Origin of the sequence: Nocardia sp. CY15 (assembly GCF_009829295.1) — a bacterium.
Classification (GTDB): Bacteria; Actinomycetota; Actinomycetes; order Mycobacteriales; family Mycobacteriaceae; genus Nocardia; species Nocardia sputi.
In genome coordinates this window covers 1-57,671 of the sequence record NZ_VUOT01000014.1, presented here as the reverse complement: position 1 = coordinate 57,671, position 57,671 = coordinate 1, and the positions used below count along the sequence as shown (strand labels likewise).

At 67.4% G+C, this 57,671-nt stretch carries 27 protein-coding genes and 3 pseudogenes (1 of these 30 running past the window's edge); 20 read left to right on the top strand and 10 right to left on the bottom strand.

Going from position 1 to position 57,671, the window contains the following annotated elements; genetic code table 11:
• Window positions 1–21,568: the 3' portion of a non-ribosomal peptide synthase/polyketide synthase gene (locus GVY39_RS17730; RefSeq protein ID WP_159925814.1), read on the top strand. It extends 2,903 nt beyond the left edge of the window; only the last 21,568 of its 24,471 coding nucleotides appear in the window; the start codon falls outside the window, past its left edge; its stop codon occupies window positions 21,566–21,568.
• Window positions 21,569–21,692: 124 nt separating this feature from the next.
• On the opposite strand, the gene GVY39_RS17725 is transcribed toward GVY39_RS17730, so the two are convergent.
• Window positions 21,693–23,528: an acyl-CoA dehydrogenase gene (locus GVY39_RS17725; RefSeq protein ID WP_159925812.1), complete on the bottom strand. Its 1,836-nt coding sequence runs from the start codon at window positions 23,526–23,528 to the stop codon at window positions 21,693–21,695.
• Between the two features lie 216 nt (window positions 23,529–23,744).
• Window positions 23,745–24,974 carry a TetR/AcrR family transcriptional regulator gene (locus GVY39_RS17720; protein ID WP_159925810.1) on the bottom strand — a complete coding sequence of 410 codons (1,230 nt, stop codon included), beginning with the start codon at window positions 24,972–24,974 and terminating at the stop codon, window positions 23,745–23,747.
• A gap of 178 nt (window positions 24,975–25,152) precedes the next feature.
• On the opposite strand from GVY39_RS17720, the gene GVY39_RS17715 reads away from it, so the two are divergent.
• Both GVY39_RS17715 and gndA read left to right on the top strand, forming a co-directional pair.
• Window positions 25,153–25,599 carry a MarR family winged helix-turn-helix transcriptional regulator gene (locus GVY39_RS17715; RefSeq protein ID WP_159925808.1) on the top strand — a complete coding sequence of 149 codons (447 nt, stop codon included), beginning with the start codon at window positions 25,153–25,155 and terminating at the stop codon, window positions 25,597–25,599.
• 151 nt (window positions 25,600–25,750) lie between these two features.
• Complete coding sequence (gene gndA / locus GVY39_RS17710) at window positions 25,751–27,196, top strand: NADP-dependent phosphogluconate dehydrogenase (protein WP_159925806.1); 1,446 nt, start codon at window positions 25,751–25,753, stop codon at window positions 27,194–27,196.
• An 84-nt stretch (window positions 27,197–27,280) separates the two neighbouring features.
• Here gndA and GVY39_RS17705 read toward each other — a convergent pair whose 3' ends face one another.
• Window positions 27,281–29,245 carry a heavy metal translocating P-type ATPase gene (locus GVY39_RS17705; protein ID WP_159925804.1) on the bottom strand — a complete coding sequence of 655 codons (1,965 nt, stop codon included), beginning with the start codon at window positions 29,243–29,245 and terminating at the stop codon, window positions 27,281–27,283.
• Between the two features lie 93 nt (window positions 29,246–29,338).
• Here GVY39_RS17705 and GVY39_RS17700 point away from each other — a divergent pair, with 93 nt between their 5' ends.
• The gene (locus GVY39_RS17700; protein ID WP_159925802.1) at window positions 29,339–29,701 is read left to right on the top strand and encodes a metalloregulator ArsR/SmtB family transcription factor; all 363 of its coding nucleotides are present in this window, start codon (window positions 29,339–29,341) and stop codon (window positions 29,699–29,701) included.
• 37 nt (window positions 29,702–29,738) lie between these two features.
• On the opposite strand, the gene GVY39_RS17695 is transcribed toward GVY39_RS17700, so the two are convergent.
• From GVY39_RS17695 to GVY39_RS33925, 3 genes and pseudogenes are all read right to left on the bottom strand, one after another.
• Window positions 29,739–30,221, bottom strand: coding sequence for an adenosine-specific kinase (locus GVY39_RS17695; protein WP_159925800.1), 483 nt, complete (start codon window positions 30,219–30,221; stop codon window positions 29,739–29,741).
• Window positions 30,222–30,344: 123 nt separating this feature from the next.
• Window positions 30,345–31,103 carry a PP2C family serine/threonine-protein phosphatase gene (locus GVY39_RS17690; RefSeq protein ID WP_201295256.1) on the bottom strand — a complete coding sequence of 253 codons (759 nt, stop codon included), beginning with the start codon at window positions 31,101–31,103 and terminating at the stop codon, window positions 30,345–30,347.
• A 206-nt stretch (window positions 31,104–31,309) separates the two neighbouring features.
• Window positions 31,310–31,666 (bottom strand): annotated as a pseudogene (locus GVY39_RS33925) (helix-turn-helix domain-containing protein); the annotation flags it as partial.
• Window positions 31,667–31,733: 67 nt separating this feature from the next.
• On the opposite strand from GVY39_RS33925, the pseudogene GVY39_RS17680 reads away from it, so the two are divergent.
• The 10 genes and pseudogenes from GVY39_RS17680 to GVY39_RS17640 form a co-directional block, all read left to right on the top strand.
• Window positions 31,734–32,018: pseudogene (locus tag GVY39_RS17680) on the top strand (integrase core domain-containing protein); the annotation flags it as partial.
• Window positions 32,019–32,160: 142 nt separating this feature from the next.
• Window positions 32,161–33,462 carry a methyltransferase domain-containing protein gene (locus GVY39_RS17675; RefSeq protein ID WP_159925798.1) on the top strand — a complete coding sequence of 434 codons (1,302 nt, stop codon included), beginning with the start codon at window positions 32,161–32,163 and terminating at the stop codon, window positions 33,460–33,462.
• A 386-nt stretch (window positions 33,463–33,848) separates the two neighbouring features.
• On the top strand, window positions 33,849–34,202 hold the full coding sequence (locus GVY39_RS17670; protein ID WP_159925796.1) for a hypothetical protein: 354 nt from the start codon (window positions 33,849–33,851) through the stop codon (window positions 34,200–34,202).
• 138 nt (window positions 34,203–34,340) lie between these two features.
• The gene (locus GVY39_RS35295; RefSeq protein WP_159925794.1) at window positions 34,341–35,198 is read left to right on the top strand and encodes a ricin-type beta-trefoil lectin domain protein; all 858 of its coding nucleotides are present in this window, start codon (window positions 34,341–34,343) and stop codon (window positions 35,196–35,198) included.
• Between the two features lie 119 nt (window positions 35,199–35,317).
• The gene (locus tag GVY39_RS17660; RefSeq protein ID WP_159925792.1) at window positions 35,318–35,977 is read left to right on the top strand and encodes a hypothetical protein; all 660 of its coding nucleotides are present in this window, start codon (window positions 35,318–35,320) and stop codon (window positions 35,975–35,977) included.
• Between the two features lie 521 nt (window positions 35,978–36,498).
• Window positions 36,499–36,942, top strand: coding sequence for an IS630 family transposase (locus tag GVY39_RS17655; protein ID WP_236565508.1), 444 nt, complete (start codon window positions 36,499–36,501; stop codon window positions 36,940–36,942).
• Window positions 36,939–37,088 (top strand): hypothetical protein, encoded by a 150-nt coding sequence (locus GVY39_RS34450; protein WP_223514302.1) that lies wholly within the window; start codon window positions 36,939–36,941, stop codon window positions 37,086–37,088. Before GVY39_RS17655 ends, GVY39_RS34450 begins: the two co-directional genes overlap by 4 nt.
• A 493-nt stretch (window positions 37,089–37,581) precedes the next feature.
• On the top strand, window positions 37,582–38,586 hold the full coding sequence (locus tag GVY39_RS17650) for a trehalose-6-phosphate synthase (protein ID WP_159925790.1): 1,005 nt from the start codon (window positions 37,582–37,584) through the stop codon (window positions 38,584–38,586).
• A 367-nt stretch (window positions 38,587–38,953) separates the two neighbouring features.
• Window positions 38,954–39,742 carry an oxidoreductase gene (locus tag GVY39_RS17645; RefSeq protein ID WP_159925788.1) on the top strand — a complete coding sequence of 263 codons (789 nt, stop codon included), beginning with the start codon at window positions 38,954–38,956 and terminating at the stop codon, window positions 39,740–39,742.
• Between the two features lie 468 nt (window positions 39,743–40,210).
• On the top strand, window positions 40,211–40,783 hold the full coding sequence (locus GVY39_RS17640; protein WP_159925786.1) for an EF-hand domain-containing protein: 573 nt from the start codon (window positions 40,211–40,213) through the stop codon (window positions 40,781–40,783).
• Window positions 40,784–40,967: 184 nt separating this feature from the next.
• On the opposite strand, the gene GVY39_RS17635 is transcribed toward GVY39_RS17640, so the two are convergent.
• On the bottom strand, window positions 40,968–47,642 hold the full coding sequence (locus GVY39_RS17635) for a type I polyketide synthase (protein WP_159925784.1): 6,675 nt from the start codon (window positions 47,640–47,642) through the stop codon (window positions 40,968–40,970).
• 191 nt (window positions 47,643–47,833) lie between these two features.
• Here GVY39_RS17635 and GVY39_RS17630 point away from each other — a divergent pair, with 191 nt between their 5' ends.
• Genes GVY39_RS17630 through GVY39_RS17620 form a run of 3 tightly spaced genes read left to right on the top strand, consistent with a single transcriptional unit; the run spans window position 47,834 to window position 51,327 of the window.
• The gene (locus GVY39_RS17630) at window positions 47,834–48,931 is read left to right on the top strand and encodes an AMP-binding protein (RefSeq protein ID WP_159925782.1); all 1,098 of its coding nucleotides are present in this window, start codon (window positions 47,834–47,836) and stop codon (window positions 48,929–48,931) included.
• Window positions 48,931–50,316, top strand: coding sequence for an aldehyde dehydrogenase family protein (locus tag GVY39_RS17625; protein ID WP_159925780.1), 1,386 nt, complete (start codon window positions 48,931–48,933; stop codon window positions 50,314–50,316). Before GVY39_RS17630 ends, GVY39_RS17625 begins: the two co-directional genes overlap by 1 nt.
• A gap of 24 nt (window positions 50,317–50,340) precedes the next feature.
• On the top strand, window positions 50,341–51,327 hold the full coding sequence (locus tag GVY39_RS17620; RefSeq protein WP_255466201.1) for an aldo/keto reductase: 987 nt from the start codon (window positions 50,341–50,343) through the stop codon (window positions 51,325–51,327).
• 10 nt (window positions 51,328–51,337) lie between these two features.
• Here the strand turns inward: GVY39_RS17620 and GVY39_RS17615 are convergent, their stop codons facing one another.
• Together GVY39_RS17615 and GVY39_RS17610 are read right to left on the bottom strand one after the other, a co-directional pair.
• Complete coding sequence (locus GVY39_RS17615; protein WP_159925776.1) at window positions 51,338–52,570, bottom strand: cytochrome P450; 1,233 nt, start codon at window positions 52,568–52,570, stop codon at window positions 51,338–51,340.
• Window positions 52,571–52,587: 17 nt separating this feature from the next.
• The gene (locus GVY39_RS17610) at window positions 52,588–53,685 is read right to left on the bottom strand and encodes an SDR family oxidoreductase (protein ID WP_159925774.1); all 1,098 of its coding nucleotides are present in this window, start codon (window positions 53,683–53,685) and stop codon (window positions 52,588–52,590) included.
• Window positions 53,686–54,174: 489 nt separating this feature from the next.
• Between GVY39_RS17610 and GVY39_RS17605 the strand changes: the two genes are divergently transcribed.
• The 3 genes and pseudogenes from GVY39_RS17605 to GVY39_RS34445 form a co-directional block, all read left to right on the top strand.
• Window positions 54,175–54,879, top strand: a complete 705-nt coding sequence (locus GVY39_RS17605; RefSeq protein WP_159925772.1) for a hypothetical protein — start codon at window positions 54,175–54,177, stop codon at window positions 54,877–54,879.
• A 264-nt stretch (window positions 54,880–55,143) separates the two neighbouring features.
• Window positions 55,144–55,350, top strand: coding sequence for a hypothetical protein (locus GVY39_RS17600; RefSeq protein WP_159925770.1), 207 nt, complete (start codon window positions 55,144–55,146; stop codon window positions 55,348–55,350).
• A pseudogene (locus GVY39_RS34445) lies at window positions 55,328–55,949 on the top strand (transposase); the annotation flags it as partial. The gene GVY39_RS17600 and the pseudogene GVY39_RS34445, both read left to right, overlap by 23 nt.
• Before the next feature lie 211 nt (window positions 55,950–56,160).
• Here the strand turns inward: GVY39_RS34445 and GVY39_RS17585 are convergent.
• Entirely contained in the window at window positions 56,161–57,360 is a 1,200-nt protein-coding gene (locus tag GVY39_RS17585; RefSeq protein ID WP_195139422.1) for a cytochrome P450, read from the bottom strand.
• Between the last annotated feature and the right edge of the window lie 311 nt (window positions 57,361–57,671).

Below are 57,671 nucleotides of genomic sequence, written 5' to 3'. Positions count from 1 at the left end.
CGACTACCGGGCACTGCCCGAGCCGGTGTTCGATTCGGCCGCCGCGTACGTCGCGCCACGCACCGTCGTCGAGGAATCGATCGCGGACGTCTTCGCGGAGGTCCTCGGCACGGACCGGGTGGGCGTGCTGGACAGCTTCTTCGAACTCGGCGGCAACTCGATCACCGCGACCAGCGCGGCGGTGCGCATCGCGGAAGTGACTCGTTGCGACGTGTCGGTCCGTGACCTGTTCGTCAAACAGACCGTCGCCGAACTCGCCGCTCATCTCGAGGACGCTCGCCGCTCCGCCAGGCCCGTGCTGCGGGCGGCGGCCAGACCGGAGCCCATCCCGCTGGCACCCGCGCAGAATCGGATGTGGCTGGTCAACCAGACCGACCCGACGTCCGCGGCCTACAACATCCCGCTGATCGTGCAGCTGACCGGGCGGCTCAACGCCGCGGCGCTGCGTGCCGCGCTGACCGACGTGATCGACCGGCACGAATCGCTGCGCACCGTCTACCCCGCCGTCGACGGGGAAGGAACACAAGTCGTCCTGTCGGCCGACGAGGTCGTCGCCGGTCTCGACCTGACCCCGCAGCCGACCGATCCGGACGACATCGACCATCGGATTCGCGAGCTGGCATCGGTCGGGACGGATCTTCGCGAACGCGCGCCGATCCGGGTGGCGCTGCTCGCGACGGCCGACCGCAGGCGGCATGTCCTCGTCGTCGTCCTGCACCACATCTGCTGCGACGGCTCCTCCCTCCGGCCGCTCGCGGCCGACGTCGCCGTCGCCTACGAGGCACGGGCGGAGGGCAAGATCCCGGACTGGGAGCCTTTGATCGTCCAGTACGCCGACTACAGCATCTGGCATCGCAGCCTGCTCGGCGACCCGGACGATCCGGATTCTCGGTCCGCCCATCAATTGCGGTATTGGTCGCGGCAATTGGCGGGGATGCCGCCGGTGCTGGAACTGCCCGCGGACCGACCGCGTCCAGCCCGCCGATCCATGCTCGGCGACGTCGCCGACACCGTGATCCCGGCCGAGACCTTCGCCGGGATCGAACGTCTGGCGCGCGCGGCCAACGTCACCACGTTCATGGTCGTCCACGCCGCGCTGGCCGTGCTGCTGGCCCGGTTGTCGGGTTCGGCGGACATCACCATCGGCACGCCGGTCGCCGGACGCGGCGAACGCGCGCTCGAGCCACTCATCGGCATGTTCGTCAACACCGTGCCGCTGCGCACCGAGGTGTCCTCCGAGGAGTCGTTCACCGAGTTCCTGGCCCGTGTCAAGGACATCGATGTCGATGCCTTCGCCAACAGCGACGTGCCCTACGAGCGCGTCGTGGACGAACTGCATCCGAAACGGTCCATGGCGTACGCGCCGCTGTGCCAGGTGTATCTCGCTTTCGAGAACATGGACCGGGCGAGCTTGGAGTTGTCCGAGCTCACCGTCGAACTCCTGGATCCGGGGCCCGAACCGGCGAAGGTGGACATCATCGTCACCGTCGCCGAGAACACCGCAGCGGGTGGGGATGTCGCAATGCGGATCAACTACGCGACCGACCTGTTCGACCGGGAGACCGTCGACGAGCTCGCCGAGCGGCTGAACCGGGTTCTCGACGCGTTCGTGTCGAATCCGCGGGCGCGGGTCGGTGACGTGGATCTGTTGTCCGGCGTCGAGCGACTGGGTTTGGTCCCGGCCTCCGGCGGTCGTGCCGAGACGCCCCGGGTTCTGGCCGACGTCCTGCTGGTCGGCGATCGCGGCACGCCCGCCGTGGTGTCGGGGGATCGGGTGCTCTCGTACGGGGAGTTGGACGAGTGGTCCAACCGCGTCGCGCGGGTGCTGATCGAATGGGGTGTGGGGCCGGGGGATCAGGTCGCACTGGCTATGGGGCGGTCGGTGGAGTTCGTCGTCGGTGTGTGGGCGGTGGCGCGGGCGGGCGCCGCGTTCGTGCCGATCGACCCGCGCTATCCCAGCGAGCGGGTCGCGCACATGGTCGCGGACGCGGAGGTGGAGGTCGCGCTCACGGTCGAGACTTCGTGCGCTCTGCTTCCCGGGCACGTGCGGCAGCTGGTGCTCGACCATCCGGGCACCGAAGCGTTCATCGCGGCACAGTCACCGGCCGCGGTGACCGACGCGGACCGCGTGCGCGCTTGCCGCGTGGCCGACGCGGCCTACGTGCTCTACACGTCGGGCTCCACCGGCAAGCCGAAGGGCGTGGCGGTCACCCACGAGGGCCTGGCGAATTTCGCGATCGAACAGCGCGAACGGTATCGCGTCGACCGCAGGTCACGGGTGTTGCAGGTGGCGGCCCCGGGTTTCGACGCGGTCATGCTGGAACTGCTGATGGCCCACGCGAACGGTGCGGTGCTGGTCGTGTCACCGCCGGAGGTGTTCGCCGGCGCGCAGCTGGCGGAGTTGATTCGCGCGCACGAGGTGTCGCACGCGTTCGTGACCCCGAGCGTGCTGGCGACGATGTCGCCCGCCGGGCTCGATTCGCTGGAGGTGCTGGTGGCCGGCGGCGAAGCGGTGCCGGCCGAGACGGTCGCGGTGTGGGCGCCGGGACGGCGCCTGCACAACGGATACGGACCGACCGAGACCACGATCATGGTCGCGATCAGCGATCCGTTGTGCGTCGGCGACCCGGTCACCATCGGCGGCCCGATCCGCGGCATCGACGCGGTGGTATTGGACGACCGGTTGCGGCCCGTCCCCGTCGGGGTGACCGGACAGCTGTACGTCTCAGGTGTGCAGCTCTCGCGCGGATACCTCAATCGGCCCGCGTCCACGGCCGCCACTTTCGTCGCCAACCCGTACGGCCCCGCGGGTACCCGGATGTACGGCACCGGTGACCTCGCGCGCTGGACCACCGAGCACACTTTGGAATATCTGGGGCGCACCGACTTCCAGGTCAAGATTCGTGGCCAGCGCATCGAACTCGGCGAAATCGAAGCCGTTCTCGCCGGACACCCGGCGGTCGCGGCCGCGGTCGTGGTAGGCGTGCCCACCGACGGCGGAACACGACTGGCGGCGTACGTGGTGCCCGCCGACGGCGCCGTCGATACCGCGGAGCTGACGAAGTACGCGGCCCAACGCCTGCCCTCGCACATGGTGCCGGACACGACCATGGTGCTCGACACCCTCCCGCTGTCGTCGGTGGGCAAGGTCGACCGCGCCGCGCTGCCGGAACCCGAGTTCGCCCCCGCCGTGGAATTCGTCGCACCGCGCAACGCGACCGAGCAGATCGTCGCCGACATCTGCGCGGGCGTGCTGGGCATCGAACGCGTCGGCGTGCTGGACAGCTTCTTCGATCTCGGCGGCAACTCGCTGTCGGCCACCCGCGCGGCAGCGCAGCTCAGCGGCGCGTTCGGCGTCGAGGTTCCCTTGCGCGCGATCTTCGAGACGCCGACCATCGGCGCGCTGGCGGAGCGCCTGCGCAGCGCGGACGCGGCGACGCGGGAGTCCCTGGTACCGCAGGAGCGTCCGGACCGGATCCCGTTGTCACCCGCCCAGGCCCGCATGTGGTTCCTCAATCAATTCGACACGAGCTCGCCGGTGTACAACATCCCGCTGGTCGTGCGGATGTCGGGCGACCTCGACGTGGCGGCGATGCACGCGGCGATCGCGGATGTGCTCGCGCGGCACGAGGCGCTGCGGACCGTCTATCCGGACAGTGACAGCGGACCGCATCAGGTGATCGTCCCCGTCGAGGCGGCGCTGCCGCCGCTGGCACCGGTGACGGTCGCGGCAGGCGAGGTCGAGGCGCGTGTCGTCGCGGAGGTGACGGTGGGCTTCGACGTCACCACCGAGGTTCCGTTCCGGGTGGCGCTGTTGCGCAGCGCGCCCGACGAGCACTCCCTGGTGCTCGTCGTCCACCACATCAGCTTCGACGGGTCCTCGCTCGCGCCGCTGGCAGCGGACCTGATGACCGCGTACAAAGCCCGTGTCCGGCGCCAGCCGCCGCAGTGGGCGCCGTTGCCCGTGCAGTATGCGGATTACGCGCTGTGGCAACGAAAACTGCTCGGCACGGAGGACGACCCGCACAGCCCGACCGTCGCCCAGACCCGATACTGGCTCGCGGCTCTCGCCGATCTGCCGGAAGTTCTCGATCTGCCCACCGACCGTGCGCGGCCTGCCAAGCAGTCCTTCCACGGGGGGACGGTCTCGGCGACGCTGCCCGCGGATCTCCACCGTGAGGTGGTCTCGCTGGCCCGCCGCCACGACGCGACGGTCTTCATGGTGATGCACGCGGCATACGCGGCGCTGCTGGCACGGCTGTCCGGTACCGGGGACATCGCGGTGGGCACACCGATCGCCGGTCGTGGCGAGCCGGGACTCGACGGCCTGGTCGGCATGTTCGTCAACACGCTGGTGTTGCGGACGTACATCGAGCCCGGCGCGTCCTTCGTCCGGATCCTGGATCAGGTCCGGGCCACCGACCTGGCCGCCTTCGAGAACGCCGACATCCCGTTCGAGCGTCTCGTCGAGGTGCTGAATCCGCCCCGCTCGACGGCGCACGCGCCGCTGACGCAGGTGGGTTTCTCGTTCCAGAACATCGAGATCCCCACGGTGGAATTCGAGGGCCTGACGGTGTCGGCCCAGATGGCCGACCCGAGCGTGGCGAAGTACGACCTGCACCTGAATCTGGTCGACGCCTTGGAACCGGTCGGCGAACCGGGCGACATGGCAGTGGAATTCGGTTACGCCACGGATCTGTTCGACGAGGCGACGGTCACCGCGATGTTCGAGCGCTACCTGCTGTTGCTGCGCGCGATCGTCCTCGATCCCACCCGCCCCATCGGCGACATCGATCTGCTGACCGCGCAGGAGTCGAGCCGGCTCCGGATGCGGTCGGCCGGGGTGGCGACACCGCTGCCCGCGGTGACGATCGCGGATCTGTTCGCCGCGCAAGTGGCGGCCACGCCGGAGCATACGGCGGTGCTCGACGACGTGAGCGGCGCCCGTCTCGATTACCGGGACTTCGGCGCGCGGGTGAATTCGCTGGCCCGCGCGCTGATCCGCCGCGGCGTCGGCCCGGGGACCGTCGTGGCGGTGGCGATGCGGCGCTCGGTCGATCTGCTGGCCACGCTGTACGCCGTTCATGCCGCGGGCGCGGCCTACCTGCCGCTGGATCCGGATCACCCGGTCGACCGCGTGCGCGCCGTCCTCTCCGCCGCACGTCCGGTTGCGGTCCTGACCCGGCCCGACGACCAGGCGAGCTTGCCCGGTGACGTGCCGGTGTGGGCGCACGCGGAGCTCGAAGCCGAGCACGAGGACTCCTCCGCGGTGACCGACGCGGACCGGACCCGGCCACTGCGCCCGGAGGATCTGGCCTATGTCATCTACACCTCCGGCTCGACGGGTGTGCCCAAGGGCGTGGCGGTCCCGCACGCCGCGGTGGTGAACCAGCTGCGCTGGATGCACGATCACTACCGGCTCGACGGCGACGACGTCATGCTGTTGCGGACGCCGGTGACATTCGACCTGTCGGTCTGGGAGCTGTTCTCGGCGCTGACCTGTGGCGCGGCAGTGGTCGTCGCAGGCCCTGATGCCCACGGCGACCCGCACGAAGTCGCTCGGCTGATGGCCGAACATCGGGTGACGACGGTGGATTTCGTGCCGTCACTGCTGTCGGCGTTCCTCGAGGTCGCTACTTCGCGTCGTTTCCCGGCGCTGCGCCGTGTGCTGTGCATCGGCGAGGCGCTTCCGACCGAAACCGTTCGGCGTTTCCGGGATTTCAGCGATGCGCGCATCGACAACCTGTACGGCCCGACGGAGGCCGCGGTCAGTGTCACGGCCCATCGGATCGACACTGTCGAGGGCGTGGCCGTGCCGATCGGCGTTCCGGAAGCGAACGTCACCGTTCATGTGCTGGACTCCCGGCTGCATCCCGTTCCGGTCGGCGTGACCGGTGAGTTGTACCTGGGTGGCGTACAGCTGGCTCGCGGATATCACGAACGACCCGGCCTGACCGCGGCGACGTTCGTCGCGGATCCCTTCGGCGCCGGGGGCGGGGCTCGGCTCTACCGCACCGGCGACCTCGTTCGCTGGGACGAAGCCGGCGAGCTGCGCTATGTCGGCCGCGCCGACACCCAGGTGAAAGTGCGCGGCCTGCGCATCGAGCTCGGCGACATCGAAGCCGCGCTGATCGCGCACGAGCAGGTGCACGCGGCCGTCGCGCAGGTACGCGCCGACGGGGGCGAGCAGCGGTTGGTCGCGTATGTCGTCGCGGACGCGACGCTCGACGTCAGGCAGGTGCGGAGCTTCCTGTCGGACCGGCTGCCCGCCTACATGGTGCCCTCGTCGGTGACCCGGATCGACTCCGTGCCGCTCAATGCGAACGGCAAGGTGGACTACCGGGCGTTGCCCGAGCCGGACCCGAGTGCCCAGGTGGCCGAGTTCCGTTCGCCGCAGGGCCTGGTCGAACAGGCGATCGCCACGGTCTTCGCCGAACTCTTCGACCGGCCCGAGATCGGCGCGGACGACAATTTCTTCGAGCTGGGCGGCAACTCCCTCGTCGCGACTCGCGCGCTGAGCCGCATCGGTGACGTCGTCGACGTGACGATCCCGGTCCGAGCGATCTTCGAGGCCCCGACCGTGGCCGGCTTGGCCGAGCGTGTCGCCCGGTTGCGCGCGGTTCCGAGCCTTCCCGCGCCCACCCGGGTCCCGCGGCCGGACCGGATCCCGCTGTCGCACGCGCAGACACGGATGTGGTTCCTCAACCAGTTCGATCCCGCCGCACCCGGATATGTCGTGCCGCTGGCGATCCGGCTGGACGGCGCGCTCGATCCGGCCGCCTTGGCGGCCGCTGTCGGCGATGTCGTGGAGCGGCACGAGAGTTTGCGCACCATGTATCCGGCCGTCGACGGCACACCCACCCAGGTCGTGCTCGACACCGAGGACGTCTTGGCCACCTGCGATCTCACCCCGCAGGCGGTCGGCGAGCGGGAACTGCCGCACCGGCTGGCCGAATTCTGCGGTATCGGATTCGACGTGGCGAAGGCCGTGCCGCTGCGCGTCGCGCTGTACCAGTTGTCGGACGCGGCGTGGACGATCGCGCTGGCTGCCCACCACATCAGTTGTGACGGCTTCTCGGTGGCTCCGCTCGCCGCCGACCTGGTGGTGGCGTATCGGGCCCGTTCGGGCGGTGCCGCACCGGCCTGGGCGCCGCTGCCGGTGCAATTCGCCGACTACGCCCTGTGGCAGCGCGCGGTGCTCGGTTCGGCGGATGACCCGGACTCCTATGTGGCCCGCGACATCGCCTACTGGCGACAGCAGCTCGCGGGGGTGCCGGATCTGCTGGAATTGCCGACCGACCGGCCCAGGCCGCTCGAACAGTCCCAGCGCGGCGCGGTGCTGCACGTCGCCATCCCCGGCGAACTGCAGGGGCGGGTGGAGTCGCTGGCGCGGCGAGCCGGAGCCACCACGTTCATGGTGGTGCACACGGCGCTGGCGGTGCTGCTGTCCAGGCTCTCCGGCAGTGCCGATGTCACCGTCGGGGTGCCGCACGCGGGCCGTGGCGACCGGTCGCTGGACAACCTCGTCGGCATGTTCGTCAACACCTTGGTGATGCGCACCCGGATCACGCTCGATCAGACCTTCGCCGGCCTGCTGGAGGAGGTGCGGCGCACCGATATCGAGGCCTTCGACCATGCCACCGTGCCGTTCGAACAACTGGTGGACGCGCTCAACCCGGTGCGATCCACCGCCCACACACCGTTGTTCCAGGTGCTGCTGGCCTACCAGAACATGACTCGAGCTCGCGTCGAGCTTCCGGGGCTCACCGTGGAGAACGTGGACCCGGGCGACAGCGCGGCGATCTACGACCTGTTGCTCATGATGAGCGAAGGCCACGGCACGCACAACGAGCCGACCGGCATGACCCTGCGCCTGACCTACGCCACGGACCTCTTCGACGAGGACACGGCACGGTGCTTCGCCGACCGATTCGTCCGTGTCCTCGACGCCGCGGCCCGCGACGCCGAGTGCACCGTCGGCGAGATCGAGCTTTTCGGCGCGGCGGAGCGGTCCGAGGTGCTGGAACGGTGGAACGACACCGGTGGCTCCGCCGCACCGGGCCGGACGCTCGTCGACATGTTCGACGAACAGGTCGCGCGCACCCCGGACAGTACGGCGATTCGGCTCTCGGATGGCACCGCGTGGACTTACCGGGACTTCGACGCCCGTGTCAACCGCCTCGCCCGATGGCTCATCGCGCGCGGCGCCGGGCCGGAAACGATTGTGGCGGTGGCCGTCCGTCGGTCGGCCGAACTCGTCACCGCTGTCTACGCGGTGGTCAAGGCGGGCGCCGCGTTCCTGCCGATCGACCCCGACCATCCGAGCGCGCGTATCGCGCACGTGCTGGACGCGGCCCGTCCGCTGGTGGTGCTCACGACCGCGGCCGACAGCGCGGATCTGCCGAGCGGATTCGAGTGCGTGCCCCTCGACCGGCTGGACGTGACGAACCTGTCCGCGGCCCGGGTCACGGATGCCCAGCGGCGCATGCCGCTGCGGCCCAACCACCTCGCCTACGTCCTGTTCACCTCCGGGTCCACCGGCGTTCCCAAGGGGGTGGCCCTGACCCATGCCGCCACCGTGAGCCAGTTGGCGTGGGCGCAGCGGCAGTGGCCGCACGACACCTCCGACGCGGTGCTCCACAAGACGCCGATCACGTTCGACATCGCCGTGTGGGAGTTGTTCTGGCCGTTGCAGACCGGTGCGCATATCGTCGTCGCCGAACCGGACGGACATCGCGACCCCGCTTACCTGGCAGACGTCATCGCCCGGCGCCGGATCACCACCGTGCACTTCGTCCCGTCGATGCTCGATGTCCTGCTCGAATCCGTGGGCGCGGCACGACTGCCTTCGATCCGGAGGGTCTTCGTCGCGGGTGAGGCGCTGGCGCAACGCACCGTCGACGACGCGGCGCAGGTCTTCGCGGGAGCCGAGCTGGTGAACTGGTACGGGCCCGCGGAGGCGGAGGTGGTCACGTCTGCGCGGTGCGCACCGCACGCGACGACCGCCACGACGGTGCCGATCGGAGCGCCCGCGGCAGGCATGAAGGTCTACGTGCTGGATTCGCGGCTGCGGCCGGTGCCGGTCGGGGTCGTCGGCGAACTGTACGTCTCCGGCATCCAATTGGCGCGCGGGTACCACGCGCGCGCCGACCTCACCTGCCGCGCCTTCGTCGCGAACCCGTTCGGTGTGGCGGGGGAGCGGCTGTATCGGACCGGTGACCTGGTCCGGTGGCGGAAGACGGGGGAGCTGGAGTACCTGGGCCGCAGCGACTTCCAGGTGAAGGTGCGCGGTCAGCGGGTGGAGCCCGGTGACATCGAAGCCGCGCTGCGTGCGGTGCCGCAGGTGGCGCGTGCGGTGGCCATCGTGACGACCGAGCGCATCGTCGGATACGTGACGCCGGTGCCGGGCGCGGTGCTCGACGGGCGCGCGATTCGCGAACAACTGACGCGCACCCTGCCCTCCTACCTGGTTCCGGACGGTGTGCAGGTGCTCGATGCGATGCCGCTCACCGCGAACGGCAAGCTCGACCGTTCGGCGCTGCCTCAACCGGTGTTCGACACCGGGGAAACCTTCGTATCGCCGCGCACCGAGGCCGAGGCCGTGCTGGCTCGCCTGGTCGCCGAACTCACCGGGGCCGACCGCGTGAGCGTGACGGCCAACGTCTTCGAAATCGGTGTGAACTCGCTGTCGGCTGCCCAGCTCGCGGCGCGTGCCCAGGCAGCCGTCGGTGTCGACGTCGGCATCAAGGACGTTTTCGACGCTCCGACGATCGCCGCACTCGCCCAACGTATTTCGACGCGCACCGGGTCCACCGTGGCGCCGCTGACGGCACGGCGACGCCACGGGGTCATCCCGTTGGCGGCGGCGCAACGGCGGATCTGGTTCCTCAACCAGATCGACACCGGCTCGGCGGCCTACAACATCTGCTTCGCGGCCTGCTTGACCGGCCCGCTGGACATCGATGCGCTGCGGGCCGCATTCCTCGACGTGGTGACCAGGCACGAGCCCTTGCGGACGGTGTTTCCGCTCATCGAGGGCGACCCCTGCCAGGTGGTGCGGGACGTCGCGTCCATCGCCGCCGATGTGACGTTCGAACCGGAGCCGGTCTCCGGAGAGACGGAACTGGGCGACCGGATCCGGGATGCCGTGGAGGCGGGCTTCGACATCGCCGACGCGGTGCCCGTGCGGGCGCGGCTGTATCGCACCGCCTCCGAGGAGCACGTCCTGGTGGTGGTGGTCCATCACATCGCGGCCGACGGCGCATCGATGGCTCCGCTCGCCCGCGACGTCTTCGCCGCGTACGGGGCGCGGGTGAGCGGCCATGCGCCGCAATGGCAGCCGTTGGAGATCCAGTACGCCGACTACGCGCTGTGGCAGCGGGAGATGCTCGGCTCCGAGGACGAACCGACGTCGCTGATCGCGCGTCAGATCGAGTACTGGACCGACGCGCTCGACGGCGCTCCGGAGCTGCTGGCCCTGCCGACCGACCGCCCGCGTCCCGCGACCGTTTCGATGGACGGCGGCAACATCCGGTTCGAGCTGCCCGCGCGGCTGCACGACGACATCGTGCGGCTGGCCCACCGCGAGGGCGTCACCGTGTTCGTCGTCCTGCACGCGGCCTTGGCGATCCTGCTGGCGCGCACCGCGCACAGCGACGACATCTCGGTCGGCACCCCCGTCGCCGGTCGCGGCAGGCCGGAACTGGACGATCTGGTCGGCATGTTCGTCAACACGGTGGTGCTGCGGACGCGCATCGAGGACGACCGGTCGTTCCGGGAACTGCTGGCCCACGTGCGCGATGTCGACCTGGAAGCGCTCGCCCACGCCGATCTGCCCTACGAGCGGCTGGTCGAGGTCATCGGCCGTCCGCGTTCCACGGCGTACTCGCCGCTGTTCCAGGTGATGTTCGGGTTGCAGAACACCCGGGCTGCCCGGTTCGAGCTGCCCGGCATCGGTGTCGAAGTCCTCGATCCCGGTATCGCGCAGGCCAAGGCCGACCTCACCGTGCTGGTGACCGAACGCCGCGACGGCGACCAAGCCGCCGGGATCGACGGCGAGATCATCTATGCCACCGATCTCTTCGTCGAGTCGACAGCGCGTTCACTCGCCGAGAGGTTCGTCCGCGTGCTGGAAGCGGTCACCTGTGATCCGGCCCGTCCGATCGGCCGCATCGGCCTGTTGAGCGCCGCCGACACCGAACGATTGGTGCCCGCGCGGGGCGGCGAGGCCGCACGGCCTTGCTTGCTTCCGGATGTGCTGGACGCGGCCGTGGCCACCGACCCGGCGGCGGTGGCCCTGATCGGGGACACCGGCACGCTCACCTACCGGGAGCTCGATCGCAGGGCCAACCAGCTCGCCCGCCGGCTGATCACACGAGGCGCGGGGCCGGGCGTGTTCATCGCGCTGGCCGTGCCACGGTCGGTCGACTATCACGTCGCCATGTGGGCCATCGCGAAGACCGGCGCCACATTCGTCCCGGTGGATCTGCGCTACCCGGTCGAGCGAATCGCGCACATGGTGCACGATTCCGGTGTCGAGATCGGGCTCACGCTCGCGTCGGCACGCACGTCCTTGCCGGACGTTGTGCGCTGGCTGTTGCTCGACGATCCCCACACAGCGAATGAGATCGCGGCACAGTCCGATCAGCCGGTGACGGATGCCGACCGCGGACGCGCACTGCGGCTCCAGGATGCCGCGTACCTGATCTACACGTCCGGGTCGACGGGCACCCCGAAGGGTGTCGTGGTCACCCATGCCGGGCTGGCGAGCTTCGCGGCCGAGCAGCGGGAACGCTACCGGGTCGACAGCACGTCCCGAGTGTTGCAAGTGGCGGCGCCCGCGTTCGACGCGGTGCTGCTCGAAGCGTTGATGGCACACGCGGCCGGTGCGTCGTTGGTCGTGTCACCGCCGGAGGTGTTCGGCGGACCCGATCTGGCGGAGCTGATCCGGACGCATCAGGTGTCGCATGCGTTCCTGACGCCGAGTGTGCTGGCGACCATGTCACCGGCCGGTCTGGAATCGCTGCGGATGCTCGCCGTAGGCGGTGAGATGGTGCCCGCGGAGTTGATCGCCACCTGGGCGCCCGGACGGCGACTGCACAACATCTACGGCCCGACCGAGACGACGATCGTGATCACGATGAGCGACCCGGTGCGGCCGGGCGATCCGATCGCGATCGGCGGCCCGATTCGTGGCGCGCAGGCGTTGGTGCTCGACGCGCGATTGCGTCCGGTGCCGGTGGGAGTGGCGGGGGAGCTGTACCTTTCGGGCGCACAACTGGCGCGCGGATACCTCAACCGGCGCACGGCCACGGCCGGTGCGTTCGTCGCCGATCCGCACGGTGAGCCGGGTGCACGGATGTACCGCACCGGTGACATCGTCCGGTGGACCGCGCAGCACACTCTGGAATACGTCGGCCGCAGCGACTTCCAGGTCAAGATTCGCGGTCAGCGCATCGAACTCGGTGAGATCGACGCCGCGCTGCTCACCCACCCGCGGGTGGCGGCCGCGGTCACCGTGAGCCGCACCGGCCCCGGCGGGCAGCCGCTGCTCGCCGCGTACATCGTCACCGAGACCGGAACGATCGTGGATCCGGCCACCGTGCTCGACCACGTCGCGTCGGTACTGCCCGCGCACATGGTGCCGTCGGCGCTGACCGTGCTCGACCGCATGCCGATCACCTCGACCGGCAAGGTGGATCGCAAAGCGCTGCCGGAACCATTCTTCCGAGCCGCCGGAGACGACGCGGTGGCGGCGTCGACCGATCTGGAGCGCACCATCGCGGTCGCCTTCGCCGACGTCCTCGGCATCGCGTCGGTCGGTGTCACCACGTCGTTCTTCGCTCTCGGCGGCGATTCCATCCTGTCCATCCAGTTGGCTTCCCGTTTGAAGTCGGCGGGCGTCATCGTGACGGCGCGCGACATCTTCGAGCACAAAACCGTCCGCGGCCTGGCTCGGGTCGCCGCGGCCGCCGAACGGGTCTCGCTTTCGGAGCTGCCGGGTGGCGGCGTGGGCGAGATCCCGTTCACGCCCGTCGTTTCCTGGTTCACCGAGCGCCTCGGCGCCGCCCCGCGGTTCGCGCAGTCGATGCTGGTGCGCTTGCCGCGTGACGCGCGAGTCGGCGACGTGACCGCGACGGTGCGGGCCGTGCTCGAACAGCACGACATGCTGCGCGCGAGGCTGTGCGACCAGCGGTTGGAGGTGCCACCGGCAAGCGCCGCCGACGCAGAAGGCTCGGTGCTTACTCACACCTTCGGTGCCGACCGGGTTCCGGGCAGCGAAGGTTTCACCGCGGTGGCCGAAGCGGCGCTCGCCGAGGCCTCCGACCGCCTCGACCCGGCTGCCGGCCGGATGGTGCAGGTCGTGTGCCTGCTGCCCGAGCCGGGCGTCGACGCCGAAGCGCGCGCCCTCGTCGTCATCCATCACCTGGCGGTCGACGGTGTGTCGTGGCGGATCCTCATCCCGGACTTCGCGACCGCCTGGCAGCAGGTCACGCAAGGACGAGCGGTGGAGTTGCCCGCGCAGGGCACCTCCATGCGACGCTGGGCGCACGCGGTCGCCGACGCCGCCGCGGGCCGCGCCGAGGAATTCGAGCTGTGGCACCGGATGGCCGCGGCCCCCGATCCGCTGCTGGGCAGTGCGGTGCTGGATCCCGCCCTCGACACGCACTCGACGGTCCGGCATCTGACGGTGACCCTCCCGGTGGAGACCACCTCGGCCTTGCTGGACGCGGTCCCGAGGGCCGTGCACGGCAACGTCGACGACGCGTTGCTGGCCGGCCTGGCCGTGGCGACGACACGCTGGCGCCACCGGCGTGGAGTCGCGCACGCGGGCTTGAAAGTACTGCTGGAGGGCCATGGACGCGCCGAGCAGATCGCCGAGGGCGCGGATGTCTCACGCACGGTGGGGTGGTTCACCAACACCTATCCGGTGGCGCTCGACCTGAGCGGGGTCGAAGCGCGGGATCCGCGTGCCGCGGTGAAATCCGTGAAAGATCAGCTGCGCCGCATTCCGGACAAGGGAATCGGCTACGGCCTGTTGCGCTACCTGCACACGGACACGTCCGCGCGGCTCGCGGCACTGCCGGAGCCGCAGATCGGTTTCAACAATCTCGGCCGGGTCGGCGTCGATCTCACGACGCTGTCGGATCTCGCGTGGATCCCGACCGACGAGACGTTCGACCGGCGGTCGGCGTTCGATCCGGACATGCCCGCGGCGGCGGCCGTCACGATCGATGTGAACATCGTGGACACCCCGGCCGGACCGCGTCTGACAGCACACGTCGGCTACGCCTCCAGGCTGCTCGAACACGACGACGTAGCCGAACTCGTCGACGAATGGGTCGACGCGCTCACCGAGATCACCGCGGCGGCCCGTGCGGAGGAGGATTGGGGCTTCTCCCCGGCCGACGTTCCGCTCGTCGAGGTCACCCAGACCGACCTGGACGCCTTCGCCGGCCGCTACGGATCCCTCGCCGATGTCTGGTCGTTGGCGCCGTTGCAAGCCGGGTTGCTGTTCCACGCCGAGCTCGCGGCGGGTGATCTCGACGTCTACACCGCGCAATCGACACTCACCCTCGCCGGCGTGATCGATGAGCATCGGCTCGAGCGTGCCGCGGCCGCCCTGCTCGAGCGTCATCCCAACCTGCGAGCGGCCTTCGTCCGGACGGCGGACGGCATTCCGGCGCAGGTGATCCCGGCCGCTTCGGTCGCGCGCTGGCGGCGGGTCGACCTGCGGGACGGCACGACGACACCGGAGGAACTGATCGCGGCCGAGCGGGCGGTACCGTTCGATCCCGCCGATCCGCCGCTGCTGCGGTTCCTGCTCATCGCCGTGGCGCCGCAGGAGTTCCGGCTGGTGCTGACGGCCCACCACCTGCTGCTGGACGGCTGGTCGTTGCCGTTGCTGTGGCGCGAGCTGATCGGCCTGTACGCCGTGGGCGCGCGCGCGGAGCTGTTGCCCGCGGTGGCGTCCTACCGCGGCTACTTGGAATGGCTGGATCGGCGCGAACCGTCCGCCGGAATCCAAGTGTGGCGGGAGGTCTTGGGCGATTTCACCGAACCCACGGTGGTCGCCGACGCGCGGACGCACACGACGGTCGGCATCCCGGTCGACTCGGCCGTCGTGCTCGATCGCGCAGTCACCGCCGAGCTGGTGGAGTATGCCCGCGCTCGAGCGGTGACCATGGCGACGATCGTGCAGTTCGCCTGGGGCGTGGTGCTGGGGAACCTGCTCGGCGTCGAGCGCGTGGTGTTCGGTGGCACGGTCTCGGGACGGCCAGCCGAACTGCCGGGCGTGGAGTCGATGATCGGCCTGTTCATCAACACGATTCCGGTCGCCGTGCACGTCCCGCGGGCATCAACCATCGAGGAGGCGCTGCAGCGGTTGCAGGCGGACAACACCCGTCTGCTCGATCACCACGACGTCGAGCTGTCCCGGATCCTGTCGGCCGTGGACGCTGCCCAGCTGTTCGACACGCTGGTCGTCTTCGAGTCCTACCCGGTCGACAGCAGCGGTCTGGGCGAGGCGGACATCGACGGCATGCGAGTGATCGCGGCGGACGGCAGCGACGCCGCGCACTACCCGATCACCGTTCAGGCCCACCAGGACGACCGGTTGCACGTCAGGATCCGCTACCAGCAGGCCCGTGTCGACGACCGGACGGCCGCCGCTCTCGCCGCCCGTCTGGAAACGGTGCTGCGCGCCATCCCGGCCGAACCGCGGGCGCTGTTGGGCGCGGTCGACCTGTTGTCCGCGGCAGAGCGCCGCGCCCTGGTGCCTGCCACGGGCGGGCAGGCGCGGTCGGCCTGTGTGCTGGCGGAGTTGTTGGCCGCCGGTGCGGCGACGAATCCCGATGCGGCAGCGGTCGTCTCGCGTGCGCGGACGATGTCGTACGCCGAGCTGGACGCCTGGTCGAATCGCGTCGCCCGCGCCCTGATCGACTGGGGCGTCGGCCCCGGCGATCAGGTGGCGTTGGCGATGGCGCGGTCGGTGGAATTCGTGGTCGGCATCTGGGCCGTGGCCAAGACGGGCGCCGCGTTCCTGCCCGTCGATCCGCGGAATCCGGCCGACCGCGTGGGAAACATGCTCGCCGATTCCCAGGTGCGGGTCGCGGTCACGGTCGCGGCGTCGCGGGAGCTGGTCCCGGATCCCGTCCGGCGGCTGGTGCTCGACGATCCGGCGACCCGCGAGGCGATCGCGGGCCGGTCGGCGGAGGCGGTGACGGACAGCGACCGGCTGCGGACGCCGGATGTTCGCGACGCGGCCTACGTCTTATACACCTCGGGCTCGACCGGGACGCCGAAGGGCGTTGCGGTCACCCACGAGGGCCTGGCGAATTTCGCGGCCGTGCAACGTGTCCGATTCGGCGCGGACAGCCGATCGCGCGTGCTGAACGCCTCCGCTCCGGGTTTCGACGTCGTGGTGCTCGAGATTCTGTTGGCCCACACCAACGGGGCGGTATTGCTGGTGCCGCCACCGGATGTGTTCGGTGGTCCCGAGCTGGCGGAATTCATTCGGGCACAGCGGGTATCGCACTCGTTCATGACCCCGAGCGTGCTGGCGACGATGTCGCCGGAGGGGTTGGATTCGCTGCGGGTGCTGGTGGCCGGTGGCGAGGCGGTGACACCGGAGATCGTCACAGTGTGGTCGCCGGGCCGTCGACTGCTGAACGGGTACGGCCCGACCGAGACGACGATTCTGGCCGGAATCAGTGCTCCGCTGAATCCGGGTGAAACCGTCACGATCGGTGGGCCGATCAGTGGCGTCGAGGCCGTAGTGCTGGACGCGTGGTTGCGGCCGGTGCCGGTCGGGGTGGCCGGTGAGTTGTATCTGGCGGGCGTGCAACTGGCCCGCGGATACGTGAACCGGCCGGTGGCGACATCGGGCGCATTCGTCGCGAATCCGTTCGGTGCGGCGGGGTCGCGTATGTACCGCACCGGCGACTTGGCCCGCTGGACACCGGAACACACCTTGGAATACCTCGGTCGCAGCGACTTCCAAGTCAAGATCCGCGGTCAGCGCATCGAACTCGGGGAGATCGAAGCCGTCCTGGCCGGACAACCCGGTGTGGAACACGCCGTTGTCGTGCTGCGGAAGGATGAGCGCGGTATCGGCCGGCTCGTGGGCTACCTCGTCGGTTCCGAGGACTTGGATCCGGAGGAGATCAGGGCCGCCGCGCGGCTGCGGTTGCCCGCGCACATGGTGCCCGACGCGTGCGTGGTGCTCGCGGAGTTCCCGCTCACCAGGACCGGGAAGCTGGACCGCATGGCGCTTCCCGCGCCGGAATTCTCGGCGGCGCGAGCCTGGGTCGCCCCGCGCACGGAAACCGAACGGCAGGTGGCGGAAGTGTTCGGCAACGTGCTGGACATCGACCGCGTCGGTGCCACCGACAGTTTCTTCGACCTCGGCGGCAATTCGCTGTCGGCGACGCGCGTGACCGCCCAGTTGGGCACGGCGCTCGGAGTCGGCCTCGGCGTCCGTGACCTGTTCGAAGCGCCGACCGTCGCGCAGCTCGCCGCCCGTGTGGCCACCTCCGAGCGGACCGACCGGCTGCCGCTGGTACCGCGCACCCGTCCCACACTGGTTCCGCTGTCGCTGGCACAGCAGCGGATGTGGTTCCTCAATCAGCTCGACACCTCCGTCGGTGCCTACAACATCCCGCTGGTGATCCGGCTGAAGGGCGAACTGGACATCTGTGCGTTGCGGCGCGCGTGCGAGCTGGTCATCGAGCGGCACGAATCACTGCGGACCAAGTTCCCGACCACCGACGGAACGCCTCATCAGGTCACCGTTCCCGCCGAGGCGGTCCCGGCGACGCTGACCGCGGTCACGGTCGAGGCGGAGCGGCTGATGGAGCGGGTGCTCGCCACGGTCTCGGCGAGCTTCGACGTGACACAGGCGCCCCCGCTGCGCATGGAGTTGTTCCGGCTCGACGAGCACGAGCACGTGCTGGTCATCGCCGTGCACCACATCTGCGCCGACGGACAGTCCATGCTGCCGCTCGCGCGGGACGTGGCGGTGGCCTACCAGGCGAGCAAGCACGGGACGCCACCGTTGTGGCCCGCTCTCGCGGTGCAGTACGCGGACTACACCCTGTGGCAACGGGACGTCCTCGGTGACGAGCGCGACCCCGGCTCGGTCATGGCACAGCAGTTGCGGTTCTGGAAGGACACGCTCTGCGGCCTGCCCGAGCTGCTCGAGTTGCCCACCGACCTGCCGCGGCCGCCGGTGGCGTCCATGCGCGGCCGGACGGTCGATTTCGAGATCTCCGCGTCGTTGCAGGAACGAATCGGTGCGGTCGCGCGGGCGGCGAACGCGACGGTCTTCATGGTCATGCACGCCGCGCTGACCGCCCTGCTGTCGCGGCTGGCCGGTGTCACCGATATCGCGGTGGGCACGCCGGTGGCGGGCCGAGGGGAACGCGAACTCGACGATCTGATCGGCATGTTCGTCAACACGCTCGTCCTGCGGACGCAGGTGTCGCCGCGGGAGTCGTTCGCCGATCTGCTCGCCGCGACCCGCGAGACGGATCTGGCCGCGTTCGCGCATGCCGACGTGCCCTTCGAACAAGTGGTGGAGGCGCTGAATCCGCCGCGTTCCACCGCGCATCTGCCGCTGTATCAGGTGACGCTCGATGTCCAGAACCTGAGCAAGGCCGCCTTGGAGCTGCCCGGGCTCACCGTCGAGCCGGTCGAGAACGGTTTCGAACCGGCGCAGGCCGACTTGAACCTGAACCTGGTGGAGCGGTCCGGTGACCAAGGGCATCCGGACGGCATCCGGGGACGGCTGACCTATGCCACCGATCTGTTCGTCGAGGCGACGATGACCCGGTTCGCGCAGGCCTACGTGCGGATCCTGGAAGAGGTGACCGCGAACCCGGCGGTCGCGGTCGGCGACATCGACCTCGTGGACCCGGCGCAGCGTCGCGAACTGCTCGACGCGGCCGGTGACGCCGGGGTCGCGGTGGCTGACACGACCCTCGCGGAGTTGTTCGCCGCCCAGGCCGTGGCGCGGCCGGACACGGTCGCGGTGACCGACGGTGCGTCACAGCTGACCTACGCCGAACTCGATCGGCGCGCCGCCGTGGTGGCGGCTCGGCTGGCCGAGCAGGGCGTGGGTCCGGAAACACTGGTGGCCGTGGCATTGCCGCGCACGGCCGACCTGGTAGTCGGCCTGCTCGGCGTCGTGCGCGCGGGGGCGGGATATCTGCCGCTGGACGTCGCGTATCCGCCGGAGCGACTGCGATTCATGCTCGACGACGCTCGCCCGGCCGCGGTGCTGACGTCGGCGGACCTGTCCGCGGCAGTGCCGGAATGCGCCGCGCCGGTACTGCTGGTCGAGGATTGCCGGAACGACAGCGCGGCCGTGCCGGCCGCGGTATCGGGTGTGCGGCCGGGCAACGTCGCCTACGTGATCTACACGTCGGGATCGACCGGCCGCCCGAAGGGTGTGACGGTCAGCCATCGGGAAGCGGTCACTTTGTTCGCCAACGCGGCCGAGCGGTTCGACGTGGGACCCGACGACGTGTGGACGATGTTCCATTCGTACGCATTCGATTTCGCGGTGTGGGAGATCTGGGGCGCGTTGCTGTCCGGCGGCAAGGTCGTCGTGGTCGACTACGACACGTCCCGGTCGCCGGAGGCGTTCGTGGACGTCGTCGCCCGGGAGCGCGTGACGGTGTTGAGCCAGACACCGTCGGCGTTCTACGGATTCGCCGAGGCGGAGCGCCGGTATCGCGAAGCCGGTTGTCCGGCAGGTGATCTCGCGCTGCGCTATGTCGTCTTCGGTGGCGAGGCGCTGGATGCGTCCCGGTTGGGCGACTGGTTCGCGGCGCATGCGCCGGGAACGCCGCGGCTGATCAACATGTACGGCATCACCGAGACGACCGTTCACGTGACGTTCTCCGAGGTCACCCACGCCGGCTCGGCGGGGATCGGTTCGCCGCTTCCCGGGTTGCGGGTATACGTCCTCGACGACCGCCTGCGTCCGGCGCCGATCGGTGTGGCCGGGGAGATCTACGTCTCCGGTGGCCAGCTCGCGCGGGGTTATCTGGGCGCGCCCGCCCTGACGGCGGGACGATTCGTGGCCGACCCGTTCGATCCCGACGGCGCCCGGCTCTACCGATCCGGGGACGTGGGCCGGTGGCGGAAGTCCGCCGGCGGGCTGGAGTTGGTGTACGCGGGCCGGGCCGACGCGCAGGTGCAGTTGCGCGGGTTCCGCATCGAGCTGGGCGAGGTGGAGTCGGCCCTGCTGAGGCATCCGCTCGTCACTCAGGCCGCCGTCACGGTGCACCGGCACGATCGCGGTGTGGATCAGCTGATCGGCTACGTCGTCGGCATCGACGGCGAGCGGATCGACCCGGCCGAGGTCCGCGAGACCGCAGCGGAGGTGCTGACCGGTTACATGGTGCCCGCGGCGATCATGGTGCTGCCCGCACTGCCGCTCACGGTCAACGGAAAGCTCGACCGGAAAGCACTGCCCGCTCCCGCGTTCGAGGAGTCGACGGAGACGTTCGTCGCGCCGCGGACCCACACCGAGAAGGTGATCAGCGAGGTCTACGCGCTGGTCCTGGGCGTCGGGCGGGTCGGTGTTTCGGACGGGTTCTTCGATCTCGGCGGCAACTCGCTGCTGGCGACGATGGTGGTCACCGAGTTGCGCACGCGCGGTGTGACGATCCAGTTGCCGTGGATGTTCGACGACGCGACGCCGAAAGCGCTGGCGGCCAGGGCCGACGGCGCGGCAGGAGCCTCCGGGCTGCAAGTGTTGCTGCCGCTGCGTGCGCACGGCGCGAAGCCGGCGATCTTCGCGGTGCACCCCGCGGGCGGGCTGGCGTGGTTCTACGGCGGAGTGGTCGAACATCTGCACAGGGACCGGCCGTTGTACGGCTTGCAGGATCCCCATGTCGTAGCGGGCGAACCGGGTGCGCATTCCGTCGATGAACTCGCCGAACGCTATGTGGCCGAGATTCGCCGAGTGCAGCCGAGCGGACCGTATCACTTGCTCGGATGGTCGTTGGGCGGTGCGATCGCGCACGCCGTGGCGGTCCGGCTCCAGCGAGCGGGACAGCGCGTCGGCATGCTGGCCATGATGGACAGTGCAGTCGGCGACTCGGAGGCGCTGGCCGCGTCGATGAGCACCACCGCGGACCAGCCCGCGCCGGGTGAGCTGATGGCCGATCTGCTCGGTGGCTGGCGAGAGCTGTTCGATCTCGGCGCCGAGGTGACAGCGGACACCCACGAGCGGGCATGGGCGGTGATCCGCGATCAGGTGACCGCCAGCGGAATGTTCACCGCCGAACAGGTCGACCGGGTGATGGAGAGTTTCCAGACCGCGGCCGGCATCGCCCAGGAGTACCGACCGGAGGTTTTCGACGGCGACCTGGTCTTCTTCACCGCGGGCAAGGACCGCGCGGACCACGACGCCGTCGTGCGGACGTGGCGGCCCTTCATCACCGGTGACCTGCACAACACGGTCGTCGACGCACGTCATCTCGAATTGACTCACCCGCACGCCCTGGCTGTCATCGGCCCGATCCTCGAACGGTTCTCGAACGCCGATTCGGCCTGAGCCTGCGCCGCCGCCCCGAACGCGGTCGGCTCGATAGCGGCGGAAACCGCGGCCGGTGATACCGGCCGCGGTTTCCGCGGTGACCGCCGGGGGAGAGCCCGCCGGTCGTGGGATCCGGGCCGGCTCAGAACGCGGCTTCGTCGAGTTCCATGACGCTGATGTCCACGTCGGAGATGACCGACCAATCCGCACTGAGGTGCGGCAGGACGTTCTTGGCGAAGAACGACGCGACGGCGATCTTGCCCTGGTAGAAGGCGCGGTCCTGGTCGCCGGGGTCGGCATCGAGTGCGGCCGAGGCGATTTCGGCGGCGAGGATGAGTCGCCAGGCGACGAGGAGGTCTCCGACGGCGAGCAGGAACCGGACGGAGTTCAGTCCGATCTTGTACAACTCGGTGGGCTGTTCCTGCGCGGCGAGCAGGTGCTGGGTGAATCGGCCCGCCATGTCCTGGACGTCTTCGAGCGCGGTGGCGAGCAGGACCTTCTCGACCTTGAGCCTGCCGTTGCCGGTGGTGGAGTGCGCCGTGTCCCGGATCTTGCCCGCGAGATGGGCGAGCGCGACGCCGCGGTCGCGGGCGATCTTGCGGAAGAAGAAGTCCTGCGCCTGGATGGCGGTGGTGCCCTCGTAGAGCGAGTCGATCTTCGCGTCGCGGATGTACTGCTCGATCGGGTAGTCCTGCAGGAAGCCGGAACCGCCGAGGGTTTGCAGCGACTCGGTCAGGTACTGGTAGGCGCGCTCGGAGCCGACACCCTTGACGATCGGCAGCAGCAGATCGTTGACCCGAGCGGCCAATTCGGCGTCCGCTCCCGAGATGTGCTGAGCGACAACATCGTTCTGATGGCCTGCGGTGTAGAGGTAGATCGCGCGAAGCCCTTCGGCGTACGCCTTCTGCATCATCAGCGACCGCCGCACATCGGCGTGCCGGGTGATGGGGACCTTCGGCGCGGCCTTGTCCGCCATCTGGGTCAGATCACTGCCCTGCACGCGGGCCTTGGCGTATTCGAGGGCATTGAGATAGCCGGTGGACAAGGTCGCGATGGCCTTGGTGCCCACCATCATCCGCGCTTCCTCGATGACCTCGAACATCTGCGCGATGCCGTCGTGCACCTCGCCGACCAGCCAGCCCTTGGCGGGGATGCCGTGGCCGCCGAAGGTGACCTCGCAGGTGGCGGAGGCTTTGAGGCCCATCTTGTGCTCGACGTTGGTGACGAACACGCCGTTGCGCTCGCCCAGCTCACCGGTCTCGGGGTCGAAGTGGAACTTCGGCACGAAGAACAGCGACAGGCCCTTGGTGCCCGGTCCGGCGCCCTCGGGGCGGGCCAGTACCAGGTGCATGATGTTGGGGAACAGATCGTCGGAGTCGGCGGAGGTGATGAACCGCTTGACGCCCTCGATGTGCCAGGTGCCGTCTTCCTGCTCGAGCGCTTTGGTGCGGCCCGCTCCGACGTCGGAGCCTGCGTCGGGCTCGGTCAGCACCATGGTGGCGCCCCAGCCCTGGTCGGCGGCGATCTGCGCCCACTTCTTCTGCTCGTCGGTGCCGATGCCGTGGATGATATGGGCCATCGACGGACCGGTCAGGTACAGGTAGGCCGCGGGCTGAGCGCCGAGGACGAATTCGCTGATCGCCCAGCTGACCATCGAGGGCGCGGGTACACCGCCGATCGCCTCGGCCTTGCCGACGCGCCACCAGTCGGCGTCGTACCACGCCCGCACCGACTTCTTGAACGATTCCGGCAGGCTGACCGAGTGGGTGGCGGGATCGAACACCGGTGGATTGCGATCGGTGTCGGCATACGGCTCGGCCACCGGTCCTTCGGCCAGGCGCGCGGCCTCCGCCAGCATCGACCGCACGGTGTCGCCGTCCAGGTCACCGAACGCTCCGGTGCGGAGGACGTCGTCCAGTCCGTACACCTCGAACAGGTTGAACTCGAGGTCACGCACGTTGCTCTTGTAATGGCTCACGGGCCAGGGCCTTTCGACAAAACGGCCGGTGTACCGGCAAGGGATCAGGTGGGCGCACGGATGGGTGATCGCCCCCGGCACACTGTGCGGCACCGAACATGCGAAAGCAATCCGATGTTAATGACTACTAAGTAAATGATTGAATGACCGCTGCATAAAATCCGCTGATAGCGCGCAATTGGCATGGTTAAGTTAATGACCAATAAGTGGCACAAATCACTGTGCGGGAATTCGCCCATGGATTCCGGCCGTTTCGATCCGCTCTCCGATCGTCACGAGAACGTCGACGAGATCGCCGCGCCTGCGGAAGCGTGGATTGCGTACCGCATCGATGACCACGGTGGTGACGGCACGGCTGAGCACCCGCGCCGCCGGAGCGGGCAAGTCCGGCCGCACGGCTTGCAGCATGCGGGCCCACTGGGCGATGCCGTCCAAGCGCACCCTCCGATAGCGCTGCACCGCGTCACCCGGCAGATGCCGGGTCTCGCTGACGGTGATGGCCAGCAGATCGGGCTCGTCGACGCCCAGTTGCGCGAAGCTGCGCAGGAGTGAGCGCATTGTCTCCTCGGCGCCGCGGCCCTCGGCGATCGCCCGGGCGAGCAGCAGCCGAAGCCACTCGTCCTGCCGTCGGACGATCTGGTCCAGCAGCTCGGCCTTGCTCGAGAAGTGGTGGTACAAGGCAGGACCCGTGACGCCGACGGCCGCGCCGATGTCTTCGATGCCTACGGCGGCATAGCCGCGGGTGCTGAATAGTCGCGCCGCTTCGGCGAGCATCCGCTCCGACCGCAGTGCTCGGTCGAGCGCGATGTTGCCGGTCTCCGTGCGCGGCTGCCGGTTCGGCGCATGGCCCGCCGGATGCTCGGGCAGCTCGGTGGCGATCACCGCCGCGACGGCGGCGTCGAGCACCTGCGCGGCGGCCGGAGCGGGCAACTCGGCGCGGTGGTAGGAGGGGCTGACCGCGATCGACAGCACGCACCAGCTGAGTAGTTCGACGTCGGCGGTGCTCAGTTCCGGCCTGCGCAGGCGAATCGTGCGTCGCAGGTACCGGGTGATGCGCGAAGCCCGGACCAGCACGGCGGTTTTGTCGGCGGGGGTCAGGTTGCGGAACTCCAGTTGCCACAGCCTCGGCAAGCCGCGCAGTTCGAGCGCCACCCGCACCAGCGCCGCCAGGACCGCGTCGCCGGAATCGTCGGCGCGGTACGCGGCGTCCACCCGGTACAGGGTGTCGTCGAGGCCCACCAGCAGGCACTGTCCCAAGAGCTGTTGTTTGTTGCGGAAGTGCCGGTACAACGCCGTCGCGGAGATGTCGACCGCCGCCGCGATGTCGGCCATCGTCGTGCCGTAATAACCGCCGTGCGTGAACGCGTCGGCCGCGGCATCCAGGATCATCTGGCGCCGATGCGGCGGTCTCCGCCGTGGCTGTCTGCTGTTGGCCTGTGTGCGCATCGCGGTCAGTGTGGCGCATCGGAGTGTCTGTGGCGGCGTGGGGGACGGGTCGGTGTGGGAACCCTCGCCTGTGTGACGATTTCGTCATAAGCGACGTTCCGAAGCTACTGTCGAGTAGGCTTCCCGAGCCATCACCGACCGGGATCGTCGTCGATCAGATAAGCAGAGGGAGCCGCCCGTGAGCGCTGACACCGCGGACGCCGCAGCGCTGTCGTCCATGGCTGCCCGGCTGCGCATCGCGTCCACCGTGATTCTGCGGCGCGCGCGAAGGGATCCCGATGAACGGCGGCTGTCCGCGACGCAGTGGGCGGTGCTGGGGCGCCTGCACCGGTACGGCGCCCTGGCCGCGGTGGACCTGGCACGACTGGAGATGCTGCGACCGCAGACCATGCGCAACGTGGTCGACGGTCTGCGCGATCAGGGCCTGATCGTCGGTGTGCGCGATCCGAACGACGGGCGCCGGGTGAATCTGACTCTCACCGACGAAGGCCGCGCCTGGGTGTGCGGACATCAGGCGTCGGCGAACGACGTTCTGGCGCAGGTCTTGTCCGAGAGCTTGCCCTCCGGCGAGCTGCACAAGGTCGGCGAGGCACTGGAGCTGCTCGAACGCATCGCCTACGGGTGAGCGCGGCGGACCGGATGCGGCTCGCGATGCCTTCCGTGCCCGCGCCGGCGGGGTAGGTAAGGTCTGAAGCGTCGTGGAACGGACTCCACGATGCAGCCGCCGAACAGCTTCGCGCGGACGCGCCGCCCTGTCGAACGAAGAGAGTTGATCGATGCCGACCTCTACAGCGCGTGCACAGATCGGGGTCACCGGTCTGGCGGTCATGGGTAGCAACATCGCACGGAACTTCGCCAGGAACGGCTATACCGTTGCGCTGCACAACCGCACCGTCGCCAAGACCGACGCACTGCTCGAGGCCCACGGTGACGACGGCGACTTCGTGCGCACCGAGACGGTCGAGGAGTTCGTCGCCGCGCTGGAGAAGCCACGCCGGGTGCTGATCATGGTCAAGGCCGGCGCCGCGACCGACGCGGTCATCGAGGAACTGGCGGCCGCGATGGAACCGGGCGACATCATCATCGACGGTGGAAACGCCCTCTACACCGATACCATTCGGCGAGAAGCGGCGATGCGCGAGCGCGGGCTGAACTTCGTCGGCGCCGGCATCTCCGGTGGCGAGGAGGGTGCGCTCAACGGCCCCGCGATCATGCCGGGCGGCCCGAAGGAGTCCTACGACTCGCTCGGTCCCCTGCTGGAATCCATCGCGGCGAAGGTCGACGGAACGCCGTGCTGCACCCATATCGGTCCCGACGGCTCCGGGCACTTCGTCAAGATGGTGCACAACGGCATCGAGTACGCCGACATGCAGTTGATCGGCGAGGCCTACCACTTGTTCCGCGACGCGCTGGGCTTCGACGCCAAACAGATCGCCGATGTGTTCACCCAGTGGAACTCCGGCGATCTGGAGAGCTACCTCGTCGAGATCACGGCCGAAGTCCTCGAGCAGGTGGACGCGAAGACGGGCAAACCGCTGGTGGACGTGATCGTCGACGCGGCGGAGCAGAAGGGCACCGGGCGCTGGACGGTGAAGTCCGCGCTCGACCTCGGCGTGCCGGTGACCGGAATCGCCGAAGCGGTGTTCGCGCGAGCGCTCTCCGGTTCCCGCGACCAGCGCAAGGCCGCCAAGGGGCTCGCTTCGGGCCGGTTGGCCGAGAAGCCCGCCGACGTAGAGCAGTTCACCGAGGACATCCGGCAAGCGCTCTACGCCTCGAAGGTGGTCGCTTACGCGCAGGGTTTCGACCAGATCGCCGCGGGCAGCGCCGAATACGACTGGAATCTGCGCCCCGGCGACCTCGCGACGATCTGGCGCGGCGGCTGCATCATCCGCGCCCGCTTCTTGAACCGGATCAAGGACGCCTACGACGAGAATCCGGCGCTGCCGAGCTTGATCCTCGCGCCGTACTTCCGGGAGGCGATCGAGACCGCCATCGACAGCTGGCGCCGCGTCGTGGCCACCGCGACCCTGCTCGGAATCCCGGTACCGGCGTTCGCGTCGTCCCTGTCCTACTACGACGCCCTGCGCGCCGAGCGCCTCCCGGCCGCGCTCACCCAGGCGCAGCGTGATTACTTCGGCGCCCACACCTATGAACGCGTCGACGCCGAAGGCAAATACCACACGCTCTGGAGCGGCGATCGCGGCGAGGTTCGCGCCGACTGATCCCCGGTCCGGCCACAACGCCGCGGTGCGGGCGAGCCCCGCACTGCGGCGGCATCGGCGCATACTCCGTGGCCGCGGACCGTGTCAGCTACGGGTACCGGCGGCGCGTTCCCATGCCGCCCGGCGGAGCAGGCGCAGCCCGTTGAGCCCGACGATGACGGTGGATCCCTCGTGTCCGGCGACGCCGAGCGGAAGGGGCAGGGTGCCGGCGAGGTCCCAGACGACCAGCACGCCGATGAACGTGGCGGCGATGGTCAAGTTCGCGATCACCACGCGCCGCGCCTGCCGGGACAACGCGATCACCGCCGGGATCGTGGTCAGATCGTCGCGCACGACCACGGCGTCCGCGGTCTGCATCGCCAGGTCGGACCCGGCCCCGCCCATCGCGATGCCGACCTCGGCCGCGGCGAGGGCCGGGGCGTCGTTGATGCCGTCACCGACCACGGTCACTTTCCGCCCGTCGGCCTGCAGTTCCCGCACCGCGGTCACCTTGTCGTCGGGCAGTAGCCCGGCCCGCACGTCGGTGATGCCGACCGTGGCGGCGAGCCGGTCGGCCGTGGCGCGGTTGTCGCCGGTCAGCAGCACCGGCGCCGTGCCGATCGAGGTGGTGGTAGCGCGGACTGCCGCCACCGCTTCCGGCCGCAGCTGGTCGGTGAGGGCGAGTACACCGATCGGCTGGTGCTCGCAGGTCACGATGACAGCGGTGTAGCCGTTCGCCTGCACGGTGTCGACGATGGTTCGCGCGATGCCGTCCGATGCCGGTCCTGCCGTGGCGGGGGAGCCGGCGCCGATGCGGCGGTCACCGACGAGCGCGGTCACGCCGCGACCGGGATATGCGGTGAACTCGGTGACGTCGGGCAGTTCCAGATCCCGGACGCGGGCCGCGCGCACGATCGCCGCGGCCAGCGGATGCTCGCTCGAACGCTCGGCCGCGGCCGCGAGCCGCAGCAACTCGCTCTCGTCGAATCGTTCGTCCACGCGGTGGATCTCGGCGAGTACCGGGGTGCCGCGGGTCAGGGTTCCGGTCTTGTCGAAGGCGACGTGCGTCGTGGCGCCGAGCTTCTCCATGACCACCGCGGACTTGACCAGGACGCCGTGGCGGCCCGCGTTGGCGATGGCCGCCAGCAGCGGCGGCATGGTGGCCAGCACCACCGCGCAGGGGGAGGCGACGATCATGAACGTCATCGCTCGCGACAGCGCCCGCTGCAGCGTTTCTCCGAGCAGCAGGGGAATCGCGAACACCGCGAGGGTGACCACGACCATGCCGATCGAGTACCGCTGTTCCACCTTCTCGATGAAAAGCTGTGTGCGCGCCTTGGTTCGGGCGGCTTGCTCGACGAGGGCGGCGATCCGGGCGACCACGGAGTCCTGCGCCCGGCGATCGACGCGGATACGCAGCGCGCCGGTGCCGTTGAGAGTGCCCGCGAACACTTCGTCGCCCGCGGTCTTGTCGACCGGCAGCGGCTCACCGGTGATGGTGGCCTGATCGACCTCGCTGCCGCCGGAGACCACCGTCGCGTCCGCGGCGATCCGCTCACCGGGGCGCACCACGACGACATCCCCGACTTCGAGTTCGGCGGCGTTCACCGTCTCCTCGTCACCATCGCGGGTGACCCGGGTCGCGGTGTCCGGCGTGAGGTCGAGCAGTCCGCGCACCGAGTCCTCGGTCCTGGCGGTGGCCAGCGCTTCCAGTGCGCCGGAGGTCGCGAAGATGACGATCAGCAACGCGCCGTCGGTGATCTGGCCGATCGCCGCGGCGCCGATCGCCGCGGCGACCATGAGCAGGTCGACATCGAGCGTCTTGTCCCGCAGTGCCTGCAATCCCGCCCAGGCCGGTTCCCATCCGCCCGCGGCGTAACAAGCGAGGTACAGACCCCACCACACCCATTGCGGGCCATCGGTCAGCTGCACCGCCAGGCCGGCCAGGAACAGCAGCGCGGCCACCGCGGCCCAACGGGCCTCCGGCAAGGTGAACAGCCGGGTCCGGCGCGCGGGCGCGGGAGCGGATGCCGGAGTCGGACGGGTCGGCGCGAGAGTCGGCGCGGCCACAGGGCACCTCCAAGACAACGACGAACAGACCGCCCGACCATATCAGAAAACATGAACACGTCTTCATTTGTTCCTAGAGTATGCTGGTCAGCTATGGGACACGGTGTCGAAGGCAGGGACCGGCCTGTCGCGCGCCTGGACCCGGAATCGGCCGCGCATGTGGCGACCACGCTGCAAGCGCTCGCCACCCCGAGCCGGTTGATGATCCTCACCGAGCTGCGCCAAGGGCCCGTGTCGGTGAGTGCGCTGGCCGACGCCATCGGCATGGAGCAGTCCGCCGTGTCACACCAGCTTCGGCTTCTGCGCAACCTGGGTCTGGTCACGGGAACGCGCACCGGCCGCAGCATCGTCTACAGCCTCTATGACAATCACGTCGCCCAACTGCTGGACGAGGCGATCTATCACAGCGAACATCTGCGCCTCGGGTTGTCCGACCGCCCCGAGACCGTGGGCTGACCGACGTGGTGGCCGGGCGACTATCGCGCCGTGGATTTCACAATTTGTAGCCGATCCGGCGCAGTAGCTGCTTGCGGGCCGCCTGGTCGTCGGCGCTTTCCACGCCGAGCGGCGCGGAACCGTCGACGACTCCGAGGATTCCTCGCCCCAGCTCGGACTCGGCGATGAGGACTTCCACGGGATTGGCCGTGGCACAGAAGATCCCGCACACTTCCGGGACCTGCTTCACGGCATTGAGCACATTGACCGGGTAGCCCTCGCGGAGGAAGACGATGAACGAGTGTCCCGCCGCGATCGCCGCCGCGTTCTTCGTGGCGAGCTCGACCAGCGAATCGTCGTTGCCGGAGTGACGGATCAGGCGCGGTCCGGAAGCCTCGCAGAACGCCAGCCCGAATCGCAGGTGAGGTCCGACCCCCACGAGGGTTTCGTGCAGGTCCTCCACGGTTTTGATGAAGTGGGACTGTCCGATGATGACGTTGAGATCATCCGGTTTGTCGATGCGCACGGCTGTCAACTCCACGGCGACATCCTGCGCCCTTCCGGCGAAGATTCATAGCATTTCGACATATATATTGTTCGCGTCGCGAACGCCTCGGTCCCGACGAGTTGCCGGGGTGGGGGCCGGTCTCGCTGGATGCCGGATTCAGCAGTCGGCGGCGCGGGAGGGCAAGTCCACGGCCAGCGCGGTGGCGTTGTCTTTCCCTCCGGCCAGAACGGCGGCGTCCACCAGGGTGTTCGCGATGGCGTGCGCCGTGTCGCCTTCCGCCAGTATCGCCTTGATCGTGGCGATGCCCAGTGGCTTGTGCACTCCGTCGGTGCTCAGCAGCAGCCTGCCCGTGCTCGACCCGGTCGCGGCGTAGCCGATTTCGTCCGGACGCGCGGTGCGGGCGGAGGTAGTGACGAGATGGCCCATGCGTGGCGTAGGAACGCGTCCGCGAGCTCGGCACATCTCGGCGACGGTGTGATCGGTGGTGATCTGGTGCAGTACCCGGCCGTTCCACCGGTAAGCGCGACAGTCACCCACCCAAGCCACCTCACAGGGCCCATCGGGCCGACCGGCGGCGGGCAGCACCGCGACGACGAGCACGCTGTCGGCCGACGGCTCCGGGACCTCGCGCAGCAGTTCCCGCTGGGCCGCGATGATGCCCGCCCGCGCCCCCTCGCGTGCACCGAACCGCGCCGCCGCCGCGGCGACCGTGCGGGCCGCCCGGGCAGCCAGCAGATGGTCCCCGACGCCGTCGGCGACGACGAACGCGGTCGCCCCGGTCGTGGCGTTGGTTTCGGTCGCTACCGCGTCGGCGTTGATCGACCGCGACGCGCGCCGGCTCGCCGAGGCGCCCATGGCGCCGAGCAGCCACGAGGTCTTGATCCGCGGCATGCTCGCGGTGGTGCCGGTTCGCATTTGCTGGTCTCCTCGGGTTGGGCTGCGGGTGCTGCCGACCAGCACACTCCAAGGAGATCGCTTCATTCTTTGGGCGCGGCCAAATTTTGCCGTGTGAACGCTGAGAAAAAGCTCTCGATCGCGTTACGGAGCATCCCGGTCCACGAAGTCACCCTGTTGGCCGCCCGGAACGAATCCTCGACCGAGTCCGGGAAGCCGAGCGATGATCGATCACTCCTGTACGCGGCATTACGCCGTAGTTCCCGCGAGATCGTCGAAGGGCTACGCCCCAGCGCTGCAGCGATCTGCCGGACACCGCTGCCCCGGGGCCGCAACAGCGCGATCTCCTCTCGCTCGGCGAACGACAGGAACCGGCCCGATGGAGGACTCCACGAATACGGTGACATCCCGCCAGCATCACGGAACCACCTCGTCCCCACCGCAGACGAGACACCGGCCGCGACAGCGCATTCCGTCGGCAGATCACCATTGGCGATCCTGTCCCAGAACCCACGCTCGACCACCCGCTGATGACCGGGGTGCCCCGGCGACCGCATCGAAACTCGTCCCGTTACCTCCCGCACCCAATCCGACGGCCTTCCCACAACACCCTCCTGACCTCGGATGTTGCTTCCACCGGTTGAACCCGATCAATACACGTGGCTGGCTTTCACCGAAACGCTGCGAGGCTCGGGTATCGCCGGGTCCGTCGGCAGCGTCGGCGATGCCCTCATGGAATCGGCGATCGGGTCTTACAAAACCGAGCTGATCGACCGGCACCCGCCCTTCACCGGCCGGGCAGAACTCGAACGGGAAACAGCGTCGTGGGTGCACTGGTACAACACCCAACGCCTCCACTCGGCGATCGGATACCTACCGCCGACCGAATACGAACACCTCTACCATCAACAGGCCATCTCAGCCGAGGTGGCCTGAACCCGAGTCTCTACCGGAACCAGGACGGTTCAAGCTGTGCGCGAATGCTTTGTCCCGAGGCGGTGGTGGCTCTTCATCGGCGCTGTCGTGGTCGGTGTCGTACACCTGTGGCAGCAGCGGTTTCCAGGTAGGAAGGGGCCTTATGGTCTCGGCATTCGATCGGCATTCGGACGCATTCCGCGGTTATCAGGCCACACCGTGGGGTCGGCTTCGCTACGAGCAGGTCGCAGCCAACCTTGGCCGCCACCTGCCGAACCGTCCTCTTGCGGTGCTCGACGTGGGCGGCGGCAACGGCCTGGACGCGGTGCGCCTGGCCGCCCTGGGCCACCGCGTCACTGTCGTCGACACGTCGCGGGCATCGCTCGAGGAGGCCGCGACGCTGGCCGAGGCCCACGGTTGCGCGCAGCTAATCGAGACCCGCCTCGCAGGTGCTGCGGACTTGACCGAGATGGCCCCACGGGCATCGTTCGACGTGGTCATAGCTCACAATGTGCTGCAATACGTGCCGCACCGACCCGAAGCGCTCGAGTCGATGGTGTCGGTGCTGGGGCCGGGCGGACTGCTGTCGGTGCTCGTGCCCAATCCCGCCAGCGACCCGTTGACCGCGGCTGTGCGGCGCGGGGAGCTGGACGAGGCCGTGCGGCTGCTGGACGCCACAACCCGGACGTCGGTCACCTACGACACCGAGATCGACGCGGTCACAGCGACCGAGCTGGCTGCCGATATGGTCGCCGCAGGTCTGGGTCGACCGGTCCGTTACGGGGTGCGCGCGGTGTGCGATCTGATCAGTGACGACGACGCCAAACACGATCCGCAGTTCTTCGCCCAGCTGTTGCGGCTGGAGAATCTGCTCGCCGACCGGCACCCCTATGTCGAAACGGCCCGCTTCGCCCATCTGATCGCGGCGAAACCCGAAGCGACACTACCGGACAGTGTGGCTGACCTCGAGGCGCGCCGTGTGCCGATGGATCTGGCCGGCTACGAACGGCGGGTGCGGGCCGAGCAGTGTTTCGTGTGCGCCTTCCTGGCCGGCGAGCCCGGCTACGAGCACCACACGGTCTTCGACGACGGCGAGCATGTCGCGTTCCTGAACCGGTATCCCACGTTGCCCGCCTATGTGCTGGTGGTGCCGCGCCGCCACGTCGAAGACGTGGTGGGCGATCTCACCACCGAGCAGTACCTGCGGCTGCAATCGGTGGTGCACCGGGTCGCCCGCGCCGTCGCCGCGGTGACGAATCCGGAGCGTACCTACGTGATGTCGCTGGGCGCGAAACTCGGCAACGCGCATGTTCACTGGCACATCGCCCCGCTGCCGCCCGGCGTGCCCTACGCCTGCCAGCAGCTCTACGCGGTCGACGCATCCAACGGCATCCTCGACTACAACGACACCGAGATGACGCAGTTCGCGACGCGGATCCGTGCAGCACTGGCCGACGACTCATGACTGCGATCCGCTCGGCTCAGGACGGCTCGGGCTGGACTCGGCGCACACGCACAATCGGCGCGGCGATCAGCTGATCGCGGAGTTTCGCCAGCCGTGGGTAGCGGTCGATGAGCGTATGCCTTTGCGGCTGACCACCAACCTGCACCCCGCTGACCGAGGTGACTATGCCACCGAACAGTCTGTCCGCTCAATGCTCGCTCGGCTCGCCGCGACATTGGCCGATATGACCTCTGTTCGCGAAAGAAAGCTCTGCACAACGATTCCCACGGATAAGCGGCGTGCGGCCGGTAGTATCCACAGGGGCGTGCATGCCCGGCAAAGGGATGATGTGGGCCGCAGGCCCGATACCACGCAGTCGCCCGCACTACTCGGCAAAGGTGTCCATCATGGGTCTTCTAGCCGGCAGCTCCGACCGAGAGAAGATCGTCACCGAGCTGCCCGAACAGCTCCACGAACAGCTGAAGGCCAGAGCAGGCCAGTTCGGCCTCGAGGTCCAGACCGCCGTGGAACAAGCCATCGCCGGATGGCGCGAGCTGGAATCAATACCCGCCACCATTGACACGGCGGGGGCCGAGTCGTTCGCGACCTTCCTCCCAATCGGACAGAGGGCGGAATTCCGGAGTATCGCCCAACAGCGCCGCGTGCCGCTGGTTCAGGGGGTCGCCCAGGCAGTCCACATGTGGCTGGAGGCCAACCGCCCAGCGGAACTACCCAGGCGAGACTCGATCATCTTCGGCTGAGCCGACCAGAACATTCAGTAGTTCTGGTTCAGCCGAGTGTGGCATACATGCGATCACCGCGGCGGCGCTGGGCTCGTTCACGACCGCCGATATCCGCAGCCACAATTGCAGAGGTTAGCGCAATGGATAGGTGGAAGAATGAACCGACTTAAAAAGCTGGCAGCGGCGCTCTGTGTGGCTCCTATGGTGATTCTGGCGCTATCTGGCCCGTCAGCGCAGGCCGATAACTCTTGGGCTACCGGCCATTTAGTGGGGGCGGCTGGTAAATGCATGGCCGTGAGTGGGGGCGGCTCAGCAGATCGTACGCCGATCGTGTTGGCAGACTGTACCGGCGCAGTGAACCAGCAATGGGTGGTTCAGCCTGACGGCTCCCTGACCGCTCTTGGCAAATGTCTCGGCCTTGTCGGCACCGGAACCGGGAGTGGAACACTGACCCATCTGTATACTTGCAACGCAACAAAAAGACAGCAGTGGAGGTCGGACGGATCGAGGCTGCGTAACGTGCAGACGGGTAAATGCCTGGATATCGTGGACGGCTCCACCGATAGCGGTGCCCGGCTTCAGATCTGGGAATGTCACGAGGGGGCGAACCAGAAGTGGAGCCTCCCTAGGACCGGCCCTGTCGTCGGGCCTGGCGGCAAGTGCATGGACGTTTACGGGGGCTCAGATGCCGCGGGCACATCGATTGTGTTGTGGCCCTGCCTTGGGGGAGCGAACCAGAGGTGGACCGTTAACGCAGACGGCACGCTGCAAATCCTCGGAAAATGCCTTGACGTAGACGGTGGCGCCACGAAGAACGGCACGCGAGTGCAGTTGTGGCCCTGCAATGGAGCCGAAGCGCAGCGGTGGGAAAAAGGCGGAACACCAACGCGTTCTACGCTCCGTAACCCTCAGTCGGGTCGATGCCTGGACGCCGAGGATGTTTCCGATGGCACCCAGCTGCGGATTTGGAACTGCCACGGGCAGCCGTGGCGACTTCCGGCCCACATCAAGTAGAACAACTCTACCGAAGACCAGAAGCACAGACCTACCCGACCGACTGTATCCATTGTTACGGCGAGACTTTCCAGCACGGCTACAGACGGTCTGGGAACGCGATACCAGACATGGAGAGGATGGAGAAGATGAAAACCTGCCCGGCGACGGTACCGCGGCGCGTTGGGCGAGCGGCCCTGATCTCGATCATGACCCTCGGAATTTTTTCGATAATGACGCCGACAGCCTCTGCCAACGAGATCATCGAGATTGGCGTCTCGGATCCGTCCGGTTGGGAACTATTGACGGAATGCGAGAGCCATGGCATGAACTGTACATTTACCGTCCAAGGGACAAGTGACGTGCTCGAGACGCCGAGAGTGCCATTCAAGCAGGTGGGTTCCTCGGCAAAAAATTGCAGCTCGGCCAGCCTGGTGCAGACCGTCGCATGGAGTGATGAGACGAGAGCTGCGTACACCTTCGGCGTGAACGTCGGCCCGAATGTGGCGAATATTGCCTTCGGAGCCTCATCCGAGACCGCACACACCGAAGGCGGAAGCACTCAGGTGACGGTGGACCAGGGGACCATTGCTTTCGTCGAACGCGCGCAAATCATGAAGATCTATTATGGGTACCTTGAGACTCCATATATGCAAACTTACCCCGACGGGCCTCCTGATCAGAAGTATCGGATCTACACTGGTATCTTCAAAGCTGTCCCGGATGGAACAGACGGTAAGCATTCAACTATTCAAACAACGACTCGCAGTCTGAGTGATGAAGAAAAGTCGACCTGTTAGCCCAACCAGTGACTCGAGGATTTTACCTGGGAGGGTCTGCGGCCGAAGGTGTGTGGATGCCGAGACCTGGTCAGGTCAAGCTGGAAACGGATGAGCGATTGTCCGACCGCATCGCGGTCGGGCTGTCGACGTGGACGTTTCCGCCGGAGTTGGTGGATCGTGTGGTGGCCGATTTCACCCGCCGACCAGGCAGCGCCGCCGACGAGCCGTCCACGAGCCCTCTGGGCCAACGTCCTCAATTGCCGCGAGGCGCGGTTACCGAACGCCAGCAGTTGTCGTCGTTCGTAACGACGCCGTGTGCCGACTCACGGCGGTCGTCGAGATTCACGGACCACTGATGTTAGGCGACAAACAGTGGCACACCCTCGGCTTAGCAGCGAATGTGTCCACGGCCAACTCGTACCCAAGTTCGGGATCCAACCGGCAGCATCGATCGGGTTGCGCGCGACGGTGTTGCGAGAATCAGCGAACAGGCCACGAAAACGTGGAAGGCTCCGGGCGACCCGGATTTTCAGGCCAAGATGGCGAGGGTGCTCGACCTCTACGACCATCCGCCCGCCGACGGCCGCGTGGTCTGCGTGGACGAGTTCGGGCCGCTGAACCTGCAGCCCCGCCCCGGCCGCGGCTGGTTCACCGCCCGACGGCCACGCCGGTTGCGCGCGACCTACCGGCGCACCCAGGGCGTCCGGCACATGTCCGGTGCGTTGCGTTCAGGCCAGTTGTACTACCGGATCCCGGACCGGAAACGGTGGACGGAGTTCCTGGCGTTCCTGAAATCGCTGCGAGCGCGCTGGCCGGGCCGGAAACTGTCTCTGATCTGGGACAACTACTCGGTCCACAAACGCGCTGAGGTCAAGGCGTGGTGCACGGCGAACGCGGTCGAGCTGGTGTTCCTGCCTACCTACTCCTCGTGGCTGAACCGTATCGAGTGCGAGTTCGCCGCGCTGCGGTACTTCGCGCTGTGAACGGCACCGACCACCGCAGCCACGGCGAACAAGACGAGGCGATCAGCACCTACATCCGCTGGCGCAACCAGCACGCCCGACCCGTCCGCGACTTCGCCGTCGGATCCAAGATCCGGCACCCGGATTACCTACCGAACGTTGCCTGACACAGCACTAGGTTCGAGTGGTGCCAGAAATGCCGGGGTGGTGAGATCCAACAACTCCACGGTGCTGTCCTGCGCTCGTCGCCGCACCTCCTCGATGGTCCACTCATTCGGAAGCGTGCCCTTGTCCACCACCTGATTCTTGCCGAAGCGACGCCATTCTCCTCGTCCGGGTCGACGAACCGACCCTTGATGAACGCCTCGCCTCCAGTACAGAGGGGCCGGTGCTGCTGACCCTCGAGCCACCTGTCCAGCGCACCGCACCGGACACCCCGAGTCAGGTCGGTAGTTTCTGATCGCGGGAGAGAAGCCTGTTGGAGGCGGGGCCGAGGCTGGGCACGCTCGGCCGCTGTGAACTGGACTGCCGCTGATCAAGCCTTGTTAAGCATGGTGTGGCCAGAGATCAGTCATAGCTGGCGATGAGGTGGTTGATCTCTACGGCAACCCAGCAACCCCTCCGTGTCGCATCCGCACATCGGCTCCTTGAAAGCGATGTTTGAGCGCATATCGCCTGCGCATCGGACTGTTCCACCACACTCCGTTCCCACCGCCGGAGGTGTTCGCTGCCCTGCCCGCCGCAGACGAAATCCTCTGCTCGCTCGCGAAGTTAAATTGGGCTGGTTTTCACACCGATGCCTTCGCCGACAACTTTCGACAAACTCTGGTCGGCCAGCCCGCACTGCCAGCCTTGGGTGTGCATCCGCTGGGTATCGACCGTCCAGCCATCGAAGCACTCGCCCGCAGCCGCGCCTCGCGCATACGACCGAGCCGACACGCATTGGTGCTCTCTGTCGAACGTCTCGACTACACCAAAGCCCCTGTACACAAAGTCGACGCCATAGCGGCGTTGCTCGACCACCGCCCGGACCTGCACGGCCGACTGGTGTTCCGGCTCGTCTGCCCACCACCGGAACCAGGCATTTCCGCATACGACACCACTCGCCGCACTCTCGAGCGACGCACCACCGAGATCAACGACGCCTGGCGTGTCGGCAGTTGGCAACCAATCGACTATATCCCGCATAATCTGCCGCTCCCGGAGGTGATCGACCACTACCTGGCCGCGGACGTGTTCTGGGTAACGTCCCTGCAGGACGGCATGAACCTGACTGCGAAGGAATTCATCGCCGCCCAGTCGGCGGTGACCGGACCCGGCTTCCGCCCCGGGGTGCTGGTGCTGTCCCGCTACGCCGGTGCCGCAACCGAACTCGGCGACGCCGCCCTACTCGCCGACCCGAATTCCCCCGAGGACCTCACCACCACGCTGGCCCGCGCCCTGTCCCTCGACCGCACCGAGCGCCGCACTCGCGCGAAACGTCTGTCCCGCCTCTTGGGCCACGACCGGCCCATCGACCGGGCAACCCGCATCATCGCCGCCATCCGCGCCCACACACCCGGCCCGGCCGCAGTGCGGATCACCTGTGGCGCAAGTCAGCGCCATGAGCCGCACCTACTGCCACGACCGAGTGGCCGACCTGGAACCACGGTTGGCACTGGATGACTACGTAGCGCTGCTTATGGAGAACCGGCTGACCGTCGTCGACACCGCTGACCTGTCCGACCGGATGAGCGAACGTGTTCCAGAGCCAGTCGCTGGCCGCTGTCATGCGGATCCGGTAGCCGCGGCAGCGGCGATTGGGACACGACTACATGTGTGCATCACCCCAGTTACTGGGCCGGGGCACTACATGCGGTGCCGAATTATTCGGTATGCCAACGTATTTCGTCCGACTTTGCCGATCTCGATTGAGGTATTCGGATATCATCCCCGCATGCTGCCCGGCCTACCCCGGGCCGACCCGAAGCGGCGGTGCGGCTGAGCCCGGCGCCGGCTACCTTCGACTGGCAGTTCAGGAAGGAGAATCTGCATGGATCTCGAATTGACCGGCAAGACAGCAGTTGTCACCGGAGCCAGCCGCGGTATCGGATTGGCCATAGCCGAGGCATTGACTGCCGAAGGCGTGCGGGTCGTCGGTGGCGCCCGCACCATCACACCTGAACTGGAGAAGGTAAGTATCGCTGCGGTGTCAGCTGATCTGAGCACTGCGGAGGGAGCGACGCGGCTGATCGACGGTGCACTCGCCGAGCTCGGCGGTATCGACATCCTGGTCAACAACGTGGGCGCGGGTGATGCGGATCTGCTGGGGCTGGGCGGCTTTCTCGATGTCACCGACGATCAGTGGCGAAATCTGTTCGACCTCAATCTGTTCAGCGCCGTATGGGCCACCCGGGCAGCACTGCCTAGCCTACTGCAACGGCGTGGATCGATCGTGAACATATCCTCGATTTTCGCCCAAACCCCTACTCCCGGCCCAATCGGCTACAGCGAGGCCAAGGCCGCGCTGACTGCCCTCAGCAAACGACTCAGCGACGAGTTCGGCCCGCACGGGGTGCGCGTCAACACCGTATCGCCTGGTGTGGTGGGTAGTCCGCTGTGGCGCGGTCCGGAAAGCTTCGGAACAAACGTCGCTGCTGCACAGGGTATTTCTCATGCCGAACTACTGGAGAACCTCGGTGATATTTTCAATATCGCCTCCGGCCGGATCTCCGAGCCGGAAGAGGTCGCGGCACTGATCGCCTTCCTCGTTTCCGATAAGTCTGCCAATATCGTGGGGGCGGACTTCGTCATCGACGGCGGCACCATCAAGACTGTCTGACACCCGCACGAGCCGACCGAGGCCGGTGCAGCGGCGTCTCTGCTATATGCGCGTGCCCGGTTGCGGGACCAACCGCTCGGCGCCATCCCATGGCCATGCGGCCTTGTCGCTACGGATGAGGGTAGTGCGGTAGCCGTGCTGACCGGCTCGATCTGGCAGATTTGTCGGTGTCCGGCGGAGCGTTGATACACCACGTCATTCGCGGTGGTCCGCGGTGTGTTCTTTTCGGTGTCGCGGCCGCCGCTGGTGTGTCAGTGTCGGTGACGCGGGATCCGTTGAGGGAGTTCGTCTTCGGAGAGTCAGCACGGAGCGTGAGTCGGCGGTTGCCGAGATGGTTGATACCACAGCTGTGGACCCGGTGATTCCGGCATTTCTCCCCGAGCACGCCTAGCCGCTCGATATGCTGGACCTGCACTCGGTCGTGTCAGGACGAGTCCGCTTCTCGGCTGTAATGTCAAGAGAGAAAGAGTGTTCAGGAACATGATCTCTGATTTTCTCGACCGCAAACTCAGCAAGCGCTTCCATGCCTACGACGTGAATGGGGACGGTGTTATCGAGCGCGGCGACTTCGCCCTCGCGGTGGAACGTATGGGACAGGCCTTCGGACGGGAACCCGATGACCCCGAGATGCAGCGGGTCGCGGAGTTGAATTTCGCTGTGTGGGATCGACTGGTCGCTCATTGCGACGCGAACAGCGACGGGAAGGTAAGCGAAGAAGAGTTCAAAGAAGCATCTCTGTCAGGTTCGTTGGAGACGGTCGACTCGTTCGAAGAAGACTACCTTCCCCTGATCAACGCGGCTCTGGACATCGCGGACGCCGATCGTGACGGAAAGCTGACCGCGACCGAGTTCACTCTGTGGGCCGGTTCACTGCTGAACCATTCGCAGCCCGAGATCGATGAAATTCTCCGTCATTTCGATCGCGACGACGACGGACTGATCTCACGAGAGGTCGTCCTCGCCTCGATCCGCGAATACTTCTTCAACGACTCGCCGGACTCGGCGGGAAGCTGGGTAGTCGATCCGTCTCCCGGCCAATAATCCCGAGGATTCCGGGGAAGTCGTTTCCGCCGTTGGGCGGCCTTTTCATCCCTGCGCTCCCGGCGGCCTCCGGGAGCGCAGGGATGATTCTGTATACTCGAAATCTCACTCGCATTGCTCTGGCGCATACCTCATTCCGCGAAAAGTTTCCGAATACAGCTATCGCTGTCACCGCGGCTGTGTGTTATCGGTCTGCAGGCGCTTCCAGCACGGCATCGGCGTTGGCGTGGGGAACTTCCATCGTTTGAGAGGCCGGTGGGGTGGTAGTTCTGCTCCGCAGAAGTTCCCTGCCCAGTTGGTGTGCCAGAGCTGCGGAGTTCGGATGGTCGAACAACGCATCGGTTCCCATGTGTAGGCCGGTGATTCGGTTGAGGCGGTTACGGAGTTCCACAGTGGTGAGCGAGTCGAAGCCGAGGTCTTGGAACTTTTCGTCGGGAGCGACCGTGTGGCCGGCGGGGTATCCCAGCACATCGGCTGCCTGAGTGAGAACCAATTCCAGCACGAGACGGTGTTGTTCCGCCGCGCCGGCTCCTGCCAACCGCCGCGCCCAGGATGATGGGCTGTCGTGGTGTGCTCGCAAGCCGACAGGGAGGCCACGGCGCGGAACGAGGTCGCGCAGCAGCAGTGGTTGCTCGAGATGGGATGAGCGCAAAACGGCCAGATTCCACCGCATCGCGGCTGTCATCGCTCGTGCGCTGCCTCTGGCCGCGTCGAACAGCGTCAAGCCTTCGGTGACCGACAGCGCCACCACCCCGCCACGGATGAGACGTTGCTGCCTGATGTGGTCCACCCCGCTACTGATTCGTGAAGGCGGTGCCCACAGGCCCCAGGCCACCGAGCAGGCGGGGAGACCTTCTGCGCGCCGGTGGTAGGCCATGGCGTCGAGGAAAGTGTTGGCGGCGGCGTAGTTTGCTTGGCCCGCGTTGCCGAACAGGCCCGCGCCGGACGAGAACATGATGAATTCCGCCAGGTCCAGGTCGCGGGTGAGCTCGTGCAGGTGGATGGCGGCATCGAGCTTCGGCCGCAGTACCCGCTCCAATTTATCGGTGTCGAGCGATTCGAGTGTCCCGTCGTCCACGGTGCCCGCCGCGTGCACGACAGAACCCAGTGAGGGTATCGACGCCAGTAGTGCGGCGACTTCTTCTCGATCCGAGACATCGCAGGAAACGATGCGGATTTCGGCGCCGACCGCGGCCAGTTCGGTGGCGAGATCAGGTGCGGTTTCGGTCGTCGTTCCGCTCCGGCCGGCCAGTACCAGTCGGCGCATTCCGTGTGCGGTCGCGAGGTGTCGGGCGAGGAGAGTTCCGAGTGTGCCGGTGCCTCCGGTGATGAGCACGGTTCTCTCGGGATTCGGCTCGACCGGGACGGTCAGTACTACCTTGCCGGTGTGCCGGGCATGGCTGACGAATCGCAGTGCCTCACCTGCCTGCCGGATGTCCCAGGCGTGAATCGGCAGCGGGCGGATGGCTCCCTTCTCGATCAGAACGACGAGCTCGGCGAACTTTTCCTCGAGGCGAGCTGGTCCCAGGTCTCCTAGGTCGAAGGGTTGGTAGCTCACTCCGGGATGTTCGGCGGTGACCGTTCGAGGCTCACGGACGTCGGTCTTGCCCATCTCGATGAAGCGCCCGCCCTGGCGGAGCAGACGCAACGAGGCGTCTGTGAATTCCCGAGACAGGGCATTGAGCACTACGTCGACTCCACCCCCAGCGGTGGTGCGGTGGAAGTGTTCTTCGAACTCGAGCGTGCGCGAAGAGGCGATGTGCCGGTCGTCGATGCCCTGCTCGTACAGGGCTTCCCATTTGCCGGGGCTGGCCGTGGCATACGCCTCTGCCCCGATGTGCCGGGCCAGTTGCAGGGCGGCCATGCCCACCCCACCGGCGGCGGAATGGATGAGGACCGATTCCCCGCGCGTCAGGCCCGCCAGGTCCAGCAAGGCGTAGTGGGCCGTCAGGAAGGCGATAGGGAACCCGGCTGCCTGGGCGAATGACCAGCCGGCGGGGATCCGGACCACGGCCCGGTGGTCGGCATCGACCGATGACGCGAAGCCCCCTGAGACCACGCCCATCACTCGATCGCCCTGGACGAATCCGGTGACCCCGGTACCCACCTCTGTCACCACCCCGGCTACCTCGCGCCCCATCGTGGCCTCGCCCGGGTAGATGTCCAAGGCGATCATCACATCGCGAAAGTTGACGCCTGCCGCTCGCACCGAGATCCGGACCTGGCCCGCTCGAAGCGGACCGTGCGACCGTGATTCCAGGGTCCATCGGTCGAGATCGCCCGGCTCCGTGGGAGCGAGACGCCACGGTGAGCCGTCGGCGGGCCGCCGGAGCTCGTCGGTCGCGGTGTCCGCACGTGCCAACCGAGGCACGTAGAGTGTGTTCGCCCGGAAAGCCGACTGCGGCTGTCCGGACGCGCGAGCCGCTGCCAGCGCTTGGGGTAGGTCGGCGCCCTTCTCCACGTCGAGCAGCAGGATCCGCTCGGGGTTCTCGGTCTGCGCGACCCGGACCAGTCCCCAGATAGGTGCACAGGCAAGGTTTTCCACGCGATCTCCTGAGATGGCGGACACTGCCTCTCGGGTCACTACGACAAGTCGAGTTCCGGCGAAACGATCGTCTGCGAGCCAGGCCTGGAGCAGGTGCAGAATCTGGGCGCTCATGACGTGTGTTCGCCGGATCAGCGTGCTGTCCTCTTCCCCACCGACGTACGGAACCAACACGACATCCGGTACGGGGGTCCCCCCGGCCACCGAGAGGACGAACGCTGACCAGTCGGGCGCCGCCACGACCGAGTGTCCGTTCGCTTCGAGCGCCGCGGCCATAGGGAGTCGGTCGGGACCCAGTACGGCGTAGGCACAGTCATCGGACCACGCCCATGCGTCCGGCTCGGGGGCGCGGACCCAGTCGAGCCGGAACAGGGCTTCGGCGGCGGATTGCTTGCCCTCTCCGGCCGGCATCGACGGCCGCAGAACGAGCGAGGCGACCTCGATGACCGGACTGCCGGCCTCGTCTGTCACGGTGAGGGACAGCTCGATCGAGTCCTTGGTGTCGGTCCTCCCTGGCCGGAGCCTGGCCCGCAGCACGGACGCACCGGGTGCGTACCGATCGACGCCGCTCCACGAGAAGGGCAGCCACAGTTCGGCCGGTCCGTCGGCGAATCGTGCCACTGCGAACCGAGTCGCGTGCAGCACTGTGTCGAGTAGTGCGGGATGTACGCCGAACCCGCTCGGGGGGAGCTCCTCCGGGAGTCTCGCCTCCACATACACGTCCGTTTCCAGCTGCCAGGCGGAGCGTAGGCCACGGAACGCCGGCCCGTAGTCCATCTCACGTTCGGCCAGTTGCCGATAGAGATCGTCGAGTGGGATCGGCACGGCATTCGGTGGGGGCCACGGGGCGTCCCCAGCCCGCAGCCACGCCGACGACTCGGATGGTAGCCCGGTGGCGGGGGCCACGGTACCGGTCGCGTGTCGTGTCCATGAGCCGGGCTCGGCGACATCGGGATCGGCTTCGGGCCGAGCGTAGATGGTCAGCTGCCGGTCCCCGTTCTCGCCTGGCGGACCGACCTCGACTTGGAGCAGCACCTCGCATTCGTCGGGCACCGGCAGCGGGGCGTGCAGGATCAGCTCGTCCAGGCGATTACAGCCGAGTCGTTCGCCGGCGTGTGATGCCAGCTCGAGCAGTGCCGTGCCGGGGAACACCGCAGTGCCTCCGATGGCGTGTTCGGAAAGCCATGGGTCGGTCCTGGGTGTCAGTCGGCCGCTGTAGACGTGCCCGCCCGAACCGGCGAGTTCGACCGGAGCCGTCAACCACGGGTGGTCGGCGACAGCGGGGGTGACGGGGACGGCTCGGCGTCCGACCACCGCTCTCTCGGGCCAGTACCGATGACGCTGGAAGGCGTACGTGGGTAGGTCCACCTGCCGTGGCCGTAGCGCGGCGAAGAGGGTGTCCCAGTGCAGCGTCACACCGTGGATGTGTGCCCGGGCCAGTGCGGTCGTCATGGCCGAGGCCTCGGGCCTGCGGCGGCTCAGGACCGGGCCGAACGACTGTGCCTCGGGCAGGCAATCGCGGACCAGAGCGGTCAGCACGCCATCGGGGCCGACTTCCAGGTATCCGGTCACACCGTCGGCGTTCATCCGGCGCAGCCCATCGTGGAAGCGCACTGTCTCCCGGACGTGCCGAACCCAGTATGCCGGGGAACACGCTTGTTCCGCTGTGAGCGGAGCGCCGGTGACATTCGAGATGAGCGGGATACGGGGCGGGGCATAGGAGAGTTTCTCGGCCACCTGCCGAAATCGCTCGAGCATGCCGCCCATCCGCGGAGAGTGAAAGGCGTGGCCGACTCGCAGCCGCTGCGTCCGACGGCCCGATGCCTCCCAGTACGCGGACTGATCGGCGATTGCCTCCTCATCCCCGGACAGAACCACAGCCCGTGGACCGTTCACCGCGGCGATCGCCAACTCGTGCTCGTGACCGGCCAGTGCCTCGGCGGCTTCTTGCTCGCTCGCCGCCACCGCCAGCATCGCGCCGCCCGCGGGCAACTCCTGCATCAGCCGGCCTCGTGCCGCGACCAGCGCGCAGGTGTCCGCCAGCGAGAGCACGCCCGCGATATGCGCCGCGGCGAGCTCTCCGACAGAGTGGCCGAACAGCACGTCCGGCCGTAAGCCTGCCACCTCGAGGAGACGGAAGAGCGCGAGCTCGCAAGCCAGCAGCGCTGGTTGGGTGAAGTCGGTTCGGGCGAGCAGCGCGGCATCCGGTGACCCCTCGTCGGCGAAGACGACCTCCAACAACGGCCGGTCCAGCAATGGGTCCAGATGCGCGCAAACGGCGTCGAGGGCCTCGGCGAAAACCGCAGAGCGGTCGTACAGTTCCCGGCCCATGCCCGCGCGTTGAGCGCCTTGACCGGTGAACAAAAACGCGATCTTGGGGTCGGGCACGGCGGTGCCGAGGATCACTCCGGGCGTCTCGCGATCCTCGGCGATCGCCTGCATGCCCTCGAGGTAGCCGTCCCGGTCGGCGGCGAGCACCACGGCGCGGTGCGGGAACGCTGTGCGGGTGGTGGCCAACGTGTAGGCCACGTCCACCACCGACAGATCCGGGCGAGAGCGCAGGTGGCCGACGAGCCGATCCGCTTGGGCGCGCCGCGCGAGCGCACCCCGACCGGACACCACCCAGGGCACGGTCCCGGGCTCGGGTGCCGCGACCGGATGCGAGCCGGTGTCACCGACGGGCTCGCGAGCTTCCTCGAGGATTACGTGCGCATTGGTGCCGCTGATCCCGAACGAGGACACCCCGGCGCGGCGTGGCCCTTCGAGTTCCGGCCACGGCCGTGTCTCGGTCAACAGTGACAGCCCGCCCGCCGACCACTCCAGCGGCGCCGGTCGGTCGACGTGCAGCGTCCTGGGCAGCACTCCATGGCGCATGGCCTGTACGGTCTTGATGATTCCGGCGATTCCGGCGGCAGCCACCGTGTGGGTCAGATTCGATTTCACCGATCCGAGCCACAGCGGCCGTTCGGGGGTGCGGTCGCGGCCGTAGACCGCCATGAGTGCCTGTGCCTCGATCGGATCGCCCAGCTTCGTTCCGGTGCCATGGGCCTCGACCATGTCGATGTCGTGCGGTGTCAGGGCGGCGTTGGCCAGCGCCTGGCGGATGACGCGGCGCTGAGCCGGTCCGTGCGGGGCGGTCAACCCGTTGCTCCTGCCGTCCTGATTGACCGCCGTCCCGCGGACGACGGCGAGTACCCGATGGCCGCGTCTGCGGGCGTCGGTCAGCCGCTCGACCAGTAGCATCGCCACCCCTTCGCCCCAGACGGTCCCGTCGGCGCCCGCGGCGAACGCTTTGCATCGCGCGTCCGGCGCCAGGGCGCGTTGCCGACTGAACTGTACGAAGGGTTGCGGAGTGCAGAGGACCGTCACGCCTCCCGCGATGGCCAGCGAGCACTCGCCCGCCCGCAGTGCCTGACCGGCCAGGTGCAACGCGACCAAGGACGACGAGCACGCGGTGTCCACCGTCAGAGCCGGGCCTTCGAAACCGAAGGTGTAGGCCACACGCCCGGAGGCGACCGCGAACGAGTCGGAGGCACCCACGAATCGCCCGGCCGTGTCCGACTGCTGTGTCATCGAGTCGTATCCGAAGGTGCTCATCCCGAGGTATACGCCCGTCGGGGTAGCGCGCAGGGTGGTCGGGTCGATGCGAGCGTGTTCGAGCACCTCCCACGCGGCTTCCAGTACGAGACGCTGCTGTGGGTCCATCGCTACCGCCTCGCGGGGAGAGATACCGAAGAACGCCGCGTCGAACATGTCGGCATCGGCTAGGAAGCCGCCGTGCCGCACGTAGCAGGTGCCCGCGCGGTCCGGGTCCGGGTCGAACAGGTTGTTCAGGTCCCAGCCCCGATTCGTCGGGAAGGGGGACACGGCCGAACGTTCCTCGGTGACCAGGCGCCAGAGGTCGTCGGGGGATGCCACTGCACCGGGCAGCCGACAGCTCATACCGACGATCGCCAGCGGCTCATCGATGGCGGCGGGTGTGGCGTGGAGCGTGGCCTCGGTGATTCCGGATGCCGCCGCGTCCGAGGCCGTCAGTACGGACCGCAGATGCTCGGCCAGCGCTCGTGGCGTCGGATACTCGAAGACGGCGTTCGCCTCTATGGGAACGTCGAGCGCCTCGGCCAGGAGGTTGGCCAGCCGCACGCCGGGCAGCGATCCCAGGCCGGAGTCCCAGAATGCTCTGTCGACCGGGATGGCGGCACGCTTGTTCCCGATCGCTCGGGCGGCCGCGTCGCGGATCAGCTCGATGAGCCGCCGTTCGCCGTCGACGGAGCCGGATTCGAAGTCGGTGAGATACAGACGATCTGAGGGCACGAGCGGCTCGTCGCTACGGTTCAACGCGCACTCCCTTGGTGGGCCGGTACATCACCGATCTGTTACAGCGTTCGCTGACAAAGACTCTCGAATCACGCGATCGGGCCCTCGGACCCGCATCGCCATAGAAGAATGACTGATATCGTATCGCGTTGCCGAGTCGAATACCGTTGGTATCGAGAGGGTTTCATATGCCAAGTTTTCCGGAACCGGTGCTGGAAACGCCCATCGGAGAGACGCCCGACACCGCCGAGTTCTTGGCCGCCGCCATGCGCTGGCACTTCGGGCCGGAGACCGGCTCGACCTTCTGGCTTCAGCGCGCCGCGACCCTCGGCTTCGACCCGGTGCGCGATGTGCGGTCCCTCACCGATCTTCGACTCTTTCCCAATGTCGTCGACGAACTGCGCACGGTGCCGGTGGAGCATCTGATCCCACGTGGATACGGCGGAGGCGTCTCGGTCTTCGGTGTCTACGAGAGCGGGGGCACCACGGGCAGCCCCAAACGCCTGCCCTTCCTCGCCGACTGGATGGACCGCGTCATCACCTGGGCGATGCGGGACATGGACGCACGAGACCACCCGCGTAACGTCAACTGGCTGACACTGGTTCCGAGCGGGCCGCAACTGTTCGGCGACTGGACTGCGGAACTGGTCCGCCGCCGGGGCGGGGTCCGTTTCTGCATCAACATGGATCCTCGTTGGGTGAAGAGGACGATCGGCGCAGGCGAGACCGATATCGCGGATCGGTACGTCGATCATCTGATCGCTCAGAGTGCGCACATCCTGCGCAGTCAGCAGGTCGGGGTACTGGTATCCACGCCTCCCCTGCTGGAGCGCCTGTGCCGCGACGAGGAACTGGTCGATCTGATCAACGCCAAGGTGCGGCTGATCGTCTGGGGCGGAGCGCGAATGGATCCGGACACCCGCCGGGTACTGCGCACCGACGTGTTCCCCGGCGTGGAACTGTACGGCTACTACGGCAACGTCACTATGCTCGGCACCACGATCGAACGCCCCGGTTCCGATGACGCGCGGTGTATATTCGACACCTTCTCGCCGCACATCGTGCTCTCGGTCGTCGATACCGCTACCGGAGAGCCTGTCGCCTACGGCGAGCACGGCCAAGTGATCGTGAACCATATCAGCCGGGCCATGTTGCTGCCCAACAACTCAGAGCGCGATCTGGCCATCCGGATCGAGCCGCCGGTTGGACAACTCGGTGACTCCGTTGCCGACATCACCTCGATGACCTCCTTCGCCGGGGAAACGGTCATCGAGGGAGTGTATTGATGGCCGCCCCGGCGCAACTCGACGTGCTCGGTCCACGGGGTGCGTTCCGCGCCCTCACCCGCCATACGCTCGAAGACGTGACCGGCACACCGGCGGCGGAGCTGAGCCTGGCTCCGCCGGTGTTCGTGAGTCGCGCTCTCACCGCCCTACGCCGAGCGCCCACCCCGCCGCGGCGCGAGCGAATGGCCGCGCTGGCCCGCGCGGGTCACCTGTTCGCGGAGGCCTCTCTGGGCGGATTGTCACCTGAGGATTACCAGTACCTGGTCTGCAGGGTCAGTGGAGTACCCGCCGCGGTGGTGCGACGCGCGACGCGGTGGATCGAGAGCTGCGCCGTGGGAGCGGACCGTGCCGCGGCGGATGCGTGTCCCCGCGCGGCGGCGGGAGAGGATTCCGCCATCCGTTCCGGCTCGGAGCCGGAAACCCGGCACATCAGGTGGGCCCGGCGCGGCGATGTCCTGGCGGTCGGTGCGGCAGGCAATCACCCTGCGGTGCAATCGCAGTGGCTGGATGCGCTGGCACTCGGTTATCGGGTCGCCGTGCGGCCCTCGTGGCACGAGCCGTTCACCCCGCACCGGCTGGTTGCCGCGTTGCGGGCGGCCGGGTTCGGCGCCGACCAGGTGATGCTGCTGCCGACCGACCAGGAGGGCGTCGATGCCCTGATCGGCGGCGCGGACCTGGCCGTGGTGTACGGCCGTGACATGGTCGGTCGGTACGCGGCGGACCGTACGGTGGCCACGCACGCGGCCGGAAGGTCGAAGATCCTGCTCACCGGTGAGGACTGGCGCGACCATCTGGACATGGTGGCGTACTCCGTAAGTCATGACGGTGGCACCGCGTGCGTGAACGCGACGGCGGTCTTCGTCGAGGGTGATCCCGCGCCCTTCGCCGAAGCCCTCGCCACGCGGCTGGCGGAGCTGCCGAGTTCGCCGCCGGAGGACGATCGGGCCGTGCTGCCCGTACGCCGGCTCGAGGAGGCGCGGGTGATCGAGAAATACCTGCTGCGCCACGCGCAGAGCGTCCGGACATGGCTCGGCGATGACGGGATCGTGGATCCGTTGGGCGACGGCAGCGCTGTGCTGCGCCCGGCGGTGTTCCAGCTGGACCGGGCCGACGCCCCCCAGGCCAACCTGGAGCTGCCCTTCCCGTGTGTCTGGGTCGCCCCATGGTCGCCGTCGGACGGTCTGGCGCCCCTGCGGGACACCCTTGTGCTCACAGTGGTCACTTGCGACGACGCCCTCATCGATCGCCTGGTGGCCGAGCCGTCGATCGGCAATGTCCATGTCGGTAACCATCCGACGTGCGCGATGGAGCCGGGGCATCCGCAAGACGGGTACCTCGCCGAATTCCTCATGCGCAGCAAGACGATAGTGCAACGAAAGAGGTGATCGCCTGACCGAAAGGAGTTCTCGGTGGACACACGCCGCTTGGGTAGCTTGACCGTTGGTGCTCAGGGCCTTGGTTGCGCGGGGATGAGCGAGTTCTACGGAGTCACCGACGACGACGAGTCGGCGGCGACCATCCACCGCGCATTGGATCTCGGTGTCACACTCCTCGATACCGCCGACATCTACGGCAGGGGCGCCAACGAGGAGTTGATCGGCCGGGTGATCGCCGGGCGTCGCGACGAGGTGATGATCGCGACGAAGTTCGGTCTTGTCCGCGCCGACGACGGATACGCCAGAACTGTGCGCGGAGACGCTCGTCATGTGCGACATGCGTGCGAGGATTCGCTACGACGCCTCCGCGTGGACCATATCGATCTGTACTACCAACACCGCGTGGATCCGACGGTACCGATTGAAGAAACCGTTGCCGCAATGGCGGAGTTGGTGACCCAGGGCAAGGTCCGCGAGCTGGGCCTGTCCGAGGCCGGGACGGCGACCATTCGGCGAGCGCACGCGATCCATCCGATTGCCGCCGTGCAGTGCGAGTGGTCACTGTGGACCCGCGATCTCGAGCACGACGGCGTCCTGAGCACGTGCCGGGAACTCGGCGTCGGCCTGGTAGCGGCCTCTCCGCTCGGTCGCGGCTTCCTGACCGGGCGGTTCACCTCGGCCGCGGACTTCGGGCCGCTGGACTTCCGAAGGATCACGCAACCGAGGTTCGCCGACGGGAATCTGGAACGCAACCTACCGATCACGGCCCGATTGCGGGCGCTCGCCGACCGGTATGGCATGACCATGGCTCAGCTGGCGCTGTCATGGGTGCATCACCGAGGCCAGGACGTGGTGGCGATTCCCGGAACCAAGCGCCGATCCTATTTGGAGGAGAACGTTGATGCGGCCGGGCTAGTCCTGTCCGCTGCGGATCTCGCCGCGATCGAGGGCGCGGTACCCAGGTCCATGGTCGTCGGGGAGCGTTGCGATCCCGCGATGGCCCGTCAACTGGGCCTGTGACGCCGGCCGGTCACGCTGTCTCCCTGCGGTCGGCGCGGCATGGGCCGAAACCCACCAGCAGCGAGTCCAAGGACCGGACGGACAAGTTCTCCCTCCACCGGATCTCCTCACCGGCGAGCAGGACAACGGGCGCGACCCGGCACAGCTCCTCGAGCACGATCTCTGCCTCCATTTGTGCGAGCGTGGAGCCAGGGCAGGTGTGGATCGAATGACCGAACGCGAGGTGACGGTCGCTACCGCGTCCGATATCGAAGCGATCCGGTTCCGGGAAGGCCGAGGGATCACGGTTGGCCGCGCCGGCGTGGAAGTAGATGAGGCTGCCCTTGCCGATCCGTGTGCCCCGCAGCGTCAACTCCGCCGTGGCCATGCGGGAGATCCGCTGGACCGGGCTCTCGAATCGGAGGACTTCCTTGACCGCGTTGCGGATTCCGCTCGGGTCTCGACGCAATTGTTCGAATTGCTCCGGATGCCGCAGCAGCAGCAGTATTCCGTTGCCGATCAGATTGCTCGTGGTCTCGAATCCGGCGAAGACCATCATCAGGCAGACTGCGACGATGTCGTCGTCGCTCAGCGATGGGTCGTCGACCAAAGCGCTCAATAGATCCGCGCGCTGTTCCCCGCGCCGGGCGCGCACCAGTGGGCGCAGCAGGTCGGTCGTCTGCCGAACGGTGTCCATCGCGGCCTCCGCCCGAGGCAGATAGGCATGGGGCGCCGCCCCGAAGAAATCGACGATGTCGACAGCGCACCGCTTGAGCAACTCGACCATGTTGTCGGGTACGCCGAGGATCCTCGATGTGACGTACAACGGAAGCGGCAGGGCCAGATCCGCGATGACGTCCATGCCGCCGCGTTCCACCGCCCCACGCAGAATGGTCCGCGCGGTATCGCGTATCAGCGGTTGGAAACCGGCGACGATCGTCGGTCTCATCGCACGCGTGACCGGCGTGCGCAACCGCGCGTGCTCATGGCGGTCCAACATCAGCGGCCAACGGCGCAGCACCAGGGACAGCGGCTCGAACCGGTCCCGCTGCTCCGCGGGGAACTGCGCGAGGCGTGGGCTGATCCGGTCCGCGGAGATCGCCGGATGGGCCAACCCGAAGCGCACATCCTCATACCGAGTGACCACCCAAGCATGGAGCTGCTCGCTGAATGTCACCGGCCGGTTCTCGCGCAACCTGCCGAGTACAGGGTATGGATCGGTTCGGGCCTGAGTGCTGAGCAGATCATACGCGGCCTCCGCCATGGTTTTCCTCCTCGAGATCAAGTCCAGGAGGAGGCCGCTGGTACGGCTCTCACGCCTGCCATCAGGTAGTCGTAGTCGACGCGGACCGACGAGGAGGGCACCCCGAGCAGCGCGACGATCCGGGTGTCGTCATACCGGCGACGGTGGCTCAGCATTCCCGAAGTGGGTGTTCTGTCGAGGAACGCTTCCAGCGCGGTCCGCTCGGTGGGCGGTGCCGCTCCGATCACCAGCCGCAGCGGAGCCAGCGCCTCCATGACGTCCATCAACACCCGCACCGGGACGTCATGGCCGTGCACGACGTGGTATGTCTCCACCCGGCCGGTGTGCTCGAGGTCGGTCAACCGCGCCATGACCTGCGCGGCCCGCTCCACCGGCACGAAGTTCAGGTGCGCCTGGGGATGACCGATGGCGCGCACGACCGTTCGGGATGCCCCGCACGTTGTCGGGCAGAAGCGCCCGACGGCCGCCCGGATGGTCCGACCCAGAGGCAACAGGGGATGCGGCGGTAGACCCGCCTGCGGGGGGCGGTTCGTCACCAATATGCTGGGCCGCACCACAACAGCTGGCCGACCGTAGCGGCGGGACCACGTTCGTATCAGTGTTTCCGCCTCGAATTTCGTCTGCTCGTACGCGTTCTCGAAACCGGCCGTCCCGTCCAGTTCCGACTCGTACACCACGCCATCGCGTCGTGCGCCGGCTACGAATGCGGTGCTGACGTGGCACAGCAGGGGTTGGCGTTCCCCGGCGGACACCAGATCGAGTACGTGGCGGGTGCCGGCGACATTGACCGGGCGGAGCGCACTCAGATCGTCGTGCATTTTGATGCTTGCGGCGCTGTGCCATACGACGTCGATCGCATCGGCCAAGTCGCGGAACGCCGCGGGGGAAAGACCGAGGCGTGGCAACGACACGTCCGACTCGACTATGCGCATCCGGTGGGGCAGCGCATCGATCAGGCTACGCGGTTCCCCCACGAGCTGGAGGAATCGCGTGATGCGATCCAGCGCGGCTGGATCGCGAGCCAACACGACGAGGTCGTGATTACGAGCAAGTAGCTCGCGAACGAGGTGAAGACCGAGAAAGCCGGTCGCACCGGTTATGGCGACAGAAGACATGTCGACCTCCGCTGACAGCAAGAGCAATGTAAGACTACAGGCTCATCCGATACATGTCCTTCATTGGCGCACAACGGAATAGGACGAAAGTTCGCGCAGTCACCGTCGTCCACCTCGGCGGGCCCCCGGCCCGTGGCGGCCAGGGTCCGTGATCGCCCTGTGTGTCGTCGAGGTCACGTCGCAGACGGCTTCGGACCGACATGACCGGCGGCGAGCAAATGTCGCAAGTGTTCCGAAAACAACACCGGCGGACCCGCCATCCCGACCGGCCGGGTTACAGCATCAACCTTCCTGGACGCGGCACTAGCACCGCTGGATCAGGGCCCGACCTCTCGCGACTTCCGTGGCGCATCATTGTTGCGTCTGATGCAACCGCAAAGTACCGACCGCCTGTCGGACTAACACGCCGCAGGGCGGGCAACTGATAAACAGGATTCAGGTCATAAGATCAGCGTGCATATCCATTGACGCGCCGTGAGCGGAGGAACGATGGGTGCCGAACCGCAGCAACAAGCCGGGGAGGGGGCGCAACGTGATTCACCTGAGGAGCTGGACACCTCGCCGGGGCCACCCTCTGGCCATGGGGCCGTTTCGGAGGCCGGTTCAAGGCCGGCGCCGGAGGTTGGGTCTCGTAGTGGGCGGTATGCGCTGATTACAGCGCTGGTCACTGCCGTGATCTCGAGCTTTGTTTCTGCGGGTGCAGCTGTCTACGTGAGTATCAACGAGTCGAACCGAAGTAGTCAGCTGGCCGCATCCGAGGCGGCAAGGGAGAGTCGCCAGAAGTTGTACCGAGAGTTCCTCAGCACTCTGAACCGCTATGAGGCAGCATTGTCCGAAACCAGCCATTTGCTGATCGAGCCGACCACTTCACCAGATCTCCAAATCGAGAAGCTGGGGGAGGTCGGCAAGACCCAGATTCTGTTCGTAGACGCTTTGAACACCGTATGGATGACGGGAAGTCATGACATGTTTATGATCGCGGACCGATTTGTGACCCGTATCGCCGTTTTTAGCAGCGATCACTATGGCCCCTTCGTTAGTCGGTACATATCAAAAAACACCTACCCCACTTGGGGCGATGATGAGTGGCGAAAAGCCACATCTTCTCTGGGGAAAGCGGCTCTGGACTTCCTCGCAGACCTTGGAGAGATCACCAGCGACTTCCTGAAACAGGCGCGAAAGGACCTCGCTTGAGCGCCCCGACTGGGAGTGCAACGACTGCAACTGGCCGGAACCGGGCGAAGCTGTCGGCCACTGATCTACTACCTGCTGGCTAACCGCTTCGCAAAGACTTTGCCGAGAATTGCATGCCGCCGTCGCGACCCGCGTGGGAACGAGCCACCGCTGACGGCTGGCCACCCGTTCTGACGAATAGCGCAAGCTTCGAATACATGCACGCCACCGGTGGCCGATGGGCACGTCGCGAGCGGTAGCCGTCGCCGGTGCGCCCGACCAGGAGTGTTCGATCAGCTGCGGGTGCAGCGTCCGGAACGCATCGATCAGCCCGCAGTCGGTGGTGAGACGACGGTAGAAGTCGTATTCGAATTCGACGAAGAAGCGGTAGCGCGGTTGATGGTCGGGTTCGAGAACGTTCAGCTCGCCCAGGAACACCGTCTGGTCTCTCGGTCGCGCGGCGGCGAACAGGTGGTGGAGCGTGTTCGGTAAACCCCGCCGCGGCAGGTCCCGGCGTCCGGGTCCGGCTGTCCACGACGATCTCGTCCGCCGGAAATTCGCTGTGGATCGTCCGAACATGTTGTGGCTCAGCGATATTTCCGAACATCGCATGAACGCGCCGAGTTTGGCGAGGATGCGCGAGACGTGCACACCGGCGGTATTGGCGCTGATGAACAGTTCGGGTCGGATCGTGGGCTATTGCATCGACTTGCGAATGAAATCACGGCTCGCGGTCACCGCATTGCACAATGCCGTCGCCCGCCGTGGCGAGGTGGCCGGCTGCATCGTCCACACCGACCACGGCAGCCAATTTCGTTCCAGGCTTTTCATCCACGAGATTCCGGATGGACGGGTCGATGGGCAGGGTCGCAGCCGCGGACGACAACGCCGCGATGGAGAGCTTCTTCAGCCTGCTGCAACGCAACGTCCTGGACCGGCATCAGTGGACCAACCGTGAACAACTCCGGATCGCGATCGTGACCTGGATCGAACGCACCTACCACCGGCGCCGACGCCAAACCCGACTCAGACGTTTGACCCCGATCGAATACGAAGCGATCATGACCCCAGCAGCCCGACAGGCTGCATAACGCCTGTCACCTCATCGTGCAGCAGCCCCAACCGGGGAACAACACACTCGCTCGCCCGAGACGCGCGCGCCCGGTCTGCTGATTCTTGGGCGAGGATGGCTGGTGCCCGCCGGCGCATCGAGTTTGCATCAGCTGGGCCCAAGAACGAGGTTGGACCACGTAAGCATTCGCCAGTCGGGCTTCCGGTCAACCGTGCGACCGAGGTACCTCCTCAAAGGCGGAACGGGGTAGAGGGCGGGAACACGACCGGCAATGCTTCCAGTGCTCGGTGGAATGGGCCAGGGCGCCATACAAGAGCCTGCTTGGCGACCGCTAGCCTCAGCTCTGGGAGGGTGTCGAGGAGTTGGTCGATGACTTCCTGCGCGAGCAGGAGACCGTAGGGTCGAGCGTGAGCTGGGCAGGCGTGCGGGCCGGTGCTGAACGCCAGATTCCATCCGTTGTCCAGGAATTCGCCTGTGTTCATCGCTGGATCGGTGTTGCAGGCGGCCATGCTGATGATGACCGGCTGATTCGCTGGCAGCCAGACGTCTTCGATCAGGATTGGCTGGCGCGGATAGGTGATGCAGTAGTTCGCCATCGGCGGGTCGGTGGCCAGCCTTTCGTGGAGCGCGGTTTTGGTCGACATGTGCATGCTGTCGCCGAAGCGGGTGTCGGTGAGCATCAATAGCAGGGTGTTGGCGATGAGGTTCAATGGGGGTTCGACACCGGCCGCGAACAGCAGGACCAGCTGATGCACCATCTCCTCGTCGTCCAGCCTGGCGGGATGCTGCACCAGTCTCGTGACGACGTCGTCATCGGGGTAGGAGCGTTTGAGCGCGGTAAGGTCGAGCAGCGCTGGGCCCATGATCGCGTTCACTGTTTCGGTATCCACGCCGTCGAACATCGCGGCGCTGGCCTGCGCGACTCGCTCACCGATGTCCGGTGGACAGCCGAGCACCTGGCAGAAGACTGAGAAGACCAGCGGTTGGACGTACTGGCTCAATAGTTCGGCATTCCCGGCCTCGCAGAACGTGTTGATGATGGGGATGGCGGATCTCTCGACCATGGCGCGCAGAAGGTTCAGGTCGATCCCGTCCAGCGCGTCGGTCAAGGCAGCGCGGTAGCGTGCGTGCCTTTCACCGCTGGTGCGGATGGCGTTGGGGCGGGCCTCGATCATCGGCATGATCGGGATGCCTGCGGGTGCGGTCTTCTGCCACACGCTTGGATCGGCGGGGAAGTGGTCGTCGTCGTTGAGAATCCGCACGGCGGTGCGATAACCGATTACCAGGGTCGCGGGGACTCCTGGCCACATCTCGACCGGCACCAACGGTCCGTAGTCTCTACGCATCAGACGGTAGTGTCCGTGTGGATCTGCCGCGAATTCTGGACTGTGGATCGGGATTCGAGGACCGATGCTCTCGATCGGCGACATTGGGTCGGTCGCGGTAGCACCCTGATGCGTGTACTGCGGATACACGAAGTCTCCTTGGTTTCGGTTGCGGCAGCATACTACCCGAGACGAGGACCGCCAGCTGACCTATGTTGTTGTCTATCAACATTATTCGTCACCCATTTTGCCGTATCGGCGGTGCCTGCCCCTGGCTGAGGCTCCAACAGCAGAAGACCTAGGAGTTCTGCTACGGCCCAGTGGTGGGGGGGGGGGGGGGGGGCCCCCCCCCGCCGGGGGGGGGGGGGGGGGGGGGGGGTGGGGGGGGGGGTGGGGGGGGGGGCCGCCGGGGGGGG

What these genes read in the sequence shown, in the direction of transcription:
- GVY39_RS17645 (WP_159925788.1), top strand. Translation starts at nt 38,954, where the DNA reads ATGGATCTCGAATTGACCGGCAAGACAGCAGTTGTCACCGGAGCCAGC.
- GVY39_RS17660 (WP_159925792.1), top strand. Translation starts at nt 35,318, where the DNA reads ATGGAGAAGATGAAAACCTGCCCGGCGACGGTACCGCGGCGCGTTGGG.
- GVY39_RS17655 (WP_236565508.1), top strand. Translation starts at nt 36,499, where the DNA reads ATGGCGAGGGTGCTCGACCTCTACGACCATCCGCCCGCCGACGGCCGC.
- GVY39_RS17720 (WP_159925810.1), bottom strand. Translation starts at nt 24,974, where the DNA reads ATGCGCACACAGGCCAACAGCAGACAGCCACGGCGGAGACCGCCGCAT.
- GVY39_RS17690 (WP_201295256.1), bottom strand. Translation starts at nt 31,103, where the DNA reads ATGCGAACCGGCACCACCGCGAGCATGCCGCGGATCAAGACCTCGTGG.
- GVY39_RS17700 (WP_159925802.1), top strand. Translation starts at nt 29,339, where the DNA reads ATGGGACACGGTGTCGAAGGCAGGGACCGGCCTGTCGCGCGCCTGGAC.
- GVY39_RS17630 (WP_159925782.1), top strand. Translation starts at nt 47,834, where the DNA reads ATGCCAAGTTTTCCGGAACCGGTGCTGGAAACGCCCATCGGAGAGACG.
- GVY39_RS17585 (WP_195139422.1), bottom strand. Translation starts at nt 57,360, where the DNA reads ATGTCGCCGATCGAGAGCATCGGTCCTCGAATCCCGATCCACAGTCCA.
- GVY39_RS35295 (WP_159925794.1), top strand. Translation starts at nt 34,341, where the DNA reads ATGAACCGACTTAAAAAGCTGGCAGCGGCGCTCTGTGTGGCTCCTATG.
- GVY39_RS17670 (WP_159925796.1), top strand. Translation starts at nt 33,849, where the DNA reads ATGGGTCTTCTAGCCGGCAGCTCCGACCGAGAGAAGATCGTCACCGAG.
- gndA (WP_159925806.1), top strand. Translation starts at nt 25,751, where the DNA reads ATGCCGACCTCTACAGCGCGTGCACAGATCGGGGTCACCGGTCTGGCG.
- GVY39_RS17605 (WP_159925772.1), top strand. Translation starts at nt 54,175, where the DNA reads ATGGGTGCCGAACCGCAGCAACAAGCCGGGGAGGGGGCGCAACGTGAT.
- GVY39_RS17675 (WP_159925798.1), top strand. Translation starts at nt 32,161, where the DNA reads ATGGTCTCGGCATTCGATCGGCATTCGGACGCATTCCGCGGTTATCAG.
- GVY39_RS17610 (WP_159925774.1), bottom strand. Translation starts at nt 53,685, where the DNA reads ATGTCTTCTGTCGCCATAACCGGTGCGACCGGCTTTCTCGGTCTTCAC.
- GVY39_RS17625 (WP_159925780.1), top strand. Translation starts at nt 48,931, where the DNA reads ATGGCCGCCCCGGCGCAACTCGACGTGCTCGGTCCACGGGGTGCGTTC.
- GVY39_RS17615 (WP_159925776.1), bottom strand. Translation starts at nt 52,570, where the DNA reads ATGGCGGAGGCCGCGTATGATCTGCTCAGCACTCAGGCCCGAACCGAT.